The 45,227-nt window shown below is 51.6% G+C and carries 45 protein-coding genes, 2 rRNA genes, 1 pseudogene and 1 riboswitch; of the genes and pseudogenes, 3 read left to right on the plus strand and 45 right to left on the minus strand.

Annotation, left to right across the window (positions count from 1 at the left end):
- Nucleotides 1-87 precede the first annotated feature (87 nt).
- The 19 genes and pseudogenes from RB298_RS00990 to pth all read right to left on the minus strand — a co-directional run.
- Nucleotides 88-972, minus strand: a pseudogene (locus tag RB298_RS00990) (ATP-dependent metallopeptidase FtsH/Yme1/Tma family protein); the annotation flags it as partial.
- Between the two features lie 99 nt (nucleotides 973-1,071).
- On the minus strand, nucleotides 1,072-1,611 hold the full coding sequence (gene hpt, locus RB298_RS00995) for a hypoxanthine phosphoribosyltransferase (RefSeq protein WP_012818323.1): 540 nt from the start codon (nucleotides 1,609-1,611) through the stop codon (nucleotides 1,072-1,074).
- Between the two features lie 68 nt (nucleotides 1,612-1,679).
- Nucleotides 1,680-3,110, minus strand: coding sequence for a tRNA lysidine(34) synthetase TilS (tilS, locus tag RB298_RS01000; RefSeq protein ID WP_486045338.1), 1,431 nt, complete (start codon nucleotides 3,108-3,110; stop codon nucleotides 1,680-1,682).
- 417 nt (nucleotides 3,111-3,527) lie between these two features.
- The gene (locus RB298_RS01005) at nucleotides 3,528-4,448 is read right to left on the minus strand and encodes a serine/threonine protein kinase (RefSeq protein WP_486045340.1); all 921 of its coding nucleotides are present in this window, start codon (nucleotides 4,446-4,448) and stop codon (nucleotides 3,528-3,530) included.
- The gene (locus tag RB298_RS01010; protein WP_009591933.1) at nucleotides 4,432-5,172 is read right to left on the minus strand and encodes a vWA domain-containing protein; all 741 of its coding nucleotides are present in this window, start codon (nucleotides 5,170-5,172) and stop codon (nucleotides 4,432-4,434) included. The genes RB298_RS01005 and RB298_RS01010 overlap by 17 nt, the downstream gene beginning before the upstream one ends.
- Nucleotides 5,173-5,337: 165 nt before the next feature.
- Nucleotides 5,338-7,848, minus strand: a complete 2,511-nt coding sequence (gene spoIIE / locus RB298_RS01015; RefSeq protein ID WP_486045343.1) for a stage II sporulation protein E — start codon at nucleotides 7,846-7,848, stop codon at nucleotides 5,338-5,340.
- Between the two features lie 345 nt (nucleotides 7,849-8,193).
- Nucleotides 8,194-8,682 carry a S1 domain-containing RNA-binding protein gene (locus RB298_RS01020; RefSeq protein ID WP_009591896.1) on the minus strand — a complete coding sequence of 163 codons (489 nt, stop codon included), beginning with the start codon at nucleotides 8,680-8,682 and terminating at the stop codon, nucleotides 8,194-8,196.
- Nucleotides 8,683-8,796: 114 nt separating this feature from the next.
- On the minus strand, nucleotides 8,797-9,147 hold the full coding sequence (locus RB298_RS01025) for an FtsB family cell division protein (protein ID WP_009591911.1): 351 nt from the start codon (nucleotides 9,145-9,147) through the stop codon (nucleotides 8,797-8,799).
- 11 nt (nucleotides 9,148-9,158) lie between these two features.
- Nucleotides 9,159-9,728, minus strand: coding sequence for a spore cortex biosynthesis protein YabQ (yabQ, locus tag RB298_RS01030; protein WP_192570141.1), 570 nt, complete (start codon nucleotides 9,726-9,728; stop codon nucleotides 9,159-9,161).
- Entirely contained in the window at nucleotides 9,725-10,006 is a 282-nt protein-coding gene (gene yabP, locus RB298_RS01035) for a sporulation protein YabP (protein WP_009591926.1), read from the minus strand. Before yabP ends, yabQ begins: the two co-directional genes overlap by 4 nt.
- A gap of 219 nt (nucleotides 10,007-10,225) precedes the next feature.
- Nucleotides 10,226-10,504, minus strand: a complete 279-nt coding sequence (locus tag RB298_RS01040; protein ID WP_009591909.1) for an RNA-binding S4 domain-containing protein — start codon at nucleotides 10,502-10,504, stop codon at nucleotides 10,226-10,228.
- Nucleotides 10,504-10,776: an HU family DNA-binding protein gene (locus tag RB298_RS01045; RefSeq protein ID WP_009591918.1), complete on the minus strand. Its 273-nt coding sequence runs from the start codon at nucleotides 10,774-10,776 to the stop codon at nucleotides 10,504-10,506. The genes RB298_RS01040 and RB298_RS01045 overlap by 1 nt, the downstream gene beginning before the upstream one ends.
- Nucleotides 10,777-10,942: 166 nt before the next feature.
- Nucleotides 10,943-12,460, minus strand: coding sequence for a bifunctional methyltransferase/pyrophosphohydrolase YabN (yabN, locus tag RB298_RS01050; RefSeq protein ID WP_486045347.1), 1,518 nt, complete (start codon nucleotides 12,458-12,460; stop codon nucleotides 10,943-10,945).
- A gap of 94 nt (nucleotides 12,461-12,554) precedes the next feature.
- Nucleotides 12,555-14,234: a putative polysaccharide biosynthesis protein gene (locus tag RB298_RS01055; protein ID WP_486045349.1), complete on the minus strand. Its 1,680-nt coding sequence runs from the start codon at nucleotides 14,232-14,234 to the stop codon at nucleotides 12,555-12,557.
- 198 nt (nucleotides 14,235-14,432) lie between these two features.
- A complete protein-coding gene (gene spoVT / locus RB298_RS01060; RefSeq protein WP_009591908.1) occupies nucleotides 14,433-14,975 on the minus strand; it encodes a stage V sporulation protein T in 543 nt (180 codons plus the stop codon).
- 334 nt (nucleotides 14,976-15,309) lie between these two features.
- Nucleotides 15,310-16,395, minus strand: coding sequence for a peptidylprolyl isomerase (locus RB298_RS01065; RefSeq protein ID WP_486045351.1), 1,086 nt, complete (start codon nucleotides 16,393-16,395; stop codon nucleotides 15,310-15,312).
- On the minus strand, nucleotides 16,379-19,906 hold the full coding sequence (mfd, locus tag RB298_RS01070; RefSeq protein ID WP_096777321.1) for a transcription-repair coupling factor: 3,528 nt from the start codon (nucleotides 19,904-19,906) through the stop codon (nucleotides 16,379-16,381). Before mfd ends, RB298_RS01065 begins: the two co-directional genes overlap by 17 nt.
- Before the next feature lie 185 nt (nucleotides 19,907-20,091).
- A complete protein-coding gene (locus RB298_RS01075; protein WP_009591947.1) occupies nucleotides 20,092-20,322 on the minus strand; it encodes an anti-sigma-F factor Fin family protein in 231 nt (76 codons plus the stop codon).
- 140 nt (nucleotides 20,323-20,462) lie between these two features.
- Entirely contained in the window at nucleotides 20,463-21,026 is a 564-nt protein-coding gene (gene pth / locus RB298_RS01080) for an aminoacyl-tRNA hydrolase (RefSeq protein ID WP_012818314.1), read from the minus strand.
- Nucleotides 21,027-21,133: 107 nt separating this feature from the next.
- Here pth and RB298_RS01085 point away from each other — a divergent pair, with 107 nt between their 5' ends.
- Nucleotides 21,134-21,334, plus strand: coding sequence for a hypothetical protein (locus RB298_RS01085; RefSeq protein ID WP_006207422.1), 201 nt, complete (start codon nucleotides 21,134-21,136; stop codon nucleotides 21,332-21,334).
- Between the two features lie 160 nt (nucleotides 21,335-21,494).
- Here RB298_RS01085 and RB298_RS01090 read toward each other — a convergent pair whose 3' ends face one another.
- From RB298_RS01090 to RB298_RS01150, 13 genes are all read right to left on the minus strand, one after another.
- Nucleotides 21,495-22,448, minus strand: coding sequence for a ribose-phosphate diphosphokinase (locus RB298_RS01090; RefSeq protein WP_006207421.1), 954 nt, complete (start codon nucleotides 22,446-22,448; stop codon nucleotides 21,495-21,497).
- A gap of 83 nt (nucleotides 22,449-22,531) precedes the next feature.
- The gene (glmU, locus tag RB298_RS01095) at nucleotides 22,532-23,926 is read right to left on the minus strand and encodes a bifunctional UDP-N-acetylglucosamine diphosphorylase/glucosamine-1-phosphate N-acetyltransferase GlmU (protein ID WP_096777322.1); all 1,395 of its coding nucleotides are present in this window, start codon (nucleotides 23,924-23,926) and stop codon (nucleotides 22,532-22,534) included.
- 110 nt (nucleotides 23,927-24,036) lie between these two features.
- Nucleotides 24,037-24,321 (minus strand): septation regulator SpoVG, encoded by a 285-nt coding sequence (spoVG, locus tag RB298_RS01100; RefSeq protein WP_006207419.1) that lies wholly within the window; start codon nucleotides 24,319-24,321, stop codon nucleotides 24,037-24,039.
- A 183-nt stretch (nucleotides 24,322-24,504) separates the two neighbouring features.
- Nucleotides 24,505-25,332, minus strand: a complete 828-nt coding sequence (purR, locus tag RB298_RS01105) for a pur operon repressor (RefSeq protein WP_012818313.1) — start codon at nucleotides 25,330-25,332, stop codon at nucleotides 24,505-24,507.
- A 109-nt stretch (nucleotides 25,333-25,441) separates the two neighbouring features.
- Nucleotides 25,442-26,296, minus strand: a complete 855-nt coding sequence (ispE, locus tag RB298_RS01110; RefSeq protein ID WP_096777323.1) for a 4-(cytidine 5'-diphospho)-2-C-methyl-D-erythritol kinase — start codon at nucleotides 26,294-26,296, stop codon at nucleotides 25,442-25,444.
- 258 nt (nucleotides 26,297-26,554) lie between these two features.
- The gene (locus RB298_RS01115) at nucleotides 26,555-26,737 is read right to left on the minus strand and encodes a small, acid-soluble spore protein, alpha/beta type (RefSeq protein WP_009591920.1); all 183 of its coding nucleotides are present in this window, start codon (nucleotides 26,735-26,737) and stop codon (nucleotides 26,555-26,557) included.
- Between the two features lie 230 nt (nucleotides 26,738-26,967).
- Nucleotides 26,968-27,243 carry a biofilm formation stimulator Veg gene (gene veg, locus RB298_RS01120; protein WP_006207415.1) on the minus strand — a complete coding sequence of 92 codons (276 nt, stop codon included), beginning with the start codon at nucleotides 27,241-27,243 and terminating at the stop codon, nucleotides 26,968-26,970.
- A gap of 290 nt (nucleotides 27,244-27,533) precedes the next feature.
- The gene (yabG, locus tag RB298_RS01125; protein ID WP_012818311.1) at nucleotides 27,534-28,436 is read right to left on the minus strand and encodes a sporulation peptidase YabG; all 903 of its coding nucleotides are present in this window, start codon (nucleotides 28,434-28,436) and stop codon (nucleotides 27,534-27,536) included.
- A gap of 115 nt (nucleotides 28,437-28,551) precedes the next feature.
- Complete coding sequence (gene rsmA, locus RB298_RS01130; protein WP_192570146.1) at nucleotides 28,552-29,436, minus strand: 16S rRNA (adenine(1518)-N(6)/adenine(1519)-N(6))-dimethyltransferase RsmA; 885 nt, start codon at nucleotides 29,434-29,436, stop codon at nucleotides 28,552-28,554.
- Nucleotides 29,437-29,439: 3 nt separating this feature from the next.
- Nucleotides 29,440-29,985 carry a ribonuclease M5 gene (rnmV, locus tag RB298_RS01135; RefSeq protein ID WP_277747440.1) on the minus strand — a complete coding sequence of 182 codons (546 nt, stop codon included), beginning with the start codon at nucleotides 29,983-29,985 and terminating at the stop codon, nucleotides 29,440-29,442.
- Nucleotides 29,986-30,171: 186 nt separating this feature from the next.
- Complete coding sequence (locus tag RB298_RS01140) at nucleotides 30,172-31,359, minus strand: resuscitation-promoting factor (protein WP_277747439.1); 1,188 nt, start codon at nucleotides 31,357-31,359, stop codon at nucleotides 30,172-30,174.
- Between the two features lie 269 nt (nucleotides 31,360-31,628).
- Nucleotides 31,629-31,843: riboswitch (cyclic di-AMP (ydaO/yuaA leader) on the minus strand.
- A gap of 205 nt (nucleotides 31,844-32,048) precedes the next feature.
- A complete protein-coding gene (locus tag RB298_RS01145) occupies nucleotides 32,049-32,813 on the minus strand; it encodes a TatD family hydrolase (protein ID WP_192572725.1) in 765 nt (254 codons plus the stop codon).
- 96 nt (nucleotides 32,814-32,909) lie between these two features.
- Nucleotides 32,910-34,199: an HD domain-containing protein gene (locus RB298_RS01150; protein WP_486045358.1), complete on the minus strand. Its 1,290-nt coding sequence runs from the start codon at nucleotides 34,197-34,199 to the stop codon at nucleotides 32,910-32,912.
- 323 nt (nucleotides 34,200-34,522) lie between these two features.
- On the opposite strand from RB298_RS01150, the gene RB298_RS01155 reads away from it, so the two are divergent.
- Entirely contained in the window at nucleotides 34,523-34,777 is a 255-nt protein-coding gene (locus RB298_RS01155; RefSeq protein WP_006207408.1) for an AbrB/MazE/SpoVT family DNA-binding domain-containing protein, read from the plus strand.
- Nucleotides 34,778-35,042: 265 nt separating this feature from the next.
- Here the strand turns inward: RB298_RS01155 and rsmI are convergent, their stop codons facing one another.
- From rsmI to RB298_RS01205, 10 genes are all read right to left on the minus strand, one after another.
- The gene (gene rsmI, locus RB298_RS01160) at nucleotides 35,043-35,936 is read right to left on the minus strand and encodes a 16S rRNA (cytidine(1402)-2'-O)-methyltransferase (protein WP_012818305.1); all 894 of its coding nucleotides are present in this window, start codon (nucleotides 35,934-35,936) and stop codon (nucleotides 35,043-35,045) included.
- A complete protein-coding gene (locus tag RB298_RS01165) occupies nucleotides 35,933-36,700 on the minus strand; it encodes a tRNA1(Val) (adenine(37)-N6)-methyltransferase (protein ID WP_096777326.1) in 768 nt (255 codons plus the stop codon). Before RB298_RS01165 ends, rsmI begins: the two co-directional genes overlap by 4 nt.
- A gap of 203 nt (nucleotides 36,701-36,903) precedes the next feature.
- Nucleotides 36,904-37,272 carry a DNA replication initiation control protein YabA gene (gene yabA, locus RB298_RS01170; RefSeq protein WP_009591928.1) on the minus strand — a complete coding sequence of 123 codons (369 nt, stop codon included), beginning with the start codon at nucleotides 37,270-37,272 and terminating at the stop codon, nucleotides 36,904-36,906.
- 32 nt (nucleotides 37,273-37,304) lie between these two features.
- Nucleotides 37,305-38,105: a PSP1 domain-containing protein gene (locus RB298_RS01175; protein WP_009591910.1), complete on the minus strand. Its 801-nt coding sequence runs from the start codon at nucleotides 38,103-38,105 to the stop codon at nucleotides 37,305-37,307.
- A 56-nt stretch (nucleotides 38,106-38,161) separates the two neighbouring features.
- Nucleotides 38,162-39,148, minus strand: coding sequence for a DNA polymerase III subunit delta' (gene holB, locus RB298_RS01180; protein ID WP_096777327.1), 987 nt, complete (start codon nucleotides 39,146-39,148; stop codon nucleotides 38,162-38,164).
- 83 nt (nucleotides 39,149-39,231) lie between these two features.
- Nucleotides 39,232-39,675, minus strand: coding sequence for a YaaR family protein (locus RB298_RS01185; RefSeq protein ID WP_009591907.1), 444 nt, complete (start codon nucleotides 39,673-39,675; stop codon nucleotides 39,232-39,234).
- A gap of 338 nt (nucleotides 39,676-40,013) precedes the next feature.
- Nucleotides 40,014-40,343, minus strand: coding sequence for a cyclic-di-AMP receptor (locus tag RB298_RS01190; RefSeq protein ID WP_006207400.1), 330 nt, complete (start codon nucleotides 40,341-40,343; stop codon nucleotides 40,014-40,016).
- A gap of 65 nt (nucleotides 40,344-40,408) precedes the next feature.
- A complete protein-coding gene (tmk, locus tag RB298_RS01195) occupies nucleotides 40,409-41,053 on the minus strand; it encodes a dTMP kinase (RefSeq protein WP_012818301.1) in 645 nt (214 codons plus the stop codon).
- 78 nt (nucleotides 41,054-41,131) lie between these two features.
- Nucleotides 41,132-42,799, minus strand: coding sequence for an aminotransferase class I/II-fold pyridoxal phosphate-dependent enzyme (locus RB298_RS01200; protein ID WP_486045363.1), 1,668 nt, complete (start codon nucleotides 42,797-42,799; stop codon nucleotides 41,132-41,134).
- A gap of 139 nt (nucleotides 42,800-42,938) precedes the next feature.
- The gene (locus RB298_RS01205; RefSeq protein WP_006207397.1) at nucleotides 42,939-43,124 is read right to left on the minus strand and encodes a sigma factor G inhibitor Gin; all 186 of its coding nucleotides are present in this window, start codon (nucleotides 43,122-43,124) and stop codon (nucleotides 42,939-42,941) included.
- Between the two features lie 233 nt (nucleotides 43,125-43,357).
- Between RB298_RS01205 and RB298_RS01210 the strand changes: the two genes are divergently transcribed.
- Nucleotides 43,358-43,879 carry a hypothetical protein gene (locus RB298_RS01210; protein WP_192570152.1) on the plus strand — a complete coding sequence of 174 codons (522 nt, stop codon included), beginning with the start codon at nucleotides 43,358-43,360 and terminating at the stop codon, nucleotides 43,877-43,879.
- A gap of 98 nt (nucleotides 43,880-43,977) precedes the next feature.
- Here RB298_RS01210 and RB298_RS01215 read toward each other — a convergent pair whose 3' ends face one another.
- The 3 genes from RB298_RS01215 to RB298_RS01225 form a co-directional block, all read right to left on the minus strand.
- Complete coding sequence (locus tag RB298_RS01215) at nucleotides 43,978-44,415, minus strand: hypothetical protein (protein ID WP_012818298.1); 438 nt, start codon at nucleotides 44,413-44,415, stop codon at nucleotides 43,978-43,980.
- Nucleotides 44,416-44,758: 343 nt separating this feature from the next.
- Nucleotides 44,759-44,875 (minus strand): 5S ribosomal RNA (gene rrf, locus RB298_RS01220).
- A gap of 214 nt (nucleotides 44,876-45,089) precedes the next feature.
- Nucleotides 45,090-45,227, minus strand: a 23S ribosomal RNA gene (locus RB298_RS01225); the annotation flags it as partial.

Raw genomic sequence — 45,227 nt, forward strand, 5'->3', positions numbered from 1 at the left:
GACAAGAAGCTCCGGGGCAATACACGCAGAGAGGATGGTATCATGTACGAGGATCATGTCGTCGTCCGTAACGAAACGGACAATCTACAAAAGGAATAGGGTGAGAGTCTGGACGAGCACGTCATGAACGTCGCCGAGACCGGAGCCGCGCTGTCGAACTACAGCAGCAATCTCAACAATGAAGATGATAAATGGTGCATTCTTCATCGAGTTTTCGAACAAGTCGCGTACGCGAGAAGCACCGACGCCGACAAACATCTCTACGAAGTCGGAACCGGAAATACTGAAGAACGGCACTCCCGCTTCGCCAGCAACGGCGCGTGCAAGGAGCGTCTTACCGGTTCCCGGAGGACCGACAAGCAGGACGCCCTTCGGAATGCGAGCGCCAACCGTGTTAAATTTGCGCGGATCCTTCAAGAAGTCAACAACCTCGACAAGCTCCTGCTTCTCTTCATCTGCTCCGGCTACATCTTCAAATGTAATCCGTTTCTTCTCTTCATTATATAAGCGGGCTTTGCTCTTACCAAAGTTCATCACTTTGCCGCCGCCGCCCTGAGCCTGATTGAACAGGAAGAAGAACAGAACAAACATAATGATGAGCGGAATAAAGGATGAAAGCAATGTCAGCCAAACGCTTTGGCCTTCCATTGGCACCACGGACAGTTTGACATTGTTGCTATCACTGGCTGCAGTCAGCTCTTGCATCGCTGCATCCGTGGCAGGAATATAGGTCGAGAAATTCTCCGATTTTTTCTCTTCGGATATCTCCCTATACTTACCGGTCACCAGATAAGCGTAACCGTCAAATTGTACCGTCATTTCCTCTATGTTGTTAGCTTTGACTTCCTGCCGCAGTTGATTATAACTAGGGGCATCGGCTTGCTCGCCGCCATTGGTGACGAATTGTACTATGCCCACCACGACTAAAAATAGAATCAAATAAAAACCAGAATTCCGGATGAACCGACTCATCCCCTACCTCCTCTCAAGACACATAAGATATTTTACCACAGCCTGTCTGGCCATCTCAACAAAGGCCCCCGATCTGTGGCAGCAGCCCATTGGCGCGGTTTAACTGCTGTAGATTTCCGGTTTCAGAATCCCGATGTAGGGGAGGTTCCGGTAATGTTCGGCGTAATCGAGCCCGTATCCGACAACAAAAGCATCCGGCAGCACGAATCCGGTATAATCAGCCTGCAAATCCACCGTACGGCGTGCCGGCTTGTCGAACAGGGTGACAACGCGCACCGAGTTTGCCTTGCGGCTCTTAAGAAGCTCAATCAAATGGCTGAGCGTAAGACCGCTGTCGATAATATCCTCCACAATCAGAACATCCCTTCCTTCAACGGAAGCGTCCAGATCTTTAATGATCTTGACCACGCCAGAGGATTTGGTTGATGCTCCATAGCTGGATACAGCCATGAAATCCAACTCTAGAGGTACTGATATGGATTTAACCAAGTCGGCCATAAAAATAAACGCACCTTTAAGAACGCAAATAACGAGCGGATTGCGTCCCTCATATTCGGCGCTGAGCTTGGAACCGAGTTCCTTAATTTTTGCGCGAATCTCTTCTTCACTGATGAGTATTTCCTGAATGTCATTCTGCAACTTAAGTGGACCTCCTACGTTTATACTATGAAAGCGTGAAACGGGCCATTCTTCGTTTTACACTTGCCTTAAACATCCGACAGCTCCATTCGGAGAACTCGTGATGTGTGCCGCCCGCAAGCGGCGTGAACGGAACGTCGTACACCTGGAATCCATACGATGCTGCCGGAACCGTCACAAAGAATAGGAATCCGGGCACGGACAGACGGCGGGATTTTCTCATCAATGAGAATATCTTTCACCTTTTTGCTTCCGTTTAATCCCATGATCTTCATCTTGTCTCCCGGCTGTCTGTTGCGCACGGTTAAAGGAAACCGCAGCTCATCCGCATCAAAATCCGCCACAAAGGCCGATGGTTTGGAGCCGCTCCGGCTTTCGCTTCCTGTCTTTAACGACAATGTCAGCATTTTTCCGATTTCCTTAACATAAAGCTCTGACGCATCAGGAGAATCAAGAATGTATATGTACTGTCCCTGTTCTTCCGGAGGTTTAGGCCAAAACTGGATCACTCCGTACTCACGAACACAGGTAATGCCGTCACCCAGATCCAGACGCCAGTTGCTTCGCTGATCGTTAAGAATGCCGTGGCGCACCGTTTCAATCTTGACAAAATCGGTGTTTTCCTGATCTGAGGGCAGGTAATTTAATATTAGTTTAATCAAACGCCGTTGTAAAGCGACATGTAAGCCCAAAAAGGAAGGCGCGTCGAAAGCGAGCCTCCCATCGTTCTCCTGTACCAAACTCCGAAATTGCTTCGCAGCTTCAAGCTCCACAAAATCATCCTCCTGCTGGACAATTTCGGCCAGCTGATTGAGTGAGGAGGAGAACTGCCCGTTGTATCGCTCCAAAAAAGGAAATACTTCCAGGCGAATCGCATTACGGCGGTACTTCGTCTGCAGATTGCTATGATCCACCGCATACTGGAATCCGCATACGCGGCACAGCTCCACGATATCCGCCTTGTACATACGAAGGAACGGGCGGATAAGTTCCACTTTTTTTTCCGTGCGCTTAAATTTGATGCCGCCCAGGCCCGACAAACCGCTTCCGCGCAGTAGCCTCATGAATACCGTCTCGGCTTGATCGTCGGCATGATGAGCCAGAGCCACGGAGCGCGCATTGTGTTTCCGGGCCGTTTGCAGCAGAAATTCGTAACGCTTCTCTCTTGCCGCCTCCTGTCCACCCTTGCCGCTCTCTTCCATATAAGCGGGAATATCGATGAACGCCGTTTCCAATGGAAGTCCGAGCGACTCCGCCAGCTCGCGCACCATCTCCGCCTCCTGATCCGACTCTTTTCGAAAACCATGATGCACATGAGCGCAGATCAATCGGAGCGGCGTACGGTGCTTTGAGATTTCATGCAGAACGTGAAGAAGCGCAACGGAATCCGGTCCGCCGGAAACGGCAACCACGATACCGTCGCCTTCCGACCACAAATCAAACTCTGCGGCGGTACGCTCGATATGTTGGACGAATGTTCGTAAATAATCCTGTTTCACTTCCAGATCCCCTTTAGAGGTTGTTCAAAAAGTCCGCTTTTGATAAGAAAACCCCTATCGAGGCCACTTCAAGGATGTGCGACCGCGATGCATAGGTAGGTTTTCTTGCGATATAGAATTTCACCAGTTCCACTGATAACTCTTAAATTCTATATCTAACACGAAGTGAATCCGGAAGCCACTCGGCATCGAATCTTGAATTCAGCCGGGCCTAAGCAGATGCTTTCGAAGTATGTTTCCTGCGGAAACATTTCAGGTGCTCACGTACCAAAGCGTACGCTCCATTCCTGACGTCCCTAGTTTCATTCAACTGAAGCGTTTTGAAAAAACGCACATCGGGAGCATAACCTTCTCGGTGCTGAAAACCGACCTTTTTGAACTCGCACCTTTATGAACTTCCAGTAACAAGGCAACTACTCATGAGCGGAAGAAGAAATAAACGGCGCAGGCCATAATGACCAAGGACAACCCAAACGCGTTCCTTAGCCAGCGCGGCGTACGTCCCGGAACGGGGCGCCCGCCTCGGCTCGAGCCTTCATATATCCGTTTTCTCCACTCGTTCAGCGCTTCCCGTGAATCCGCGAATTCTCCCGACAATGCCTTGTTCAGCCAGACGGCGTACGGCTTGAATACGGGGTTTCTTCGCAGCACCAGCTGCAGGTCGGCAACGCTCCGGGTTTGGGGAAGCTGACAAGACGCCTCCTTAAGCGACTTCTCATCCAGCAGGCCGATGCACATCACGGCAAACGAGAACAAATCATAGGATACGTCGCCGGTCCGGCTCCCGGCATTCCAGTATCCCCGGTCGTACCATTCCGTAAACTGCTTTACGCTGCGCCCGAAGGAGCTGACGCCGCCGTAATCGATCAGATCCACCCTTCCATAGGCCGAAACCATCACATTATTCGGCTTCAAATCACCGAACGCATAACCGGATGCATGCAGAACGGACAGCTTCTCAAGCAGCTTCAGCCCGATCAGGCCGACCCATTCGGTGCCGCGTTTGCGAATAAAATGATGCAGCGGGCTCCCCTCGATGTAACGCATGACATAGAAGGACACTTCGCCGCTGCCGTCATGATGATCGTCCGCCTCCACGAGGTAAGGGTCCGTCATTTGTTCTTTGAGCGCATTCAGCACATTAATTTCGGATTGTAGATCCAGAGCGTCATAGCCTACTTTTAAAGCATAACGCTCGCGCACTCCTGCCCGGTGGACCAGATACACCTTGCCGTTAGCCCCTTTACCGAGCATACGTTCCACGATGTACCGGCTGTTCCGCCATTTGCCCTTAATTACGGTTCCTGGCGGATAACCCGGGTTAGACAACGTAGTCACCGAGCATCCCTTCCTCTTGGCTGGAACGACCCTGCCATGATTGATTACCTTCTAGTGTACCATATCGGTAAAATTCAATCACCTTTAACAAGGCAGGTCCTGTCGGCGTCGCCCCCTTCATCTGCAGCCTGCTGAACATGCCGCGGGCACCGTCAAGATCCGAGGTCCAATCCACGTCCATGACGATATCCTCGCCGCTATGTTTTCCGGGAAAGTGGAATACCGACAATTCGCTTGAGCCTGCGCGCGCTTTCAAGCTCAGCATCAGGTCGCGTATCGCTTCCTCAACGGCTGCCAGCTTAGGCTTCATGCTTGCACTTGCATCGATTAACAGCGCAACCTGAAGGGATGACGTCTCGGCCAGCTCATCCACCACTTCGACGACTTGCGAACGCTTGTCCGGCGGAAGTTCCTCCAGGGTCCCGCCTCCCAAAATATGCTGTATCTCCTTATTTACCGCTTGTTGGATCGTCTGAACCACCGTTTTCCGAGTCATCATCTGCATCGTCTGTGCAAGCTGCGGCGTACCCACGATCCGGTGTATGCCTCCTCCCGCTTTGGCTATCTCCTGTATTTCCAATCCCCCAAGTTCACCGATCGTCCCGTAATCAAGGACCCCCACCACGTTGACGACAATACCATCCTGCAGCGCATGCGCCGCGGCCAGAACCGGACTGGCACCGACATTCGAACACCCGTCTGTAATCAGCAAGATTTGTTTCATAATCAAATTGCCTCCCGTCTGATCCATCCTATCGATTGGATTTCTATCTCTATCATTTCCACATTCAAGAGAGTTCAAACGACAATCAGGAAGAATAGACGGAAAAGAATTGATCGGCTCCGGGCCTCCATTTCCCGGGTAATCGCTTTGTTATATTGTAAATCCTCAGCTAACCGTTCGAGGCCGCTCCATGCGGGCGAATCCCGGAACATGCACATTCGACCATTCCGGATGGAAGTGATCCACGCGCCCGACCACCACCGTCATATCATCATGGATTTGATTCTGTTGATAGCGGATCACCTTCTCAAGCAGGCAATCGGCTATTTCCTGCGGGTCTTCACTGTTCACTTCCTGGATCATTCGTTTCATCCATAACTCCTTGTTCACCGCGTAACCCGGCGCATCATAAATGCCGTCCGTCATCATAATGAGAACATCGCCCGCCTGCAGCTGCAGGGATACCAAATCCACCTCGATATCCTGGATAATGCCGATGGGAAGATTGCTGGCCGAGACCGGTATGACATCATTGCCCCTTTTGATAAAGCTTGGCGTCGAACCGATCTTCATAAAAGTGGTCTGAGCCGTGTATTGATCGATGAGAGCCATATCGACGGTAGCATAGATTTCATCCGGCGAGCGCAGCATCAGGATCGAGTTGACCGATTTAATCGCCAGCTTCTCATCCATGCCGGATTGTAGCAGCTGCTCTAATATATTCAGGGCCGAGCTGCTCTCGAGCCTTGCCCTTTCCCCGTTCCCCATTCCATCGCTGAGCGCTACCGCAAACGTGCCGTTGCCCAGCTCAACCGTGCTGAAACTATCCCCTGATAAAATATCTCCTCCCTTGGCCGCTGCCGCTACGCCCGTCATAATTTCAAATGTTTTGGCCGAACCGAAACGCACCGTCGCCAATCCGTCCCTTGGATGGGTCAGGGTTTCTTCCATCACGGCGATATGCTCCCCGAGAATGTCGGACAGCAGCGGTCCGATAATCTTCCTGCATTCGTCATATCCGCGGGTATACGCATGGACGATCTCAATCTCGACCTGACCCGAATCCAGGCTAATAATATCGATGCCTTGAATCGATAACCCCAACTGCTGCAGCGCTTCCCTGATCTGCTCCTCCTGAATGTGCATCGTCTGGCTTTCCCGTTTAATCTCTCGAGCCAAATCCTCCATGACCTGCGACACGCCCGATAATTGTTCCGCTACCAGATGGCGGCTATCGTATATTTGGCGTTTCCACTGCATATCATGTTGGTAAAGATGATACTGCTGCTTCAGGATGCCGAGCACCTCCTCCTTCTTGGCGCAGATCCGGCTCCACTCCGGCGGCAGATCGTCTGCTTCCATCTCGGGATTCTCCTCGATCGAGGTCATAATATCGGTCATATATTTATAAGTCTGGTAGAATTTCATGTCCCAGCACTGATTCCGTTTATAGCAGGTGGCGCAGCTTCCCTCCGCCACGGCATTCATGAAATGATTCATCTCCTCCGCCTGTTTGCCTGGAGGCTGTATGACCCCTGACGTTTGTCCGAAACTTTGCGAGAGCTGGCGGAACACCTTGGAGAATTGGGTCACGCGATCGGCTGTGAGGTCCCGGACCCGCTTGGCATATTCATGCTGAGAACGGGTATGATCCTGCGTCCCCGGCACATATCTGCCGATGGCCTGCATCACGCTTTTCGGTGTAATGAGGAACAGCACGATGGCCGCGCAGGTTTCCCATGTGGAGATCATGACTTCTCCGGGATTGCTGAAATAGATGGAAAGAATGGTTGCCCCGAGCAGCATGCCCAGCGAAACGCCGCCCTTCTTCCCTTCCTTCAGCATACCGGCGAGCATCCCGGAAAAGGCGAGCAGGCTCATCTGCGAGAAGGCCGATATATTGGCCAAACTGAGGATCAGGCCCGTCACTACGCCAACCGAGGCGCCCAGCGGCGCACCCCCTACCAACGCAAACAGCAGAATCAGATACCGGGATAAGACATGCTCCACCGACAGGGATTGAACGGTCCAGCCGACGGCACCTGTCATGACCGACGCCAGCAGAATGATGATGCATAGAATTTCTTCATTACGAAGAACATGCGTTTTTTTACGAAGCGTCAGCACCGGAATCGCCTGGATAAAGACCAGCGTCAATACGAAACTGAGTACGGCATTCAAGGTGAGCATCATCATGGAGTACCAGGTAATGCTTGGTCCGATGAGGACGCTGAACAGGTTCACAAAGAAGGTGGAGACAAATACCATCAAAGGTGCATAAGACAATTCCGCCCGATCATACGTCTCCAATCCCCGCATCATAAAATAAAAGATCAAAATCTCTGCCGGCACCATCCATGCCACCGGAAAGGAAGCAAATAAACTTCCTGCAACGATCGCTGCGCCTACCGGCAGCAAAACATCGCGTCGCATAAAGGCGATGACTGCGAAATAGGCGACGGCAAATGGAGAAAGTTCCCCCAGAATCATAGCTCGTCCGAGCAGAAAACCCATGAAGGTTAGCAGGATCATCCACTTCTTTGCGGCCAGGAAGTGGATGGGACGCTGCAGGAAAGGCAGCTGCCCTAACCGTTCCGCCACGCGGGCACGAATGGAACCCGCTCCCCCTTTAACTGCCTCAGTACCCGGAAACATCACCAGATTTCTTTTATCCATTACGCTGGCACCCCATTCTTCACGAATTTGTTGGTCCCATTATAAAACCCCCATTTCGGAAAGTTTGTCAGAACACCGGACAAGCCCCAAAGAAATTTCCGACAAAATCAACGTGCCCTGCGAACGTTCGGGAAACGACCGCTCATCCCCCGCGCCCAGCCGGGTTTCCGCAGGTCTAGCCTGGGGCGTTCGGGCGGACCATTTCCCGAATTGAGGCGGCCACCCTGCGTTCATTCCGCAGATTGGCGCCGTAAAATGCGTAGGAACCTGTCGTACCCTTGGATGCAACGACAAAAAAACCGCAGAAGGCAATTTCCCTCTGCGGTCAGTTTATATTTTATCGAATTACATACGTTTGGCTCCGCGTCCGCCGCGTTTGCCTTCCGTATTCTTCTTGAGCGAAGAGATTCGTTCTTCACTGTCTTTCAGGAAGCGTGACATTTTATCCTCAAATGAAGGCTTGTTGGCCGCAGGCTTAAACGGGCGTCCACCGCGTTCGCGGTTGAATCCTCCTCCACCGCCACCTCCGAATCGTTCTCCGCCGCCTCCACTGCGTTCCGGTCTCGGTGCGCGGGGTGGACGACTTTCGGAAGCCGGCTTGTCGACAGCCTGCTTGATCGAAAGACCGATCTTGCCGTCCTTGTCGACATTAATCACCTTCACGGTAACGACATCGTTGATCTTCAAATGATCGTTGACATCCTTAACGTAGTTGTCGGCGATTTCCGAGATGTGAACGAGACCCGTGACACCTCCTGACAGATCCACAAATGCTCCAAAATGCGTTATGCCTGTCACCTTGCCCTCTAACTTGGTGCCCACTTCAATTGCCATAGAATAAAATGATCCTCCCTTAAAAATATACAGTCCGATTTAGAAATCGCGCTGCGGTGATTTGATTATACGATAATGACCTAAACAAGGTCAACAGACGTCTGTCATGCCTAATTACGGCGATTCGCCCGAATTTTGGGGCTGAATGATCGGCGTTTCATTCGGCAGATACAATCCGAACTTCTTGCGGGCAATCTGCCCGATATATTCTGGGTCCTTCAATCGCTCCACTTCGTGAGTAATCTGGATGAGCGACTGTTCAACGGACTTATAATCCTCTTGCTTCTGAGCTAGCGCTTCGTTCTGATTACGGATGCGGTCATTCTGGGACCAGAGCGTTGATCCTGCCCAGATCAAAAACAGCGCCATCATCGCCACAAACATTCTCTTACGCCGGCGGGCGCCTTTGTTCTTTGTCTTGGTTTGTTGGGGAGCCTGCTTCGATGGATCAGCAAATCTTCCCATGACCATACCTCCTAAAACCAGCGCTTCCACGCCTTGATAACCTTGTCCGCTAATTGCCTGCTCCATGCCGGCAGCCTGACCCTGGACGTGATCGGTCTCAGCGTCCATTTCAGGAGTCGCCAAAAAGGCATGAGGCATTTAAGGATTAAACGCAACAGCGACAGGAGAAACTTCCATAGAAACCTTAACAGCCCTAAGCCCAGCATCAGGATTCCTTTGATCGGATTCCATAATAGCATACGGAACAGCTTGTACAAAAAGGACAGCAAGCCTTTTGTCACTTGAATTAACATTACCACAAAACGCTGGGTTATGACACTCCATAATAAAAAATAGATCCAAACCCCTATAAATAGCCCTACAAACACATAAAAGCGTAGCTGCCCGTCATTGGTCATGTATAACATGCGAAAAATGAAGAAGGCTGCCGCAATCCAGTAAAGGAAGTCCAGGGCATGCTTGGACCATTGCGGGAAACGGAGCTGCCCTGCCAGCACCCGGTAGCTGTCGAAGGCGACTCCCATCGCTGCTCCGGAGAAGAGCATCCAGAGCAGCGTGATCCATTGTACGCTGGGATTCATTTAAACAGCTTGCCCAGCAGACTCTTGTTCTTGGTCTGCGAACCGGGATTCAAATATATCAGGGAGTGCACCTGACCTTCAATCGACAAAAGCCCCTCTTCCAGGCTGAGATTTTTAATATGTAAATTTTGCCCCCGAATGGTCAGATGCCCAAGCTCGGTCTGAAGCAGGAATTCTTCGCTGTCAAAGCTCTCCACGTTTTGGACACCCGTAATGTCCAGCAGCTTCCGGTTCTGCATCCGCAGATCATGAAACTTGCCCTTCCCTTGGTCGATCATGGCATGTACCCCTCCTTTTAACAATAGCTTATGGGGAGGTGCCTGTCTTTAGAACCGGAAGCGGCGCACACCTTCATGAAAGATCGGAAAGCAGCCGGGATGCTACATAAACGAACGGGAGCCCGGATCTCCCGTACATATATACACGCCAGGATGAAAACAGAAACGTCCCCCCCACCTTATGGTGAGAGGGACGTTTCATGGAACGGCTCGGGCTGTTTACCAGTCCAATCCGCGATCTTTAACGATCGGTTCTTCCTTGACCAAGGTATAGAGGCTGGTCGCCTCATCTTTACGGGTTGTCTCGGTAAGACGCTCGACCCGGACGGTCACCAGCTTCTGGCCAAACTGGACGGTGATCTCATCGCCCACTTTAACCGTGCTGCTCGGCTTGGCCTCGCGGCCGTTGATCAGCACCCGGCCTTGATCCGATACATCTTTCGCTACGGTACGCCGCTTGATTAACCTCGATACTTTCAGGAATTTATCGACGCGCATTATTTTACAGCTTCTTTAAGCTTGTTGCCTGCCTTGAACGCAGGAACGTTGGATTCTGGAATTTCGATCGTGTTTCCTGTTTGCGGGTTGCGGCCTGTGCGTCCAGCGCGCTTGCGAGTTTCGAATGTACCGAAGCCGATCAATTGAACTTTATCGCCATTAGCCAAAGCTTCCGTAATTTCGCCAAGGAAGCCGTTCAGGACGTTCTCTACGTCTTTTTTAGTCAATCCACTTTTACCGGAAATGTTGTTGATCAGATCTGTTTTGTTCATGAATTAAATCCTCCCAATTATCAGAAAAATATAAGATTTACGGTTATTCGGTTATACCGCCTTGCACTCTGCAAGATTTCACCATTAATGATTATTCTGGATGCCTTGCGGAATTCCTGCCGCATATCCCTATTTTTTTATTTTTTACGTGAAAAGATGCGTTTTTTCACTCTTCGATACCGCCGTGATGCGCCGATCCCGTTTTGGCGGACTGCCACAGGGCTTCCATCTCGTCCAAGGTGCTTTCCTGCAGGGCTTTGCCCTGGGCGGCAAGCTGCTCCTCTATGTAGCTGAAGCGACGGATAAACTTCCGGTTCGTTCTCGAAAGCGCCTCTTCCGGATCCGCGCCGATGAATCTTGCCGCATTGGAAACCGCGAACAACAGGTCACCGAGCTCGAGCGCCGTTTCCTCGTCGGATTGACCCTCCGTCACCGCTTGTCGCAGTTCACCGAGCTCTTCCTCAATCTTCTGGAATACGCCGTCGATGTTATCCCAATCGAAGCCCACCTTGGACGCCTTCTTCTGGAGCTTGTACGCCTTCATCAAGGCGGGAAGGTCCCGCGGGATGCCGTCCAGCGCCGAAGCCTTCTCCGGGGAGAGCCCCTTGCGCCGTTTCTCTTCCGCCTTCATCTGCTCCCAGTTCTGCAGGGCGGATTCCGCGTCTTTGGCGCTGCTCTCGCCAAAAACATGCGGGTGACGGAAGATCAGCTTGTCATTCAGGGCTTGAATGACGTCGTACACCGTGAAGGTGCCCAGCTCTTCTTCCATCTGGGAATGCAGCATAATCTGCAGGAGCAGGTCGCCGAGTTCCTCCTGCATATGCTCGGGATCATCCTCGTCAATCGTCTCCAATACCTCGTAGGTTTCTTCGATCAGATTTTTGCGGATGGATTCGTGGGTCTGCTCGCGGTCCCACGGACAGCCTTCGGGACTGCGGAGAATGCCAACGATCTCATGAAGCCTCGCAAACGTCCGCTGCCTCAGATTGCTGTCATCGCTTCGGGGTACATAGATCAGCGACAAATTGCCGTAGCCGTCGATGCGATCGAGCTCGAAAAGCGGCACTTGCTGGATCGCTTCCTCGCCCTCAACGCCCAGCGCATGGCCGACAATGACGGGATAATCGTCCGGATACAGCTCCATCAGCGCCAGTTTCACTTCCGAAGCCGTAAACATGTCATACACCTGGCCGATCAGGGTATGCAGCTGCGGCTGGATGACGCTTGCCCGAAGCTCAGCGGCATCGAGCAGTTGGAAGCCCTCAATGGGATCGAAACCAAGGCGGACGAAGGCCTCGTCCAGAAAGCTCTCGCCGCCGAGCACCGTAAGCGTCACATTCTCTCCGGGGCAGCGCTCGCGCAATAGCCGGACCGTTGCCTCCGCTACCATCGGATGCCCGGGTACCGCGTAGACGATCTCGCGCTCGTCGTCCTTCGCGGCTTTGGCCAAATTGATTAGAGCGGCCGCAATGGATTCGTACACCTCGGGAAAGGTGTCGTGCGCTTCATACACATGGTCAAACGATTCCGGCTGTACCTGGAACTCTTTCAACGCAGCCATGACGGGATGGGATAATGTGCGCACATACACCTTCGATGCCCGCTGCATGGTTTTGATGATGCCTATCGTCAATCGATCCGGATTGCCAGAACCCAAGCCGACCACCGTAATGGATGCACTCATAAGCTACTTCCTTTCGTCTTCGTCCGCCTTTGTCGACGTCGTTATCGTACACTACTATATCACAGAAGATCAAACATCTGCACGTCTGCCCGGTTCAGCGCAGCACGCGCAGGGCCCGCAAGAAGGCTGCCAGCGGTCTTCCGACCTTCGGCAGCATCCGAAGCTCCTCCTCGGTGAGGAGCTTTGTGAGCGCGGCGCCGATGAGGAAGGCGCCGCAGCCGGCCGCGACGCCGCTCAGGCTCGCGACCGCGTGGGTCAGGCGGCCCGGAGCTACGCCGGCCGCCCCCAGAAGGCCGCCGGACGCGGCACCTGCGCCCCAGGCGGCCAGCGCCACCGCAGCGAGGACCGGCAGCGTCCTCGCCAGCATCCCGCCGGCGTCAAGGCGGGCGCCGGCCCTTCGCGAGAGCAGCGCGAGGTTGAGCGCGGCGGCGGTCAGATGCGCTGCCACGCCGGCGATGGCCGCGCCGGTAATGCCGAACTGCGGCACCAGCAGCAGGTTGAGCAGCAGTTTCAGACCTGCCGCAGCCAGCAGGTGAATCGCCGGCCCCTTGACCATGCCGATGCCCTGGAGCAGCGCTGCCGTAATCGTGCTCAGGGTCCCCCCGGCCGCTGTAAAGGCAATCACCTGCATCGTGCCCGTACCTGCGGCATCTTCATACAGCATGATATTGATCGGCTCAGCGAGCACAGCCAGGCCTACGGAGGCCGTCATGCCGATCAGCCAGAACCAGCGAAGGGCCATGCGGCTTTGGCTTGCGACCCGGTCCGATTCTCCCTTGAACTTGGCTTCCGCCAACGCAGGGATGAACAGCACCGACAAGGAAGCGGCCAGCATCGTAACCAGCTGGACCAGCGGCAGGCCGCGGTTATAGACCCCAAACTCCGCCATGGCCAGCGATTCGCCAAGTCCGCCGGACGCCAATAGCCGGGGCACGGTGAAGGTGTCCACCAGTCCGATCAGCGGAACCGCCAGCAGACTGAGGCAGACCGGGATGCCATAAGCGAGCAGGCGGCCAAGCAGAACACCTGCTCCCTCTTTAGTTACATCGGCACGCATCTCCGTTTTGTTCATACCGGACTCTCCGAATTCGTGCCTTGCTGCTCCCCGCGAAGCGCTCCGAGATGCCCGGATATGCTTGCGCCAGTAGATCCCCATCACCAAAAGCCCGGAGGCACCGCCGGCAGCAGATCCAAGCAGCGCCCCCGCCGCAATCACGTCGGCATCGGCGCCGACACGGATCAGGTAGAGCAGCAGCACGATCATGACCCCGACGCGGACCATCTGCTCCGTAATCTGGGAGATGGCCGTCGGCACCATATTATGCAGCCCCTGAAAGTAACCGCGCAGTACCGACATCCAGGGCACGAAGGCAAGCGCCAAAGCTCCTGCGCGGAGAGCCGGTATTACCTGGCTGCTGCCGATCCACTTCCCGATCCACGGAGCGCAGGCGTACATCAGGAAACCGAGGATCAAACCGAACAGCACCAGCGCGGCGGAGGACAAGCGCAACAGCCGATGACCGTCCCGAGTGCGCCCTTCCGCCTCATACTCTGCCACATACTTGGATACGGCCGCGGGAAAGCCGATCGCCGCGATCGTAATGATCATCATATAGAACGGATAAACCGTGTTGTAGATGCCAAAGACGGCATCGCCGCCCATGTTTTGCAGCGGTATTTTTTGCAGCGTGCCAATCAGCTTGGACAGAATGGCGGCTGCGCTGAGGATAAACGCTCCCTGCAGCAGCCTTGCCCCGGTTTGATCTGGTTTCATATCCTCTTCCAATCCCCTAGTCTCTTCTTTCGCATCGCAAGCCGATCCTCATGCAGACGCTGCCATGCGTACCTCCATTATAACCAAGGGTGGGAGAGTGGCACAAAAATCGACCGGACAAACAAAAACTCCCGGCTGCCGATTGACCCTGTGATCAACGTTCAGCGGGAGTCTCCATCCAAGGAACGATGTCCTCGTCTACTGTTCCATTTGCTTGCCGAGGAAACCTGCGGCAGTTTCAGCCATTTTCACTTCCATCTCGCCCATGTTCACGGATTCGTCCTTGTTCAGCAGCACGACGCTGCCAATCGGGTCTCCTCCTGCAATGATAGGCGCGGCGACAAAAGCGGACAACGCTTCCGGATTGTCTTTGCTGATCTCATACGTACCGTTGTTGCTTTCCAGTACCGTCTTGCGATTTTCCATGCAGTTTTCCAGAAGGTTGCCGATCGGCTTGTCCAAATACTCCTTCTTGGAGCCGCCTGCAACGGCGATAAACGTATCACGGTCCGATATGATCGTGATGTGGCCTGTACTCTCATAAAGGGACTCTGCATATTCCTTCGCAAAATCGCCCAATTCACCGATCGGTGAATATTTCTTCAGAATGACTTCGCCATCCCGGTCCACGAAGATTTCGAGCGGGTCGCCTTCGCGAATCCGCAGTGTGCGTCTAATTTCTTTTGGAATGACCACGCGCCCGAGGTCATCAATACGGCGGACGATACCAGTAGCTTTCATGTCACTTGTTGCCCCACTTTCATAAGAAGATTTTTCAACTACTGTTCCATTCGGGAAGAGGATGTCCCCAGGTATATAAGAGTTAATGTCTGACCATAGTATTCATCCATTCCCAATTCCTTATACATCATCTACCCTCTGTTGGTTGCGAAATCCAAAAATAAATCTCGTCAGGAGCGACTTCACCGCCCGTTGGGGAGAAAAAATCCATAACGCGCGCATCGCACGTTATGGATTCACAGGATCACGCCATTTCATCATCACGCTGGCCGTCGATTTGGCATCACTCGCAGCACAATATCCTTGTGCCGATGCCGGTCCACGGGCCACGGGCTTATTTACCCGTATCTTCCTTGCCTGCATCCGGTGTTTGGTCGCCCTCTGCCGGTTTGTCGGTCGTGCCGTCCGTCTTCTGGTCGCCCGCGCCTTCGGCAGGCTTGTCCGCATTCTCGCTCTTCGGAAGATTCATGCTCTCAATCAGGCTGTTGAGTTCATTTTGCATAAAGTTGTCGATCTTCGCCGAAGCCAGTTCGCTCCGAATGCCTTCCTTCTGATCGGCTGGAAGCTTGTCATACGTCACTTCCTCGCGCTTCTCCACTTTCATGACATGGTAGCCGTAATCGGTTTCTACCGGATCGCTGATTTTGTTCAGTTCCAGCGTTAGGGCCTTTTCCTTAAATTGAGGCACCCAGCTGCCGGCCGGCTTGTTCTCATACAGGCCTCCGCTGTCCTTGGAGCCCGGGTCCTGGGAATATTCCTTCGCCAAAGCAGCAAACTCCTCCCCTTTATTCAGCTTGGACTGTACCTCCTTGGCAATTTTGAGCGCCTCGCCCTCCGGTCTCTCCTTGCCTTCGGCATCTTGAAAAGCAATCAGGACATGACGAACGCTAATGTTGGTATAGTCCTTCTTGTTCGCATCGAATTCCTTCTTGATATCCTCTTCGGTTACCTGATTCTTCTCATGCTCCATGACGGTCATGACGCGAAGCATATAATTCTTCAGGTCGTCCTCCGTCAATTTTTGAGATTCCAGGGCGGATTTAAACTGTTCCTCGCCCATTCCGGCTTTTTGCTGCTTTAACAAATCATCCGTTTGCTTCTCGGCAGCTTCCTTGGCTTTATCGTCAGCTTTGGCGTACAGGTACTCATACGCTACCCCCTGTTTCGCCAAATACTCCTTAAATTCATCCATTTGCAAAAATTGGGCATATTCCGGGGACATGAACTGAATCATGCGCTGTTCCAGGTCAAATTCCTTCTCGGTAATTTCTCCACCCTTATATTTGACAATGATTTTGCTGTTATCTTCTTCGGCACCTTTAGTCTTGTCGTTTCCGCACGCAGCGATCATCGACATGGATAGTACAGCTGTGATCGATACAATAAACGTCTTCCATGCCTTATTATTTCTTGACGGCATTTTGTAGTTCTCCCTTCAGGTTGAATGGCCCTTGTGCAGCCTCCAGGAATTGCTCAAGCAATTCTAACAGTTGTTGATCGGATAGTCCCTTGCCTTTGATTCGAATGGCCATCGCCGGCCCTTGTTCAAATTGTACACGTCTTTCGAACTGATTTCCAATTTGCGCAAGCCCTGCGGTGTCCACCGCTTTATCCTGCCCTTCATAAAACTGCAGCAGGACGTCGTCCCCGCGCTGGGTAATGGAATCGATCCCGTACGTACGCCCATATACCTTCAAGCGGGATACGGCAAGCAGGTTGCTTACCGCCAGCGGCAGCTCGCCAAAGCGGTCAAGCAGCTCGTCCTCAAGCTCAGCCGATTCGTCGATCGAGGAAACGACGGCCACTTTTTTATAAATTTCGATCTTCTGAATGCTGTCATAGATGTAATCGGACGGCAGGTAAGCGTCAATCCCCAAATCGATGGACGTGTTCCAGTCCTTCGACGGCAATGACGGCTCGCCCAGCATGCTGACTTTGCGTTTCTGAATCTCCTCCGCCAGCATCTGCGAATACAGGTCGAACCCGACCGAAGCGATGAAGCCATGCTGCTCCGCCCCGAGCAAGTTGCCCGCTCCGCGGATCGACAAGTCCCGCATCGCAATCTTGAATCCGGAGCCCAGCTCCGTAAACTCTTTAATCGACTGCAGCCGCTTCTCGGCTACTTCGGTCAGCACCTTATCCCGCTGGTACGTGAAATAGGCATACGCGATCCGGTTGGAACGTCCGACGCGCCCACGCAGCTGGTACAGCTGGGAGAGGCCCATTTTGTCGGCATCGTGCACGATAAGCGTGTTGACATTCGGAATGTCGACACCCGTCTCGATAATGCTTGTGCTCACCAATACGTCGTATTCGCCGTCCAGGAAATCGAGAATGGTCTTCTCCAGCTCCGTTTCCGACATTTGGCCATGCCCTACGCCTACGCGGGCCTCCGGCACCAGCATCGATATCTGGGCTGCCATCTCTTGGATCCCTTGAACCCGATTGTAGAGATAGTATACCTGGCCACCTCGGGCCAGCTCCCGTTCAATGGCTTCCCGCACCAAAGTCTGGCTATGCTCCACGACATACGTCTGCACCGGAAAACGGTTCTCCGGCGGCGTCTCGATCACGGACAAGTCCCGAACGCCGAGCATCGACATATGCAGCGTGCGCGGAATCGGCGTTGCCGTCAGCGTCAGCACGTCGACATTGGTCTTCAGCTTTTTCAATTTTTCCTTATGCGTAACGCCAAAGCGCTGCTCCTCATCCACGATCAGCAGCCCCAGGTCCTTGAACACAATATCCTGGGACAGGAGTCGGTGTGTGCCGATCAGAATATCGACCGAGCCCTGCTTCACTTTTTTGATCGTCTCATTCTGTTCCTTCCGGCTGCGGAAACGGCTCAACACCTGGATATTGATCGGGTAATTGGCGAAGCGCTCCCGGAACGTCTCGTAATGCTGCTGGGCCAGAATTGTGGTCGGTACCAGCACCGCAACCTGCTTGCCTTCGATCGCCGCCTTGAATGCAGCGCGAACCGCCACTTCCGTTTTCCCGTAACCGACGTCACCGCATAAGAGCCGGTCCATCGGCCGGTTCTGCTCCATGTCTTTTTTGATTTCGGTAATGGCCCGAAGCTGATCGGGGGTTTCATCATAAGGGAACATGTCCTCGAATTCCTGCTGTTCGGACGTATCCTTCTCAAATCCGTACCCCGGCGCAGACTGACGCTCGGCATACAGCTTGATCAGATCGTCGGCGATATCCTGAACGGAGGAACGAACCTTGTTCTTGACCCGCGTCCATTCATTTCCGCCCAGCTTGTAAACCTTCGGCTCCTTATCCTCGGAACCTACATATTTCTGGATGAGATCGATCTGTTCGATCGGAACGGACAGCTTATCGCCCCCAGCATAGAGAATATGCATGTAGTCCTTATGGATTCCGTTGATTTCGAGCGTCCCGATCCCCATATATTTCCCGATGCCGTGGTTTTGATGCACTACATAATCGCCGACCTTGAGCTCCGTATAACTCTTGATGCGCTCGGCGTTGTCCATATTCTTCGTGGTTTTGCGTGTTTTTCGCTGCTTTGAGGAGAACATCTCGCTCTCCGTAATAATGGCCGCGTGAACCGAGGGCATCTCGAAGCCGTTCTGGAGATGGCCTTCCAGCATAACCGGTTCTTCGATGCCGTAGTCCTGCAGAACCCGCCGCATCCGGTCCATCCGCTCCGCATCGCCGGCAAGCATCATGACCTGGACGCCTGACTTCTTCCAGCGTTCCATCTCGGCCTTGAGCACGTTCATCTGGCCATGGAAATCCTGCATGCCGCGCGTAATGACATTGACGATGTTCTGCGGCTGCATTCTCGGCACCTGGCGCAGGAAGATGGAGATCATCAGACTCTGGTAAGGATGCTGATAAATCAGCTCCTCCGTATCCAGGGACAACGGCAGATCCGGCAGCGATTTGCCGTTTTGCATCAGATGCAAATTCCATTCCGCTTCATCCCGCTCCAACTGCTTGGCTGTTTCCAGCAGACGGGCAGGCTCATCCATGATCAGAATCGTATCCTTCGGCATGTAATCGTACAAATTGGTCTTCTCCGGATACAACAAGGAGATATATTTATAGATTTCAGGGAAGTAGATCCGCTCGCGCAGCATTTCGACTTCCCGGTGTATTTCATCCCGCAGCCGGAGCTTGGCCTGACGGTCGCTCATGCGTTCAAGCTGCGCCTCCAGCAGGCGGACCACCGTATCCGCCGTGCGGCTGAGCCGTTCCGCATCCGCAATGATTTCCTTGCACGGTGTGATCATGACCTCCCGGACCTTGTCGATGGAGCGCTGATCCGTCGGATCAAAGGTTCGAATCGAGTCGATATCCTCATCAAACAGCTCGACGCGGTACGCCATGGCCGTTGTCATCGGGTAGAAGTCGATGATCCCCCCGCGGACGCTCATCTCGCCGCGGCGCTCTACCCGTTCCACGCGTTCGTACCCCATCTCGATCATCCGGTTGAGGAAGGCGTCCAACACGAGGGTCCCGCCGTCGTGAAGCACGATTCGGGCATCGGACATCACCTCGGGAGCGGGGAGAAGGCGGCGCACGCCGGAAAATGGCGCAACGACAATACCCCGGAATCCTCTTGCACAACGGACGAGCACATCGATCCGCTGCGCCAGAGTCTCGGGGCTTGAAACGGCCGACTCCGCCGCCACCAGTTCATTCGCAGGGTATAACAGCACTTGATCCGATGACAGCGCTTCCTGTAAATCATCTGCGATTTTCTGGGCTGAAAACATATTATGAGTGACCACGAGCAGCGGGCGCTGCTGGTCCTGGTGCAGGGCAGCCATTAAGATCTGCCTGGACGACCCGGAAAGACCGGAGATCAATTGCTCCCTCATGCCGGCATGAACGCCAGACGTTATGGATTTGAAGTCCGAATCCTTCGAAAATACATCAATAAGTGCTTGTAACAAAAGGGGCACCTCTCTTATGCAAAAGAAATGAATTTCCTAGACTCTATTTCTCATGGAATTTTAGACGATTGCCGAAAAATTATAACCGAAAAGAAGCCTTGAGCAAAACTGCCAAGGCTAAAGCAGCGGCAGGCTCTGCCGCTGTATGTCATCTACGAAAAAACGTCGTGTACCCCATTATACTCTCATTGCAGGGGGTTTGCCAAAAGGCTGAGTTCCGGATGGGCCTCGAGCGCTTCCCTGCAATGATCGCAGGTTACCCGAACCATCACTTCTCCGTTAAAATCATACGCTATTATATCCCTGCGTTCCTCAGGGGTCAAGGAATCAAATCCGAGACGGGCTTCGGATACATCATGGGAATCGATGCGGCCCTGGAACGCTCGACAATGTCTGCAAACATAGGTTATCGCCATCATATGCCTCCTGAAGGTCGTATATTACCTTCAGTATGTCCGGATTTCCCTTGTTTAAGACCCGGATGTCCCCATTATCGAATGCCTCGGAGTCATCTTACCGGGATACTTCATCTATGTTCCTCATCTATGTTGCTCTTCTACGACTTGTTAAACTTCGCCATAGTCTGCTCAAAGGTATGACCCAAACTGAATTCCAGTGCGTCACAGGTCTCTTCCACCATGTGCTGCAGCTGTTCGCGCTCCTTCTTCGGGAACGTCCCGAGCACGTAGTCGACAATCGCATAACCCGGCTCGGGTCTCGAAATGCCCATTCGAACCCGGTTGAAGCTCTGGGTCCCGGTATGCTGAATGATGGACTTGATGCCGTTATGTCCTCCGGCGCTGCCCTGATACCGCAGGCGGATTTTACCGACGACGGTATCCAAATCATCATAAACCACAATCATGTCTTCCAGGCTCACCTTATAATAATCCATATAAGCACGCACAGCCTCGCCCGAGAGATTCATGAACGTCATCGGTTTGATCAGGACGGTTTTGGTGCCGCCAATCATTCCTTCGGCGATGACCGATTTGCACTTATTCTGATTGAACTTCAGGCCATGGCGCTCTGCGAGGGCATCCAATGCCATGAATCCAACATTGTGGCGTGTCTTCTCATAATTGGGACCGGGGTTGCCCAGTCCGACAATCCATTTCATCACAGGTTGATTCCTTTCACGATTTATACTTTCTTCTTTGCGCATTTCTGAGTACAATATGAACAAAACCTATTGGCGTTATGCCCTCATAAGAAGGTGAATCGGCATTGAAAGCTTTCGAACAGAAATTAACGCATCACAGCCATTTTCAATACCATATGAAGCATGGCATCCCTGTTCAGGTCTATGAACTCGGTTGTCACATCGACGTGGGTCTGATCACTGCGGTCGACGCCTATTTTGTCGAGCTTGAGGGAACGCTGTACAACCGGAGTACGTTCACTTTCATCTCCAGGCCCGGATACTGACAGGGGATGGACGTCGCCCTGATATTGGCAGGTCATGATTTTGAAAACGTTTTCTTGATGGCTGTCCATCTGCATCTGACAAGGGCCGTAATGCCGTCATAGCCGACAAGGGCTACATTTCCCTCATGAGGAGATGTAACCCTGCCTTTTACACGGTTTATTATTCTATTTCAAACAACTTGCTGATCGACAATTCCTCGTGAACCCGGATGATGGCTTCACCCATCAACGGAGCAACCGACAGTACCGTCAGTTTGCTGCTAGGGTTCGGATTGGTGATCGGAATGGTATCCGTTACGACAACTTCCTTCAGCGGGGAGTTTTCCAGACGCTCATGGGCAGGGCCCGAGAGAACCGGATGCGTACAGCACGCATAGACTTCCTTCACGCCGCCTTCCATCAACGCATTGGCACCCAGCACAATCGTTCCGGCGGTATCGATAATGTCATCGATCAAAATGGCGGTCTTGCCTTCGATATTCCCGATAATGTTCATGACTTCACTGACATTCGGCTCCGGCCGGCGTTTATCGATAATCGCCAGCGGGGCATTCAGAAAATCAGCAAGCTTTCTCGCACGAACCACGCCGCCGTGATCCGGAGATACAACGACCGGGTTCTCGATCTGCTTCGAACGGAAATATTGGGCAAGGATCGGCACGCCAAGCAAATGATCCACCGGAATATCGAAAAATCCTTGAATCTGCATCGCATGCAGGTCCATCGTAATGACGCGATGAGCCCCTGCCTTTTCGATCAGGTTGGCAACCAGCTTAGCGGTGATCGGATCCCGCGAACGCGCTTTACGGTCTTGACGGGCATATCCGTAATACGGAATAACCACGTTGATGCTCTTCGCGGATGCCCGCTTGAGCGCATCCACCATAACCAGCAGCTCCATCAGGTTATCATTCACCGGCAAGCAAGTGGACTGCACAATATAGACATGACAACCCCGTACGCTCTCGGAGAGCTTAACTTGAATCTCGCCGTCACTGAAGCTGGTTGTATGCGACTCTCCCATCGGAATGCCGATGTAATCAGCGATTTGATGGGCAAGTTTAGGATTGGAATTACACGTGAATATTTTTAATTTAGAATCAAGATAAGTCATAGAATAAAAACCCTCCGTGCTGGTTCGTTGAATTAGGCTATCCGATCACCGCTTCTTATCTTGGAAAAGAGAAGCAGGGATAATTACGATTTCTTGTTCTTCTTGGCGATGGCGCGTGCCCGGATCTTCTCTGCGTACCCTGGCTTGTTCTCCTGACGCTGTCTGGCGATGGCCAGATCATTGTCCGAGACGGAATGCGTAATGGTCGAGCCTGCAACAACGAATGCGCCCTTGCCCACCTTCACCGGTGCAATCAAATTCACGTTGCTGCCGATAAATGCATCATCTTCAATCTCGGTAATGGACTTATTATAACCATCATAGTTGACTGTAATCGCACCGCAGCCGATATTGACGTTTTTGCCGACTTTGGCATCGCCAACATAACTGAGATGGGATACCTTAGAGCCGTCGTCAATCGTCGCGTTCTTCACTTCGACGAAGTCGCCCACCTTCACGTCAGCTCCGAGTTTTGCCCCCGGACGGAGATAAGCATAAGGCCCTACCGAGGTTCGGGAGCCGACTTCAGCGCTGCTGAGCACCGAATGTTTGACGCTGGCACCATCCGCGATAACGGAGTCCTCGATGTCGGTGTCCGGCCCGATGACGCAGTCTTCGCCGATTACCGTGTTCCCTTTCAGAACGGTACCGGGATAAAGCACGGTATCCGAACCAATCTGAACGTCGGCTCCGATATACGTAGAAGTCGGGTCAATGATGGTAACACCGTTCAACATGTGCGAGCGGTTGATGCGCTCTCTCATGAAGCCTTCGGCTTCCGACAATGCCAGACGGTCGTTGACGCCAATCGATTCGGCGTAGTCATCCGTCTGATAAGCAAGCACGGTCTCGCCGGCTTGTTTCAGGATGCCGATGCAATCGGTCAAGTAATATTCCTGCTGCGCATTCTGGTTGGTTACGTTATCCAGTGCAGCAAATAGCTTTTTATTGTCAAAGCAATAGGTACCGGTATTAATTTCAGTGACGGCGTCCTCTTCCGGACTGCAATCTTTCTGTTCGACGATCCGAAGCGCGCTTCCATCCTCGCCTCGAATGACCCGGCCGTAGCCTTTCGGGTTATCCATATGCGCGGTGAGCACCGTGGCGGCCGCGTTGCTGCTTTCATGAAGCTTCAGAAGATTCTCCAGCGTCTCAGACGTCACCAGCGGAGTGTCCCCGCAAATGACGATCGTGGATCCCTCTTCACCGCCAAGCAGTTCCTTGGCTTGCTTCACGGCGTGACCCGTTCCGAGCTGCTGCTCCTGCAGAACATACTCGGCTGCGTCTTGCAGATAGGTGCGAACCGCTTCCGCGCCGTGGCCAACGACCACAACACTGCGTTCGCAGTTCACCTGCTGTACCGTTTGGACCACATGTCCGACCATCGGCTTGCCACAAACAGGATGCAGCACTTTATATAGTTTGGATTTCATACGTTTGCCCTGCCCAGCGGCGAGCACAATAGCAAATCTTTTCAAGGGCCATGCCTCCTCCTCTTGAACTCACTACTGAATATATATCATTCTACAAAAAAAGAAAAGAGAGCCATAGGTATGGCTCTCTTTTCCTTGAACCCCAATTATAAAACTTAAGCGCCTTCTTCAATCACTTCTTCTTCAGTAGCCGCTCGCTCATACTCGGCCAATACAGCCGATTGAATCTTCTCGCGGGTACCGGAAGAAATGGGATGGGCAATGTCGCGGAACTCTCCGTCAGGAGTGCGTTTGCTCGGCATTGCAACAAACATTCCATTGTTTCCGTCGATGACGCGAATGTCGTGAACGACAAATTCATTATCGATGGTAATGGATGCGATTGCCTTCATTCTCCCCTCAGAGTTAACACGGCGGAGTCTGACATCCGTAATTTGCATATGTGTTCACCACCTTTTTCCATCAGAGACTTGGTGTATAATTCCACACAGCAAACCCGAAATCCTTCTTTTTTCTACTACAAAATGTCCTAAAAACAGGAATTTTTTTTAGAATGTGATATTTTCGACAGACTTCGTGCCGATTCGAATGAAAACGCTATTATATCGACAAAAACCGCGTGCCTAGTTTTCGAAATAATTACCAGGTTTGACGGTAATTCTCTTGGTTTTGGAGTCTACGTCGCTCAAAACCGCGAGTGAAATATAGTCCTCCAGGAGTCTTTCCTCGGTTTCTACCGATCCCGATTCCACGAGGACCCCGACGCCTGCGACTTCGGCATTAAATTCACCCAGCAGATCGACCATCCCCTGAATGGTGCCTCCTGCCTTCATGAAATCGTCCACGATCAGCACCCGGGAGCGTTCCTTGAGCGCCCGGCGGGATAAAGACATCGTATGGATGCTCTTGTGCGAGCCCGACACATAATTGATGCTTACGGCCGACCCCTCCGTCACTTGATGGTCCCGGCGAACTAGTACGACCGGCAGGTTCAATTGCGCCGCCGTCGCATAGGCCAACGGAATTCCTTTGGTCTCCACGGTCATGACCACATCGATCTCCCGGTCGGAGAATGCCGTCGCAATGATCTTGCCCGCTTCGTTCATGAGCGTAGGTTGTCCGAGCAGATCGGACATGTACAGGTAGCCGCCCGGCAGAATCCGATCCGATTGCTGAAGCTGCTGGCACAGCTCCTCCGCAAAGCGCAGGGCATGGTCTCTGCGCAGCTTCGGAATGTACCTTACCCCTCCGGCCGCGCCGGCCAGCGTCTGAAGCTCTCCGAGCCCCTCGCTCTCAAATACGTCCTTAATGATCGCCAAATCCTCGCTAATGGACGACTTGGCTGCTCCATATCGCTCGGCGAACGTTGTCAGCGGAATCAGCGTATGCGGTTTGGATAGTAAATATTGGGTCATATCGACCAATCGTTCGCTTCGTTTTAATTTTTTCACCTAGGGTTCCTCGCTAAATCCGAATATTATATGTTAAATATAACACTTTTGTACGTATTTATACAACTTTGATTGCAATTCGCCCCCGAATTGTCAATTCCAACCGTTTCTAAGTGAGCAGGCGAACGGCATACACTTCCTTGCAGAAGCCCCGAAGGCCATTGTAAATCCGGGCCACCTTGGATTCCTTGGAGACCAGCCCGAAGACGGTAGGACCGCTGCCGGACATCAGCGCGCCGTCAGCGCCCAATTTCAGCATACCTTCCTTCAGCTGCTGAACTTCCGGGTGCATCTTCAAGGTGACTTCTTCAAGCACGTTGCCCAGCGACTGGCACATCTGCTGGAAGCTGCCCTGCGCCAGCGCGTCCACCATCCGCTCAGCCGAGGGATGGGACTGAATTTGCTCGCTGCGCAAGCGGCCATACACCTCCGCCGTCGACACATTGATCGGCGGCTTCGCCACGATCACCCAGCATTGCGGCGGATTCTGGATCGGCGTGAGGACTTCGCCGCGCCCCGTAGCCAATGCCGTGCCGCCGGTCACGCAGAACGGCACATCGGAGCCGAGCTCGGCTCCGAGGGCGAGCAGCTCCTGCTTAGGGATACCGAGCCCCCAGAGGCGGTTCAAGCCGCGCAGCGTTGCCGCCGCATCGCTGCTGCCTCCTGCGAGTCCCGCGGCAACGGGAATTTTTTTGTCCAGGTGGATATGTACACCCTTCTTCACGTCGTAGCGCTCTTTGATTAGTCTTGCTGCCTGAAAGGCCAAATTCTTCTCGTCCAGCGGTATGTATCCTGCCTGCGAGGTGATGATGATGGTGTCCCGCTTCTGTTCGGACATTTCGAGCCGATCGGCGAGGTCGATCATCGTCATGACCATCTCTACCTCATGAAAGCCGTCAGGACGTTTATGGAGTACATCCAGCATCAAATTGATTTTGGCCGGTGCTTTTTCGTATATTTTCAAGAACGTTCACCTATCCTTAGCTTTTCCCATATGCTTGAACTTAACATATTCGAGGAAAAACATCTAATGCCTCTATATTATCAAACTCAGGCTTTGAAGTCATGGGACCGTTTGATGACGTTTACGATGCACCGGCTTTAAGAAAAACGCCTATCGACGCGAATAACGTAAGCTGTTCCTGCGAGTCAGGAAGCTAAAGATGAAACAAACAGGGCCTTCCGCTTCATCGGAAGACCCTGCTGCGATGCGGCCATACTCTTACAGGTCGGATTTGCGGGCTGCCCGCTCGGCGAGCTCAATCGCCCGTTTTACCATGTTGCCGGCATCCTTGGCCTTAATGCCTCCCCAGCCCTCTTTTTCCACGGTGTCGTAGAATCCCAATTCTTTAGCCAATTCGGTCTTCAATTGATCGGACATGATGCTTCGTCTTCTTCTGCTCATCAATCCCGCCTCCTTGGAAAATGTATTGAGTATGGCATGAACAGCATCCTGCGCGCAGCGGCCTTCCATGGGCCTTACGCATGCTTAAGTCTCCGTCACCGCGTATAGAACGGCTGGGATAAGCTTCGCGCAGCTTTAGTATGCGTTCAACCCGTCCTTGTCATCCCTCCGGAAGGATGGCAACAAAAAACAGCCTCCCTGTAAGCGGAGACTGCTCTCATGACGTATCGTTATGACTTGATATAGGTGATTCGCATCTCGTTGTCGTCACCGGTGACCATGATCTCCACGGTTTCGGTCAAAATATCCGCATAACTGTAAGACACACGTTTAAAAGTTTGCTGGTCTTGGTCCAGCTTCACAATGAAAACAGAAGGGTACGTTTCTTCCAAAACACCAGTACGCTCGACGGTCTTCCGACGGCCACCGTTTGCCCGAAGCGTAATTTTTTGCCCTAAATGGGCATCGAGACTGCGTTTGATTTCCAACAGCGCATTTTTAGCCATTGTCGACGACCACCTCTTTCCTTGTCCATTATACCGAAGATTACATCATTTGTCAATTCAAAAACATTAATTATATCAGCATCAAAAATATATTGTCAATGTATTTTTTTTGACCCTGCCATTCTCGCGCTCATTTGCTTTAATATGCGCTAAATTGACAAGCTTTATGTATTCTTTTTGACAACTTTCTTAACGAATGGAAAGGAAAAATAAAAAAACCCCAGCGAGTGGGGTTCTTCTTGGTTCATTTTCCAGCGGTTATTGGACCTCTGATCGAACGGATTAGGCGCCTAACTGACTGAAGGCGTAACCTTCAAGGTGGACAAATCCTGCAGCTTGGGCAGACCGATCCGGTAGCTGCCTCTCGTCTCAATTCCGCCTACGCCCTGGCTGCCGCTGATCGTATGATGGACCACGTCATGGATGTTCACGGTATCCCGGACCGACGTATAGGCCGCTTTAGCGGCGACGTAAACGGGATCCAGCGCATGGATGAGGATTCGCCCCGGCGAGCTGGCAAAATTGGCTCCAGCCTGCAGCAGCGCCTCAAAATGCGATTGGCACGCTCCGGCCACGATGACCAGGGAATCCAGGTTCCGCTCATATTGACGCGCCACCTGAATCGCCGTGACGAAGTTGTGGGAATTCTTATAGCTGTCCAGGCTATATAAATCGTATGGCTGACGTCTCTTCAGAACCCCATCATGCCCCGTGATCACAACGATATCAGGTCTTACCCGCGGAAGAAGACGATATAATGAATCGGCCATCCCCGACTCATTGATATAATGGCCTTCCGCTGGGACCCGAAGCTGGTTGTACAAGGTCATGCTCTTCTTCAGATATTGGGGATCTCCATCCAAATGCAGCACCTTGCCCGGCACGTCAAAGTATCCTTTATCCGCAAGCTGGCCGCCTTCAGTATGCCGCAGGCTGGCCAGTTGACGCTCGCTCTGCTCCTGTCTTTGCTTCTGCAGGCGGTCCAGCGATTCATTGGCTTTGATCTGCGCCTGCTTTGTTCGTTCGCTTAAGGTGGGATGCGGGACCGTAACCAGATCATCAACGGGAGCATCGGCCAGTAACCGGAATTCCGTCCCTTTGATGACGATATTGTTATTTTGCCGCATGCCTTCTACCCGGAACGTTACATCGCCGCCGTAGGATTTACGAACGACCAAGTCTCCCAAGTTCATCACAACATCACCCCTACCCTATGGTATGGGCTACTGTGACTATTGGTTCTTGTTCAGCGCCAATTTATCGCGCGGAGGCCATCCGTAAGCTCCAGAGACTCCCTGAACGGCTGCGTCAACGGATATTGGCGCCGAACAGCACGTTGCTAAGCCGCGCATACTCCTCAATGCTAAGCGTCTCTCCGCGCCGTGAAGGCTCGATCCCTGCTTCCTGCAGCAGCTGCTCCAGCCGTTCACGTCCCTCACCCGGGAAGAACCTGCTCTTCAAATTGTTGGCAATCGTCTTCCGTCGCTGTGCAAATGAAGCCTGGACCACCTCGAAGAAGAATCGTTCATCTTCCACGCGGACGGGCGGCTGTTCCCGGACCGCCAGGCGAATCACGGCCGACTCGACGTTCGGCTGCGGAATGAACACCGTGTGCGGCACGATGCAGACCAGCTTAGGCTCGCTGTAGTATTGAACGGCAATGCTGAGACTTCCGTAATCCTTGCTTCCCGGTGCAGCGGCCATCCGTTCGGCCACTTCCTTCTGAATCATCACCACGATGTTCTCCAGCGGCAGCTTCTCCTCCAGCAGCTTCATGAGAATCGGCGTCGTCACGTAATACGGCAGATTGGCAACCACGCTTACCTTCGATACGTCCGCGAAATCCTGACGGAACAGCTCATGAAGATCCACCTTCAGCACATCCCCATGATGAACCCTCACGTTCCCGTAGGGTTCCAGGACTTCCCTTAGGATGGGAATCAGGCGCTGATCGATTTCGACCGCGGTGACGGTTCCTGCCGTCTGTGCCAGCTTCTCCGTCAGTGCACCGATGCCAGGTCCGATCTCGAGCGCGCCTTTATCTTCATCCAGTCCTGCAGCTTCCACGATTTTATACAAAATATTCTGATCGATGAGAAAGTTCTGGCCCAGACTCTTCTTGAAGGAGAATCCATGGCGCGAGATGATCTCCTTCGTCCGTCTTGGTGTTGATATATCCTCGATCCGACTCATTAGCTAAACGCCCCCTTCTTCCAGCTGTGCAAGTGCTGCCAGAAATTCTTCCCGCGATATTTGAAACATGGCCAATCGTTTATGGAACTGCTTGCTGTTGCAGTATCCGATGCCCAGCAGATTACCCATCGCCATCCGTCTTGCCGCAGCCTCCGGGTGAGCCGATAATCCTGCCTCCAGCATATCCTCCAAACTGATCAGGCTCTCTGCACCCTCAAAAGACGTGTGGACCCGCTCCAGCGCGCGCCGGATCGCCTCTGGCGAGGCATTCTCCACGCCGATATCCCCTTTCCGGGTAGCATCCGCTTCCGGAATGAAGGCGTGCTTGCAGCCGGGTACGCCCTGATCCACGATTTTGCGGATTCGTTCACCCGCATGGTCAGGATCCGTCAATATGATAACGCCTCTGCGCTCCTGGGCAAGCGCTATGCGCTTCAGGATTTGTTTGTTGATCGCTGAACCGCCGGTTTCGATCGTGTCGGCTTCCACGGCCCGTTTAATGGCAACGGTATCGTCCCTGCCTTCCACGACAATCACTTCTTTAATCATGCGTTCGTTCTCTTCCTTCCCAAGCAGAGCAGGCCTGTACAACGTTAAGGCTCAACCCGTTTAGCCTTGATTACTCCGGTCTTAACAAAACAAAAGAAGAGGAAATATTCCCTCTTCTTGATCATCATATATTATAAGCTAAATAGTATAGCATTAGAATGGCAAAGTAAATTGGAATTCATGCGTCTAGTTCAATTCAGGTTTAACCGGACCGATCACGTAAACGGTGCGGCCGCTCTTCCGGCCGAAATTCATGGCCGATTTCAACGAATCGTAATAGACATCGATTTTGTTTCCTTTGATGGCGCCGCCCGTATCTTCAGCACGGCGGAAGCCGATGCCTTCGATGTAAACCCACCATCCGATCGGGATGATATTAGGATCAACGGCGATGGTGCGACCTTCCGTAACGCGTGTGCCGGATGCGGTACGCGTACCGATTCCTTGCTGTTCGGCGGAATACGCGGTCATCGACACGTTGTTCAATACCTTCTTGTATTTAAAATCAACGCCTGCGCGGGAAACCACGTTGTTCTCCACAGCCTTGGCGGTCGTTACTTTTTTCGTGCCGGACAATTTAGCCGGTGTAGCTTTTACATCGGTGGCTGCCGCCTGGACGATAACAGGCTTCTCCACTTTTTTCGTGCCTACGGCAATGATTTTATCCTTCGTTCTGCGTTCGATTTGTTGGGAGACCTTCGTCTTGGAAACCAGCTTGCCATTGTGGTAGACCTTCTCGTAATGGTTCACCATAAGACCAGACTCGCCCCGCTGAATGACGCGGTTATCGCCCTTTTCAAGCGATGGATCGGCCGTCTTGATCACGCGGAATTCGCGGTCTTCCGTTTCCTTAACTTTTTGCTTCGTGACGCGAACGACATGGATATTCATATTGCTGGTCAGCTTCGTGTCTTGCGACGGTTGTACTATATCTTCACCCTGGATCGTAACGCCAGCCTCTTTGAGTACATGATCAACTGTATCCTGGGATGTAAATATGGTTTTGGTTTTGCTGCCTACCGTAACGTTGACTGGAATAGCTCTGTCAATAATAATTCGGTCTCCGTCCCGGATTGCGCCGTTCAGGGGCATCGAAATTTGATCTTGGGGACTCAACGTGATCGCTTGCTCATCCAGCAATTCCTGCAGCAACGATCCACGTGTTTCCACCGTAGTGACCCGGCCGTCGACGACAAGCTGAACTTCCTTGCCTGCCTGGTCATGTACAACCAACGATATGAGAAGTGATACCGTAACGGCACCCATGGCGCCGAGCAACATCAGTTGACGCAAATTGTCATGCTTCCATCTCAATGCGTAAGACATGCTGGATGATTGTGATTCATGGGTTTCTTCAGGTTGAAAAATGCCCACTATTCCATCCTCCTTCATAGTCCCGCCGTCTAGGTAAACGCATGAATGCATTTGACGTGACTATAGCAATTTTTCTCACAGGGCGCCCTGCTATCTATCTACACCCTGCGTCAATTCCCGTCTTCCGTCCATCTGCCATCACCTCCTGTTTACCAAGAGTATGATGGACCCGTCTCCATTATTCAAAAATAAAAGAAGCCATTGAAAGAGTACTAGAGGCTCTAACGTGGCTTCCTGATGAATGAAATCATGGAAATGGTATGCACGAGATTTCCCCTCTTATTTCGCTTACGGAGTTAGCTGTCGGGTTCGGACGTAAGAGAGACGCCCTATATCCGGATGCGCGCTCATGGCGAGATCCTTCAAATTCACCCCAAAGACCCGAAAAAGAAATCAAATACAGCTTCGTGCATCCAGACCAGTATGCACCGCAGTATCGGTTCCCCCGTTCTCCAGAATTTCGGAGATTAAGCGAGACGGTTCATGAAATATTCGGCTGCGATCTGCACATCGCAGCTTCTTATCACTGAAAAGATGATATCCTGTTTGTATGCAGGTTGTAAAGCGACATTCAACCACATTTTCTCAAGTAAAAGGTTAAAATATTGTAATATCAACGCCTTTTCTGATTAAAAAACTTTAATTAATCGAAAATGCTCCCTTTTTCATGGCTTTTGCTCTTGTTTTCGTTAAATACCAAATCGTTCCAGCGCATTTTTGGTGGTAATTTGGGCCAATTCCTCATAGGACAACCCTCTAATTTCGGCCGCCGCCTCCGCCACCAATTTTACATATGCGGTCTCATTTCGTTTCCCGCGGAAGGGATGAGGTGTCAGGTAAGGCGCGTCCGTTTCGATCAATAATCGATCAAGCGGAACCTTTGCCAAAACCTCTTTGGGCTGCTTCGCATTCTTGAACGTTATCGGCCCCCCAAACGAGATATGGAATCCCATATCCAGGCACATTTTGGCCGTTTCCCAGCTTCCGGAGAAGGAATGCATGACACCGCCGACCTCGGAGGCTTTCTCCTCACGCAAAATGTTAACGATATCTTCATGCGCATCCCGGTTATGAATGACAATGGGCATGTTCAATTCCCGGGCAAGCCCGATCTGGCGCCGAAGCACGCGGTGCTGCACTTCCTTGGGGGACGTATCCCAATGATAGTCCAAGCCGATCTCCCCGATTGCCACCACTTTATCGTGACTGCATAAAGAGGCGATCCAATCCAGGTCCTGATCCTCCATGGTGATCGCATCTACAGGATGCCAGCCTACCGCTGCATATATAAAATCATAAGTCTCAGCCAGCTTCATCGTGGTCGGGATCGTCTCCCGGTTAAATCCGATATTGATCATCCGCGTAACGCCGGCTTCAAGCGCCCGCTGAATTGCAGCTTCCCGGTCTTCGTCGAATTGGGGAGCGTCCATATGAGTGTGCGTGTCGAACAGCATACTATCCACACTCTCCTTCCTGTCGTTTCTATGTCGTCTATTTTCCATTAGTTGGTTGAATGCAAGGGGATTAACGGTTGTCCTGTTTTGCCTGATTTAATGCTGTTGTTTGAAAACGTCGGCTATCGTCTCCGGCATTTGACCCAGGAGCGGGCCCACCTTCTCCTCCGGATAATAAAGATGGTACCGCCCTTTATGAATGCCGCTGATCGAGCGTACGATATCGGATACCTCCGAGATTTCCCTCAGCTCGTCATGCCGGTCCAGAAGGAGAATCTGTTTCTCGTTAAGCGGCATATCGGAATGAACCTTATCATAAGGAAGATCCGTTGGAAAATCAATCTCCAGGTCATATTCCGGATGCAGCCCCACCGCGCGGAACGCTTGGCGGATCCCGTCGATGGTTTCCAGATCGATGTTGTCGATTTCTACATATTTGTAGAGCTTTCGGTGCATGAAACGGCCGCATAATTCGCTAAGAAGCGGGTCTTCCTCCTCCGTCCATTGCAGAAAGGCCGTTTGAATCAAGGCTTCATCAAGACGCAGGTATTGTTTCACGCCGATACTCCCCGAAAACAACGCAGGCAGCGGTTCGATCATGAAACGGAAAGCATATCCACGGTCATGCAGCTCCTTGGCCCGGCGAAAGATTTGGCGCAGGATGATTTCGGAGCTTCGGGTGACGGGATGAAAATACACCTGCCAGTACATCTGATACCGCGACATGAGATAATCCTCCACCGCGTGCATGCCCGATTCCTTCACGACGACCCGATCGCGGTACGGCCGCAGCATCCGCAAGATTCGGTCGATATCAATCGTTCCATAATTGACTCCCGTATAGTAAGCATCCCTTAGCAAATAATCCATCCGGTCTGCATCCAGCGGACTAGTGACCAGATTCATGACAATCGGCTTATCGTAGGTTTTGTTAATAACGGAGGCGACCTTCTCGGGAAAATCGGAACCGAGCTCCTGAAGTACCCGATTGACGCAAGTATCTCCGAGCAGGATCCGGCATGTCCAATCCTCGTGGTTCATATGAAAAGCTTCTTCTATGGAATGCGAAAAGGGTCCATGCCCCACATCATGCAGCAGCGCCGCGCAGAGCGCAACTTGCCGTTCCTCGGCAGGCCAATCGGAATACCCTCTCCGTTCGAATTGAGAGATGATTCTTCTCGTAATTTCATAGACTCCAAGAGAATGGGAGAATCGGCTGTGCTCAGCTCCATGAAAGGTCAGGAAAGAAGTGCCCAACTGCCTGACCCGGCGAAGCCGCTGAAATTCCGGGGTATCGATTAACCGCCATATAATGTCGTCCTGCACATGAATGTAATTATGGACGGGGTCCTTAAACACTTTTTCTTCCGAAATGGGTGAATGCATTTCATCTCATCTCCTTCTCGTTCACGCTTTGGTTTTAGCCGATAAACACTTCTTTTGACATCTAATGTCGAACTGTGTCGAATAACGTAAAATCGCGCTTTCCAAATCGACAAATCCAAAATCGTCGTGAAAATTGGTTCGATTATGGTAATTCCGTTGCTATATAAGGCTTTTGTTCACTATACTTTCGTAAACAGGTTCCGATTTCTCAAAAATATAGGTTGACTGTTTTGGGAATCGTTGGTACTATAAATAACATAAAAACTAGAACTATGTCGAATTATGACTTTTTTAAATTATGGCGAGAGGGGCATTTATAAGTTATGATGAAATCAACAGGAATTGTAAGGAAAGTCGATGAGCTTGGACGGGTCGTCATTCCGATTGAGTTGCGCCGCACGCTCGGAATTGGTGAGAAAGATGCATTGGAGATTTATGTAGACGGCGAACGCATCATGCTTAAGAAATATGAGCCTGCGTGCATCTTCTGTGGTAACGCTGAGAACGTCACTTACTTCAAAGGTAAAATTGTTTGCCATGAATGTATCTCGGAAATCCCTACACCTGTGACAAATTAAGATTTTTAGTATATAATAGCATTATTACATTTTGTTAATTCTAACCTTTTTCATATCTCCTTGGTGCCTTCCTCGGCTATGAACCCGGCCGCAGGAGGGTCTTTTTTTGGGATTAAAGAATTATACGTTTTCAGTGAAGCGTATCCTTTCTTTAATCCCATTTATATGTTTTGGGGTCCCCGTAAAGTATTTGGAATAAGCATCGAAGCTTGGGTCCACTTTGTGGGGCTTTTTGTTTATCCCCCTTGGGCCAGGCAAGCCATATTCACGACTCCGTCAGGAGTGCGTTATAGATGTCCCTTTTCGATACGCCGCGATCACCCGCGGTTTTTTTCATGGCATCCTTGCGGCTTAGTCCTTCCCGCTCATAGTGCCCCACATGCTCCTCCAGCGAAAGCTCCTGCCACCAGGCATTTTTCTCTTTCTGCTCCTCTTCTGCACTGCCGGCTTCCACCACCAAACAATATTCGCCCAGCGGCGGATGCTCCGTGAGCCAGTCCAGGCATTCGGAAATGCTGCCGCGCACAAATTCCTCGTAGCGCTTGGTGAGCTCCCGTGCCAAGGTCACCTTCCGATTTCCCAGTACCTCCTGCAGGATCTCCAGCGTCTTCTTCACGCGATGCGGAGATTCATAAAATAATAACGTTCCCTGCGCCGATTGCAAAGCTTGCAGCTGTTGGACGATATCTTTGCGCTCCCGCGGCAAAAAACCGATAAACGTAAACCGTTCGGTCGGCAAACCCGACACGATTAAGGCGGATAACGCCGCATTGGCTCCCGGGATCGGAATGACCGAAATTCCTGCCTCAATCGCAAGCGAAACCAGATCACTGCCAGGGTCTGAAATCGCCGGCAGACCGGCATCGCTGACGAGTGCCACATTTTTTCCTTCTATTATATAACGTATGATTTCAGGACCGCTTGCCGCCTTATTATGCTCGTGATAACTAAACAGCGGTTTAGCCGGAATTTCGAAATGGGTCAGCAGCTTGCGTGACTGCCTCGTATCCTCTGCAGCGATAATATCGCATTCCTGCAGGATGCGTACGGCCCGGTACGTTATATCCTCTAAATTCCCGATCGGCGTTGCCACCAAATACAGCGAACCCGGACTTCCCGCTCCCCGGTCGGCATAACTCTGTTGCACAAGATTTCTCATTCTTTTGTCTCATCCTCATGTGTTCCATAGTAAATTTCCATAAAATCCGGTCCGTAATTCCCCTGCTCATCATACACAATCAGCGGTGGCTTCAGCCGAACCTCGGGCTTTCCGTCCCGAATGCCCTCGATCAGGACCATGTTGGCTTCCATCTTCACGCGCGGATGCACAAACCGGATGACCTTGGGCTCAATCCGGTATTTGCTCATCAGGGTGATAATCTCCGCCAGCCGCAGAGGCTTGTGAACCATGCTCATCTTCCCGCCTTGTTTGAGCAGCCTTGCACAGGACTCAATGACTTCTTCAAGCGTACAGTGAATTTCATGCCTCGCAATCGCCTGATGCTCATTCAGCTTCAAGTCGCTGCCATTCATCGGCATATAAGGCGGGTTGACCGTAATCAGGTCATACGCTCCATATCCTTTTTCCTTGTACAATTCCCGCAGATCGCCTTCATGGATCGTGATCTGGTCCTGAAGGTCATTCATCGCTACGCTCCGTCTGGCCATATCCGCAAGTCTGGGCTGAATTTCAATCCCCTCGATCGGCGCGCCTGTACGTGTCGACAGCAGAATGGGAATCACCCCGTTACCCGTGCACATATCCAGAATCCGGCCCCTGCGCGGTATGCTGGCAAACCTGGCAAGCAGGACCGCGTCCATGGAGAAGCTGAATACCTCTTCGCTTTGAATGATGCCGAGCTCATGGGTGAGCAGATCATCGATCCGCTCGGATGGTTGCAATAACACTTCTTTCAATTTCATGGTTTCAACCCTTTATCTCTATAATTCGTTATATCCCCGCTACTTTGGTGTGTAACTCTTTCCACCCTTGCCTGATGATATGAAATACGTAAATGGCTGCTCTTCACATTGCATGACAAGCAGCCATATGTCTCACTCGCGATCCTTACAGTATAACCTTTCGATTCTAGAAAAAAACCGTAGGCAGTTTCCCCTACGGCTTCTTATTTATTCAGAAAAGACAAGCAGAACAGGCAATCCCCTTCCGTCCGCAGATGTCCATAATAGACATTGCAAATGTGGAAGCCTTCATGATACAGCCGTGCCAGGTTATCATACCCCTCACCGACCACATCTTCATGTTCCTCATCCTTCACATGAGGCTGAGGTTGTAAAGCAACTGGGTTTTCCAATTCTGCCGGATTGACTTCCCTCTTTAAAATTTTCCGGAGCTGTTCATTTTCAAGACTGAGGCGATGGTTCTCTTCCAGCAGTTCCTTGATGACCAGCTTAAGTCCACCCAGTTCACTGTGTATATGTCCCATCTGTGTTTCCAACTCTTGAATGAGCACAAAAATGTTTTTCTTCTCCAAGTCTACACCCCGAAAATAAACATTCTATTGGACTATTTGATGACAACGTCATCCATTGGAAGTTCCTTGACCTTTCCAATTTCAAACAGCTGAACATGAACCGTCCGCTTATCCGCATTGAGCCCGACTACTTTGCCTTCTCCAAGCGAAGTAACGACCAGTTTCCCAGCGGATGGAAGCTCTTCTTTCACGCTTTCATAATTATCATGCTCAAACTTCAGGCAGCACATCAATCTTCCGCATAGCCCGGAAATTTTAGTCGGATTGAGCGATAGGCTTTGATCCTTTGCCATCTTGATCGATACCGGCTCAAAATCACCAAGCCATGAGGAACAGCACAGTACGCGTCCACAAGGTCCAAGACCGCCGAGCATTTTGGCTTCATCGCGAACTCCAATCTGGCGAAGTTCGATTCTTGTTCGGAATATGCTGGCCAGATCCTTAACCAGTTCACGGAAATCCACACGGCCTTCCGCCGTGAAGTAGAAAATGATTTTGTTTCGGTCAAAGGTAAATTCCACATCGACCAGCTTCATTTTCAGTTCGTGATCCCGAATTTTATTTAAACAGGTGGTGAATGCATCCTTCGCCGCTTGTTTGTTCTCTTCAACCACACGGGCATCGGAGTCACCAGCGATACGAATGACCTTCTTGAGGGGAAGGACAACGTCCGATTCACCTACCTCCTTCTTTCCTATCACAACTTGACCATACTCGATCCCTCTCGCGGTTTCCACAATTACGGATTGTTCCTTCTCCACTGGGAGGTCGAGCGGATCAAAGTAATATATTTTGCCCGCTTTCTTAAAGCGGACACCTACTACACTGTACAAAAATAAACCCCCTTGTGCCTGTACATATTGGCCATTCTTCGGGCCTGGGGGTGTGCTCACGCCGGAGTGTTACCGCCCAAACCCATCAATAACTGCTCTAAACTGAGCTGTCCATTGACATTATAGCGTAACTTCTTCTGACACTCTGCGGCCAAATCCATGTATGACACCCACTGTGCTGTGCTGCGGGCTGATGCATGACCAGAGATATACTCTGCCTGATCTATGAAAACGAGAGACTCTTTCCTTCCATACTGGACATGGATCATGTCCTTAAACCATAAATGAAACATACTGAACAATAAGTCCAGATGATCGGAGAGTTCGGTTTTGAACACTTTTTGACTCGCGGTGATCATCGCAGAGCCGCTGCGGTTCAAAGACTCCTTCCCTAATTGTAACACTACGTTTCTAATTTCTGCAAACCAATTCTCATTCAATATTTTCCTGCACTCGTCAAGCCCGGATGCCAGATGAACGGCACAGCGTACAAGCGCGGCAGGATAGCCCTCACCTACAAGGACCTTTTCCATCATCTGCGGATCGAGTGCCCGAAACGGGACTAACTGCGATCGCGATTGAATGGTGGGCAGAAGGGCTTGTCCATTCTCGGCAATCAGTATGGCGACGGCAGGCGCCTGCGGCTCCTCAAGAAATTTCAGCAGGCTGTTGGCTGCCTGCGTGGTCATCTTCTCCGCACGGTCAATAATATATACCTTGGGGTTCCGATTCTCCGATCGATAGGAGAATATCCGCTGAAGATCGCGGATCTGATCGATCTTGATGCTGGCCCCATCCGGCTCGACCATCGTCAGATCCGGATGGTTGCCGTGCTCCACCTTGCGGCATTCCAAACATTGCCCGCAAGCATCGTCTTCCCGTTCCGTACAAAACAATGCCTTGGCAAACGTAAGCGCCGTCTGCATCTGTCCGGCACCGTTCGGGCCGCTAAACAGATAGGCATGACTGACAGCATTACGGCGCAAGGCATTTTGCAGCAGTTGCTTCGCAGTCTCTTGACCTACGATATCGTTAAAAGACATATGTCCTCACCTTCTACCAATCCTTCATGATCCTCTATGACGGAACAGTCCATCATTTCAAGTAAACTTTCTTACGCTTGCGGCTAGAATACAAGATTGATCAGCATGCCCCGGATTTCCCCTACCTTGTTCAGCAGATCAATTCTCCCCTGTTCCGTATCCAGCAGCTCATCCGCCATCTCGAGCAGCGCCGAATCGACCTCATCGATTACGTTATAGCGCTTGCCGCGCCCCCGGCGGTCCCAGCCTCGCGTTTCCTTCATTTTTACGCCGCGACGAACCGTTTCTTCCAGGAAGCGGCGAACCATCAATTTATATGCCTTTAACTCCCGGACGGTCATTGCTTTGGCCAAACGATCCCCTTGCATTGCAATTTCACGCATTTGACGACTCAGCTCTTCATGGGTCGCACGTTCTCCCTGCTGCTGCATCATATCCGAGAACGATCGCTTCTGAATCGGTCTGGCGTTGCCATCCGGCACCGTGATTTCGCTTTTCATGGGCCGAAAGCCCGGATTGATCTTCACCTGAATCCACCGCCTATTGCGTTATTTGTTGCATCTAATAAAACGGAGGCATCTGGTACGTTCATATCGAACAACCTATGCCTCACGTGAACGTACCTTGAAATGGTTATCTTGTCAAGCGATTCGCCGACAATGATCGAAATACGGGGTGCTTGATCCGGAGTCCATCTACAATATCCATTTATGAAAGATCATCTCCCGATTGCAGCGATCTACGGTAACTATTTTTATTATGATACAGAAGTGGTTCAGAAGACTTTCAATACAGGAGAACACAGCCGTCAAATATCCCAATAAAAACATCCGTTACGTATCTATCGCAGATCTAGAGAATGAATTTAGAAATGCTCGAAACGTTCTACAGGGAGTACAAATACCGTTGCGCCGCCAACCTGCACTTCAACCGGAAGCGGCAAATAGGAATCGGTTGTACCGCTCATAGGGGTTACCGGAGTGACCAACTGTTCGCGGACCTTACAGCTTGTGCGAATGACGCTGAGCACACTTTCAACCTGTGAATCGTCTACCCCAATCATAAAGGTGGTGTTCCCCGCCTTCAGAAAGCCGCCCGTACTTGCAAGCTTTGTCGCCCGAAAGTTAGCTTTGACCAATGCGGCGGAGAGACGGTTGCTATCTTTATCCTGGACAATCGCAACAATCAATTTCATGGTAAACCCTCCTTGTTTATTTTGGGCATCGTATGCCCTTAACACTACTTATTTGACAAACAACCTCAAAAATCCTTTAATATCGCGTCTTCCAAGTGGCGATTCATTTCCCTTTCGACCTGCGCGGGCGTCTTGGAAGCATCCACGATGCGAATTCGATCCGGATTACGCTCTGCTACCAATAGATAGCCTTCCCTAACTTTCTCGTGAAATGTCAGGTTCTCCATATCCAGTCGATTCCATTCCCGTTCTGCATTCGCCGCGATCCTTGACAGGCCGATCCTCGGCTCGATATCGAATAACAGCGTCAGATCCGGCATCCGGGTATCAATGGCGAACTGATTGATGCTCCATACCTCTTCCATGCCCAATCCTCGCGCATACCCCTGGTAAACCAGGCTGCTGTCCACGAATCGGTCGCATAGGACGGTCAAACCCTGCCTTAATGCCGGCTCCACCTTCTCCACAAGATGCTGGCGGCGGGCTGCCGCGTATAACAATGCTTCTGTGCGTGCATCCATCGCGGTGTGCTCCGGATCCAGAATAATGGAGCGGATCTTCTCGGCGATGTCTATGCCTCCGGGCTCGCGGGTAATCAGATACGGGATCGAATGATTCTGCATAAAGGCGGCGAGTCTGCCCATCATGGTCGTTTTACCGGAACCTTCTCCTCCTTCTACGGTAATAAATAGTGGTCTGCGATTATTCATAGCGTATCCTGCTTTCATCATTTGTTGATCATATGCCCCAAGTTTTACGTACCGGCGCATAACGGAGGTTTCCATCCTTTACGTTTCCTTGTAAACGACAATGGTTTGCAGCGTGGGATCGGTTATTCCTTGACACTTGGCCCCGGCCATCCTCAATGCCAGCATTCTCTGTTCCATTTCTGCTGTTATGTCTTCGCCGGGGTATAATATCGGAATGCCTGGCGGATACGGAATAACCATCTCTGCCGCCTTTCGCCCGGCGCTCTTTGCTAGCGGCACCGATTCCAATCGCTCCTTGTCAATCGGCTTAAGCGAGAAAGGGACTGGAGCTGAATATGGAGCCTGTCGCAGCAAATTGTTCCACGTGGAAACATCGGAGACCGAACTTTCTTCAGTTAACAAGTTAGCATCGACATTGAAGTGAGAAGAGCCCTCATTCAAGTGGATCCCCGGCCGCTCGTACCTCGCGAAATCCCCCTGTTCCCGCAATTTCCGGATCAGTAATTCCGTATCTTCCGCAGCAGTGCCTGGTTCCATTCCGGTCTCATCTGTCTTCTCCCCCTGCTCTACAATATGCACAAGAGCCCATAAGACGTGATTCGCATCTTCGCGGGTCGATCCCAATGTAAACAATAAGACGACGCGCAGTTCGTCACTCATCTCCGGCACGCAGCCGCGCGCTTCCAGTGCGCGCTGTAGTGCATACCCGCTAAGGGCCCCGGTGCGGTCATAAATGACCGCCTTGAACGGGTCCTGGCGGGTGTACGCCGCGGCGGCTGTGCCCGCGGCGCCTTCCATGGGCTGCGGCGGCTGCAGCAGCCCGAAGCGCGGCAACTTCGCGAGGCCGCGCCGGAAGGCATCCACGGCGGCTAGGCCAGCCGTGAAGGCGCCTGCGCCCTGCGTGTGCAGCAGGCGCCGTGCCAGATCCAGCGAAGCCATGAGCGGGTACGAGGGGCTGGAGCTTTGCACCATCGCCAGCCGCTGGCGCAGCAGGCTTCGGTCGAGCAGCCCGCCCTGTACATGCAGCATGGCTCCCATCGTCATTGCGGCTAACATCTTGTGCGTGGATTGGACCACGCCGTCCGCGCCGCATGACAAAGCATTCATCGGCAGCTGTGGATGCTGCCCGTAATGCGCTCCGTGCGCTTCGTCCACCAGCAGCGGCACTCCGCGCTTATGGCAGGCCTCCGCCAGCGGCCTTATGTCGCTCCCCATCCCGTAATAGTTCGGCATCGTGATGATCGCTCCCTTGGCCTCAGGGAAGGCCTCAAGAGCCGCTGTCAGCGTAGCTTCTGATGGGGCAACGGCTAAACCGCTCTGCTTGTCCAGCTCCGGCTGAAGAAACACCGCCCTTGCACCAGCCAGCATCAATCCGTTCAACACGGACTTATGTACGTTCCGCTGCACCAGCACGAGATCGCCCGGCTCACGGCATACCGTCAGGATCAGCGCCAGATTGCCGGCCGTGCTTCCGCCCACCAGAAAAAAGCTTTCTTCGGCGCCAAAACAATCGGCAGCCAGCTCCTGCGCTTCCTGAATCACGCCTTCCGGATGAAATAAATCATCGGTTCCGGTGATTTCCGTCACATCGATGCGCATCGCCTCTCGCAGCATCTCCGCTGCGTCACCTTCTGCCCCGTATGCCCTGCCGTTCTTATGGCCGGGTACATGAAAAGATGAAGCCCCGCGTTCCCGGTATAACCTTAAAGCTTCAGTAAGTGGGGCACGCTCTCTATGTGTAGTCATCGACATATCCCTTCGGATTACATTCTCTAACCTATTTTAACGCAAATTGAAACCTACGCCTACGTTTCCATGCCCTGAAAATCCTCTCTAAACAAAAAAAGGCCCTTACTTCAGGCCCATTTAACACGCGTACCCGCGCCTATGCATTCTTCGGCATCGCAATCTGTTTTAATTGACGGATAAAAAAATGATATTTGGCATCTTCCGCACTGGTATGGACGATTTCCGATTCACATTCCTCGCATACGAATTGCGATACAATGGTGATTCCATCGGTCTTCGACTGATTGCATATGATACACACGTGTTCGGTCAATTCTTCCATAACCATCCCACCTTGATCCTTTTCCTATTAGTATGACACAGTTTCTATTATTTTAAACCTTTTCATAGGATATCTTTCTACGCTTTATTTATATGTACCCCTTGATGGCCTTGTGTCTGTACCTTTTTTTTCAGCTTAATAAAAATATGATTTTGTCCGATAAAAACATAAAAGACTAAAACTTCTCGTCTATCGAAATTTATCTTCTATTTAAAGGGGGACGGCATAGCCCAATGGCAGATCCACACGGTCAAGCCACCTTTTATCACTACCGCTTAATCAAGAAAATCCAGTTTTCCAAAAGCTTGCTCATCCTCTACTTAAGTCTGCCTTGGCTTGCTGCAGCTGCAGGGACCCTATGGGTGTCTCCGTACATTCTGCTCTATATGCTCATCGCTTTTCCGCTTATGTTATGGATCCAGTACGTTATCGGTCATACCGTGCTTGTCCTTCTGGGAACAGGCTATCGGAAGCGCTGGCGCTTCAGGCTGAGGCTGCCTTGGCTTGGTTATATCCCAGATCAACATGTCAGCCGTCGCGTATTCATGTTGGTGCAGTTCTATACCTGTTGGGTAGGGATAGTCTTAAGCGCTATCATGGCCTTCTGGTCATCGCTGCCGTTTGCCATTGCGATTGTGTTCTGGCATCTATGGCTGCTTCTTCCGCGAGCTTATACCATGCTGCGCCTGAGCGGTCAGCGCAAAGACGGGATGTTAAAAATGAATGAGCAGGATATCTCATACTACCAGCAATAAAGTAAAGGATTTTTCGTGTTTGAATTTATTACATAGCATTGTAACCATATTCTCTTGTACATGAAATAAAGACCTCATTCCGAAGCCGGAAGAGGTCTTTATTCATTCGCTTTATTGCTTTCCAATCCTTGTATGACTTGTTTCTTAAGCTGAGTAGGAACCGTGATTATGAGAAAATCGTCTTGCACCGACAGGTGGACGATACTTTTACCTTTTTCAAACACTAACGAAGACCCGTTGTCTTCAACTTCCTTCTGCTTCCATCCCCAGGACTCGATTTCATCCAAGTAAGGCTCAGGAATACTGTCGTCTTCCTTCAAGCCTGGAAGCGCATAGCGTACATAATCCAAGTCACTATTGCCTGTCGTCTGCTCCGTTTTATTCGCTTCCTTCGGAACCGGGAATGATTTCACATTCGCTGCCCCGTCAAAGGATTTCCAGCTTGGTTCCGTGGATGCCCCGCATCCGGATCCGATTAACAGTATCGTACCCGCACAGATCATTCCTGCCACATGCAGACCACTTTTACGCAACATGTCATTGTCCTCCTTCCCCCACAATAACCGGTCTCCAGATGAGTATTCATAGTTGGTTGGTTAATGGAGAACCTTCCAATCAGGCCTTCATTCCTATAGCCTGCGTAAATCGGTAAACACTTACCCGATTATGCCTAATTCTATTATACTGATTTTCGGCGTGGTATCGGTAACAAAATCTTCATCTGTTTACGTCAATTTTATGATCATGTTATATAACAGAAAAGCCGCTGGCACTTACGTTTGGTGCTATTTTAAGCGTTGGACCTCTTAATACGGCAAAGCATCAAAAGTCCCATAAACAAATAAAAACCACCATCGATTACATCGACAGTGGTTTTTCGCTTGGCGACGTCCTACTCTCCCGGGACCCTTCGGTCCAAGTACCATCGGCGCTGGAAGGCTTAACGGTCGTGTTCGGTATGGGAACGCGTGGAACCCTTCCGCCATCGCCACCAAACGTATATTCAGGATACGGCATCGCCAAATGCCGTGACCATCCTCCTTGCAAGCATAGCTTGTACACTTACAATTCAGTTTTGATCACCTGAAAACTAGATACGAAACGATATTTGCAGCACATTAGAATCCGTAGCATTCACCCGATGTGGTATCGGGGTCCCCGAAAAGTATTCGGCATCCGCTTCAAAGCTTTGCTTCACTTTTTGGTGATTTTGGATAAGCCCTCGACCGATTAGTATTGGTCAGCTCCATGCATTGCTGCACTTCCACCTCCAACCTATCTACCTCGTCGTCTTCAAGGGGTCTTACATACTGGGAAATCTCATCTTGAGGGGGGCTTCACGCTTAGA

Origin of the sequence: Priestia sp. BR_2 (genome assembly GCF_041954005.1) — a bacterium.
GTDB classification, from domain to species: Bacteria; Bacillota; Bacilli; order Paenibacillales; family Paenibacillaceae; genus Paenibacillus_AQ; species Paenibacillus_AQ lautus_A.

Bases quoted from the DNA above. Each gene is read 5' to 3' on its own strand.
- RB298_RS01010 (WP_009591933.1), bottom strand. From the start codon at position 5,172: ATGAAACAAATCTTGCTGATTACAGACGGGTGTTCGAATGTCGGTGCC.
- spoIIE (WP_486045343.1), bottom strand. From the start codon at position 7,848: ATGGATAAAAGAAATCTGGTGATGTTTCCGGGTACTGAGGCAGTTAAA.
- RB298_RS01020 (WP_009591896.1), bottom strand. From the start codon at position 8,682: ATGGCAATTGAAGTGGGCACCAAGTTAGAGGGCAAGGTGACAGGCATA.
- RB298_RS01025 (WP_009591911.1), bottom strand. From the start codon at position 9,147: ATGGGAAGATTTGCTGATCCATCGAAGCAGGCTCCCCAACAAACCAAG.
- yabQ (WP_192570141.1), bottom strand. From the start codon at position 9,728: ATGAATCCCAGCGTACAATGGATCACGCTGCTCTGGATGCTCTTCTCC.
- yabP (WP_009591926.1), bottom strand. From the start codon at position 10,006: ATGATCGACCAAGGGAAGGGCAAGTTTCATGATCTGCGGATGCAGAAC.
- RB298_RS01040 (WP_009591909.1), bottom strand. From the start codon at position 10,504: ATGCGCGTCGATAAATTCCTGAAAGTATCGAGGTTAATCAAGCGGCGT.
- RB298_RS01045 (WP_009591918.1), bottom strand. From the start codon at position 10,776: ATGAACAAAACAGATCTGATCAACAACATTTCCGGTAAAAGTGGATTG.
- yabN (WP_486045347.1), bottom strand. From the start codon at position 12,460: ATGAGTGCATCCATTACGGTGGTCGGCTTGGGTTCTGGCAATCCGGAT.
- RB298_RS01055 (WP_486045349.1), bottom strand. From the start codon at position 14,234: ATGAAACCAGATCAAACCGGGGCAAGGCTGCTGCAGGGAGCGTTTATC.
- spoVT (WP_009591908.1), bottom strand. From the start codon at position 14,975: ATGAAAGCTACTGGTATCGTCCGCCGTATTGATGACCTCGGGCGCGTG.
- RB298_RS01065 (WP_486045351.1), bottom strand. From the start codon at position 16,395: ATGCCGTCAAGAAATAATAAGGCATGGAAGACGTTTATTGTATCGATC.
- RB298_RS01075 (WP_009591947.1), bottom strand. From the start codon at position 20,322: ATGGCGATAACCTATGTTTGCAGACATTGTCGAGCGTTCCAGGGCCGC.
- pth (WP_012818314.1), bottom strand. From the start codon at position 21,026: ATGAAATGGATTGTCGGACTGGGCAACCCCGGTCCCAATTATGAGAAG.
- RB298_RS01090 (WP_006207421.1), bottom strand. From the start codon at position 22,448: ATGACTTATCTTGATTCTAAATTAAAAATATTCACGTGTAATTCCAAT.
- spoVG (WP_006207419.1), bottom strand. From the start codon at position 24,321: ATGCAAATTACGGATGTCAGACTCCGCCGTGTTAACTCTGAGGGGAGA.
- RB298_RS01115 (WP_009591920.1), bottom strand. From the start codon at position 26,737: ATGAGCAGAAGAAGACGAAGCATCATGTCCGATCAATTGAAGACCGAA.
- veg (WP_006207415.1), bottom strand. From the start codon at position 27,243: ATGGCTAAAAATGCGCTGTTGGAAATCAAACGCAGTCTCGATGCCCAT.
- yabG (WP_012818311.1), bottom strand. From the start codon at position 28,436: ATGAACTTGGGAGACTTGGTCGTTCGTAAATCCTACGGCGGCGATGTA.
- rsmA (WP_192570146.1), bottom strand. From the start codon at position 29,436: ATGAGTCGGATCGAGGATATATCAACACCAAGACGGACGAAGGAGATC.
- rnmV (WP_277747440.1), bottom strand. From the start codon at position 29,985: ATGATTAAAGAAGTGATTGTCGTGGAAGGCAGGGACGATACCGTTGCC.
- RB298_RS01145 (WP_192572725.1), bottom strand. From the start codon at position 32,813: ATGCTGTTCGACACGCACACTCATATGGACGCTCCCCAATTCGACGAA.
- RB298_RS01150 (WP_486045358.1), bottom strand. From the start codon at position 34,199: ATGCATTCACCCATTTCGGAAGAAAAAGTGTTTAAGGACCCCGTCCAT.
- RB298_RS01155 (WP_006207408.1), top strand. From the start codon at position 34,523: ATGATGAAATCAACAGGAATTGTAAGGAAAGTCGATGAGCTTGGACGG.
- rsmI (WP_012818305.1), bottom strand. From the start codon at position 35,936: ATGAGAAATCTTGTGCAACAGAGTTATGCCGACCGGGGAGCGGGAAGT.
- RB298_RS01165 (WP_096777326.1), bottom strand. From the start codon at position 36,700: ATGAAATTGAAAGAAGTGTTATTGCAACCATCCGAGCGGATCGATGAT.
- holB (WP_096777327.1), bottom strand. From the start codon at position 39,148: ATGTCTTTTAACGATATCGTAGGTCAAGAGACTGCGAAGCAACTGCTG.
- RB298_RS01190 (WP_006207400.1), bottom strand. From the start codon at position 40,343: ATGAAATTGATTGTTGCGATTGTCCAGGATAAAGATAGCAACCGTCTC.
- tmk (WP_012818301.1), bottom strand. From the start codon at position 41,053: ATGAATAATCGCAGACCACTATTTATTACCGTAGAAGGAGGAGAAGGT.
- RB298_RS01200 (WP_486045363.1), bottom strand. From the start codon at position 42,799: ATGACTACACATAGAGAGCGTGCCCCACTTACTGAAGCTTTAAGGTTA.
- RB298_RS01205 (WP_006207397.1), bottom strand. From the start codon at position 43,124: ATGGAAGAATTGACCGAACACGTGTGTATCATATGCAATCAGTCGAAG.
- RB298_RS01210 (WP_192570152.1), top strand. From the start codon at position 43,358: ATGGCAGATCCACACGGTCAAGCCACCTTTTATCACTACCGCTTAATC.
- RB298_RS01215 (WP_012818298.1), bottom strand. From the start codon at position 44,415: ATGTTGCGTAAAAGTGGTCTGCATGTGGCAGGAATGATCTGTGCGGGT.